The sequence below is a fragment of the Sphingomonas sp. M6A6_1c genome (assembly GCF_053345135.1).
On the sequence record NZ_JBKEZO010000003.1, the window covers coordinates 447467 to 502797 of the forward strand.

Annotated in this window: 57 protein-coding genes (2 of these 57 running past the window's edge); 42 read left to right on the forward strand and 15 right to left on the reverse strand. The window is 68.5% G+C overall.

What is annotated here, in order from left to right; genetic code table 11:
• The 10 genes from murG to ACLBWH_RS08245 form a co-directional block, all read left to right on the forward strand.
• Positions 1 to 478 carry the 3' end of an undecaprenyldiphospho-muramoylpentapeptide beta-N-acetylglucosaminyltransferase gene (gene murG, locus ACLBWH_RS08200; RefSeq protein WP_447798094.1) on the forward strand. The gene continues 692 nt to the left of window position 1, outside the view, so the window shows 478 of its 1170 coding nt (coding positions 693-1170); the start codon falls outside the window, past its left edge; it ends in the stop codon at positions 476 to 478.
• Positions 479 to 629: 151 nt separating this feature from the next.
• A complete protein-coding gene (gene murC, locus ACLBWH_RS08205) occupies positions 630 to 2045 on the forward strand; it encodes a UDP-N-acetylmuramate--L-alanine ligase (protein ID WP_447798211.1) in 1416 nt (471 codons plus the stop codon).
• On the forward strand, positions 2042 to 2242 hold the full coding sequence (locus tag ACLBWH_RS08210) for a hypothetical protein (RefSeq protein WP_322848904.1): 201 nt from the start codon (positions 2042 to 2044) through the stop codon (positions 2240 to 2242). The genes murC and ACLBWH_RS08210 overlap by 4 nt, the downstream gene beginning before the upstream one ends.
• Positions 2221 to 3141 (forward strand): UDP-N-acetylmuramate dehydrogenase, encoded by a 921-nt coding sequence (gene murB / locus ACLBWH_RS08215; protein WP_447798096.1) that lies wholly within the window; start codon positions 2221 to 2223, stop codon positions 3139 to 3141. Before ACLBWH_RS08210 ends, murB begins: the two co-directional genes overlap by 22 nt.
• 205 nt (positions 3142 to 3346) lie before the next feature.
• On the forward strand, positions 3347 to 4285 hold the full coding sequence (locus tag ACLBWH_RS08220; RefSeq protein WP_322848906.1) for a D-alanine--D-alanine ligase: 939 nt from the start codon (positions 3347 to 3349) through the stop codon (positions 4283 to 4285).
• Entirely contained in the window at positions 4282 to 5211 is a 930-nt protein-coding gene (locus ACLBWH_RS08225) for a cell division protein FtsQ/DivIB (RefSeq protein WP_322848907.1), read from the forward strand. The genes ACLBWH_RS08220 and ACLBWH_RS08225 overlap by 4 nt, the downstream gene beginning before the upstream one ends.
• Entirely contained in the window at positions 5211 to 6473 is a 1263-nt protein-coding gene (gene ftsA / locus ACLBWH_RS08230) for a cell division protein FtsA (protein ID WP_038662151.1), read from the forward strand. Before ACLBWH_RS08225 ends, ftsA begins: the two co-directional genes overlap by 1 nt.
• Positions 6474 to 6585: 112 nt before the next feature.
• Positions 6586 to 8094 carry a cell division protein FtsZ gene (gene ftsZ, locus ACLBWH_RS08235; protein WP_447798099.1) on the forward strand — a complete coding sequence of 503 codons (1509 nt, stop codon included), beginning with the start codon at positions 6586 to 6588 and terminating at the stop codon, positions 8092 to 8094.
• 327 nt (positions 8095 to 8421) lie between these two features.
• Entirely contained in the window at positions 8422 to 10485 is a 2064-nt protein-coding gene (locus ACLBWH_RS08240; RefSeq protein WP_447798101.1) for an SPOR domain-containing protein, read from the forward strand.
• Positions 10482 to 11648 carry a deoxyguanosinetriphosphate triphosphohydrolase gene (locus tag ACLBWH_RS08245; RefSeq protein ID WP_447798103.1) on the forward strand — a complete coding sequence of 389 codons (1167 nt, stop codon included), beginning with the start codon at positions 10482 to 10484 and terminating at the stop codon, positions 11646 to 11648. The genes ACLBWH_RS08240 and ACLBWH_RS08245 overlap by 4 nt, the downstream gene beginning before the upstream one ends.
• Positions 11649 to 11959: 311 nt before the next feature.
• Here ACLBWH_RS08245 and ACLBWH_RS08250 read toward each other — a convergent pair whose 3' ends face one another.
• Positions 11960 to 12256, reverse strand: a complete 297-nt coding sequence (locus tag ACLBWH_RS08250) for a hypothetical protein (RefSeq protein ID WP_447798105.1) — start codon at positions 12254 to 12256, stop codon at positions 11960 to 11962.
• A gap of 200 nt (positions 12257 to 12456) precedes the next feature.
• Between ACLBWH_RS08250 and ACLBWH_RS08255 the strand changes: the two genes are divergently transcribed.
• The 10 genes from ACLBWH_RS08255 to tatC all read left to right on the forward strand — a co-directional run bounded on the left by ACLBWH_RS08255 (position 12457) and on the right by tatC (position 21959).
• On the forward strand, positions 12457 to 13944 hold the full coding sequence (locus ACLBWH_RS08255; protein WP_447798107.1) for a DUF1800 domain-containing protein: 1488 nt from the start codon (positions 12457 to 12459) through the stop codon (positions 13942 to 13944).
• Between the two features lie 4 nt (positions 13945 to 13948).
• Positions 13949 to 15097: a DUF1501 domain-containing protein gene (locus ACLBWH_RS08260; RefSeq protein ID WP_447798109.1), complete on the forward strand. Its 1149-nt coding sequence runs from the start codon at positions 13949 to 13951 to the stop codon at positions 15095 to 15097.
• A 390-nt stretch (positions 15098 to 15487) separates the two neighbouring features.
• Positions 15488 to 17212, forward strand: coding sequence for an arginine--tRNA ligase (gene argS / locus ACLBWH_RS08265; RefSeq protein WP_447798111.1), 1725 nt, complete (start codon positions 15488 to 15490; stop codon positions 17210 to 17212).
• On the forward strand, positions 17212 to 17928 hold the full coding sequence (locus tag ACLBWH_RS08270) for an SPOR domain-containing protein (RefSeq protein ID WP_447798114.1): 717 nt from the start codon (positions 17212 to 17214) through the stop codon (positions 17926 to 17928). The genes argS and ACLBWH_RS08270 overlap by 1 nt, the downstream gene beginning before the upstream one ends.
• A 248-nt stretch (positions 17929 to 18176) precedes the next feature.
• Positions 18177 to 19178, forward strand: coding sequence for a glycoside hydrolase family 3 N-terminal domain-containing protein (locus ACLBWH_RS08275; protein ID WP_447798116.1), 1002 nt, complete (start codon positions 18177 to 18179; stop codon positions 19176 to 19178).
• Positions 19178 to 19903 (forward strand): segregation and condensation protein A, encoded by a 726-nt coding sequence (locus tag ACLBWH_RS08280; protein WP_447798118.1) that lies wholly within the window; start codon positions 19178 to 19180, stop codon positions 19901 to 19903. Before ACLBWH_RS08275 ends, ACLBWH_RS08280 begins: the two co-directional genes overlap by 1 nt.
• On the forward strand, positions 19900 to 20478 hold the full coding sequence (scpB, locus tag ACLBWH_RS08285; protein WP_447798120.1) for an SMC-Scp complex subunit ScpB: 579 nt from the start codon (positions 19900 to 19902) through the stop codon (positions 20476 to 20478). The genes ACLBWH_RS08280 and scpB overlap by 4 nt, the downstream gene beginning before the upstream one ends.
• Positions 20479 to 20505: 27 nt before the next feature.
• Positions 20506 to 20745, forward strand: a complete 240-nt coding sequence (locus ACLBWH_RS08290; protein ID WP_038662123.1) for a twin-arginine translocase TatA/TatE family subunit — start codon at positions 20506 to 20508, stop codon at positions 20743 to 20745.
• A gap of 27 nt (positions 20746 to 20772) precedes the next feature.
• A complete protein-coding gene (gene tatB / locus ACLBWH_RS08295; protein WP_447798123.1) occupies positions 20773 to 21177 on the forward strand; it encodes a Sec-independent protein translocase protein TatB in 405 nt (134 codons plus the stop codon).
• Positions 21174 to 21959 carry a twin-arginine translocase subunit TatC gene (tatC, locus tag ACLBWH_RS08300; protein ID WP_447798124.1) on the forward strand — a complete coding sequence of 262 codons (786 nt, stop codon included), beginning with the start codon at positions 21174 to 21176 and terminating at the stop codon, positions 21957 to 21959. The genes tatB and tatC overlap by 4 nt, the downstream gene beginning before the upstream one ends.
• 408 nt (positions 21960 to 22367) lie before the next feature.
• Here the strand turns inward: tatC and ACLBWH_RS08305 are convergent, their stop codons facing one another.
• The 3 genes from ACLBWH_RS08305 to ACLBWH_RS08315 all read right to left on the reverse strand — a co-directional run bounded on the left by ACLBWH_RS08305 (position 22368) and on the right by ACLBWH_RS08315 (position 24537).
• A complete protein-coding gene (locus tag ACLBWH_RS08305) occupies positions 22368 to 22502 on the reverse strand; it encodes an entericidin A/B family lipoprotein (RefSeq protein WP_038662115.1) in 135 nt (44 codons plus the stop codon).
• A gap of 263 nt (positions 22503 to 22765) precedes the next feature.
• The gene (locus ACLBWH_RS08310) at positions 22766 to 24313 is read right to left on the reverse strand and encodes a sensor histidine kinase (RefSeq protein WP_322848921.1); all 1548 of its coding nucleotides are present in this window, start codon (positions 24311 to 24313) and stop codon (positions 22766 to 22768) included.
• 53 nt (positions 24314 to 24366) lie between these two features.
• Positions 24367 to 24537, reverse strand: a complete 171-nt coding sequence (locus ACLBWH_RS08315; protein WP_169742539.1) for a NepR family anti-sigma factor — start codon at positions 24535 to 24537, stop codon at positions 24367 to 24369.
• Positions 24538 to 24807: 270 nt separating this feature from the next.
• On the opposite strand from ACLBWH_RS08315, the gene ACLBWH_RS08320 reads away from it, so the two are divergent.
• The 9 genes from ACLBWH_RS08320 to queE all read left to right on the forward strand — a co-directional run bounded on the left by ACLBWH_RS08320 (position 24808) and on the right by queE (position 34121).
• Entirely contained in the window at positions 24808 to 25617 is an 810-nt protein-coding gene (locus ACLBWH_RS08320) for a response regulator (RefSeq protein WP_038662110.1), read from the forward strand.
• A 121-nt stretch (positions 25618 to 25738) separates the two neighbouring features.
• Positions 25739 to 25876: a hypothetical protein gene (locus ACLBWH_RS08325; protein ID WP_038662107.1), complete on the forward strand. Its 138-nt coding sequence runs from the start codon at positions 25739 to 25741 to the stop codon at positions 25874 to 25876.
• A gap of 94 nt (positions 25877 to 25970) precedes the next feature.
• On the forward strand, positions 25971 to 26624 hold the full coding sequence (locus ACLBWH_RS08330) for a sigma-70 family RNA polymerase sigma factor (protein ID WP_038662104.1): 654 nt from the start codon (positions 25971 to 25973) through the stop codon (positions 26622 to 26624).
• Between the two features lie 155 nt (positions 26625 to 26779).
• Positions 26780 to 29269: a TonB-dependent receptor gene (locus tag ACLBWH_RS08335; RefSeq protein WP_447798127.1), complete on the forward strand. Its 2490-nt coding sequence runs from the start codon at positions 26780 to 26782 to the stop codon at positions 29267 to 29269.
• 100 nt (positions 29270 to 29369) lie between these two features.
• Positions 29370 to 30566 carry an acetylornithine transaminase gene (locus tag ACLBWH_RS08340; protein WP_447798129.1) on the forward strand — a complete coding sequence of 399 codons (1197 nt, stop codon included), beginning with the start codon at positions 29370 to 29372 and terminating at the stop codon, positions 30564 to 30566.
• A gap of 143 nt (positions 30567 to 30709) precedes the next feature.
• On the forward strand, positions 30710 to 31627 hold the full coding sequence (gene argF, locus ACLBWH_RS08345) for an ornithine carbamoyltransferase (protein ID WP_322848924.1): 918 nt from the start codon (positions 30710 to 30712) through the stop codon (positions 31625 to 31627).
• Between the two features lie 73 nt (positions 31628 to 31700).
• Entirely contained in the window at positions 31701 to 32609 is a 909-nt protein-coding gene (hslO, locus tag ACLBWH_RS08350) for an Hsp33 family molecular chaperone HslO (protein WP_447798130.1), read from the forward strand.
• 185 nt (positions 32610 to 32794) lie between these two features.
• Positions 32795 to 33484 carry a 7-cyano-7-deazaguanine synthase QueC gene (gene queC / locus ACLBWH_RS08355; protein ID WP_447798213.1) on the forward strand — a complete coding sequence of 230 codons (690 nt, stop codon included), beginning with the start codon at positions 32795 to 32797 and terminating at the stop codon, positions 33482 to 33484.
• A gap of 4 nt (positions 33485 to 33488) precedes the next feature.
• The gene (gene queE, locus ACLBWH_RS08360) at positions 33489 to 34121 is read left to right on the forward strand and encodes a 7-carboxy-7-deazaguanine synthase (RefSeq protein WP_447798132.1); all 633 of its coding nucleotides are present in this window, start codon (positions 33489 to 33491) and stop codon (positions 34119 to 34121) included.
• Between the two features lie 53 nt (positions 34122 to 34174).
• On the opposite strand, the gene ACLBWH_RS08365 is transcribed toward queE, so the two are convergent.
• The 3 genes from ACLBWH_RS08365 to lipB form a co-directional block, all read right to left on the reverse strand.
• Positions 34175 to 34930 carry a hypothetical protein gene (locus tag ACLBWH_RS08365; RefSeq protein ID WP_447798134.1) on the reverse strand — a complete coding sequence of 252 codons (756 nt, stop codon included), beginning with the start codon at positions 34928 to 34930 and terminating at the stop codon, positions 34175 to 34177.
• A gap of 186 nt (positions 34931 to 35116) precedes the next feature.
• Positions 35117 to 35380 (reverse strand): hypothetical protein, encoded by a 264-nt coding sequence (locus tag ACLBWH_RS08370; RefSeq protein WP_037532936.1) that lies wholly within the window; start codon positions 35378 to 35380, stop codon positions 35117 to 35119.
• A gap of 115 nt (positions 35381 to 35495) precedes the next feature.
• Positions 35496 to 36146 (reverse strand): lipoyl(octanoyl) transferase LipB, encoded by a 651-nt coding sequence (lipB, locus tag ACLBWH_RS08375; protein ID WP_322848928.1) that lies wholly within the window; start codon positions 36144 to 36146, stop codon positions 35496 to 35498.
• A 102-nt stretch (positions 36147 to 36248) separates the two neighbouring features.
• On the opposite strand from lipB, the gene ACLBWH_RS08380 reads away from it, so the two are divergent.
• On the forward strand, positions 36249 to 37094 hold the full coding sequence (locus ACLBWH_RS08380) for a hypothetical protein (protein WP_447798136.1): 846 nt from the start codon (positions 36249 to 36251) through the stop codon (positions 37092 to 37094).
• The gene (locus ACLBWH_RS08385) at positions 37091 to 37843 is read left to right on the forward strand and encodes a hypothetical protein (protein WP_447798138.1); all 753 of its coding nucleotides are present in this window, start codon (positions 37091 to 37093) and stop codon (positions 37841 to 37843) included. Before ACLBWH_RS08380 ends, ACLBWH_RS08385 begins: the two co-directional genes overlap by 4 nt.
• A 78-nt stretch (positions 37844 to 37921) precedes the next feature.
• On the opposite strand, the gene ACLBWH_RS08390 is transcribed toward ACLBWH_RS08385, so the two are convergent.
• Together ACLBWH_RS08390 and hemF are read right to left on the reverse strand one after the other, a co-directional pair.
• Positions 37922 to 38506, reverse strand: a complete 585-nt coding sequence (locus ACLBWH_RS08390; protein WP_447798140.1) for a GNAT family N-acetyltransferase — start codon at positions 38504 to 38506, stop codon at positions 37922 to 37924.
• Entirely contained in the window at positions 38497 to 39339 is an 843-nt protein-coding gene (gene hemF / locus ACLBWH_RS08395) for an oxygen-dependent coproporphyrinogen oxidase (protein ID WP_447798141.1), read from the reverse strand. The genes ACLBWH_RS08390 and hemF overlap by 10 nt, the downstream gene beginning before the upstream one ends.
• A gap of 98 nt (positions 39340 to 39437) precedes the next feature.
• On the opposite strand from hemF, the gene ACLBWH_RS08400 reads away from it, so the two are divergent.
• Positions 39438 to 40160, forward strand: a complete 723-nt coding sequence (locus ACLBWH_RS08400; protein WP_447798143.1) for an AcvB/VirJ family lysyl-phosphatidylglycerol hydrolase — start codon at positions 39438 to 39440, stop codon at positions 40158 to 40160.
• A gap of 35 nt (positions 40161 to 40195) precedes the next feature.
• Here the strand turns inward: ACLBWH_RS08400 and ACLBWH_RS08405 are convergent, their stop codons facing one another.
• Complete coding sequence (locus ACLBWH_RS08405) at positions 40196 to 40660, reverse strand: tRNA (cytidine(34)-2'-O)-methyltransferase (protein ID WP_447798145.1); 465 nt, start codon at positions 40658 to 40660, stop codon at positions 40196 to 40198.
• A 175-nt stretch (positions 40661 to 40835) separates the two neighbouring features.
• Between ACLBWH_RS08405 and petA the strand changes: the two genes are divergently transcribed.
• The 5 genes from petA to ACLBWH_RS08430 all read left to right on the forward strand — a co-directional run bounded on the left by petA (position 40836) and on the right by ACLBWH_RS08430 (position 45302).
• Positions 40836 to 41402, forward strand: coding sequence for a ubiquinol-cytochrome c reductase iron-sulfur subunit (gene petA, locus ACLBWH_RS08410; RefSeq protein WP_052075804.1), 567 nt, complete (start codon positions 40836 to 40838; stop codon positions 41400 to 41402).
• Between the two features lie 14 nt (positions 41403 to 41416).
• Positions 41417 to 42715 carry a cytochrome b gene (locus ACLBWH_RS08415; protein WP_322848935.1) on the forward strand — a complete coding sequence of 433 codons (1299 nt, stop codon included), beginning with the start codon at positions 41417 to 41419 and terminating at the stop codon, positions 42713 to 42715.
• Positions 42716 to 42740: 25 nt separating this feature from the next.
• Positions 42741 to 43583, forward strand: coding sequence for a cytochrome c1 (locus ACLBWH_RS08420; RefSeq protein ID WP_322848936.1), 843 nt, complete (start codon positions 42741 to 42743; stop codon positions 43581 to 43583).
• A gap of 431 nt (positions 43584 to 44014) precedes the next feature.
• Entirely contained in the window at positions 44015 to 44545 is a 531-nt protein-coding gene (locus ACLBWH_RS08425; protein ID WP_447798148.1) for an adenine phosphoribosyltransferase, read from the forward strand.
• A gap of 94 nt (positions 44546 to 44639) precedes the next feature.
• Entirely contained in the window at positions 44640 to 45302 is a 663-nt protein-coding gene (locus tag ACLBWH_RS08430; RefSeq protein WP_447798150.1) for a hypothetical protein, read from the forward strand.
• A gap of 41 nt (positions 45303 to 45343) precedes the next feature.
• Here the strand turns inward: ACLBWH_RS08430 and ACLBWH_RS08435 are convergent, their stop codons facing one another.
• From ACLBWH_RS08435 to ychF, 3 genes are all read right to left on the reverse strand, one after another.
• The gene (locus ACLBWH_RS08435) at positions 45344 to 45790 is read right to left on the reverse strand and encodes a MaoC family dehydratase (RefSeq protein WP_447798152.1); all 447 of its coding nucleotides are present in this window, start codon (positions 45788 to 45790) and stop codon (positions 45344 to 45346) included.
• 9 nt (positions 45791 to 45799) lie between these two features.
• A complete protein-coding gene (locus ACLBWH_RS08440) occupies positions 45800 to 47113 on the reverse strand; it encodes an alkaline phosphatase family protein (protein ID WP_447798154.1) in 1314 nt (437 codons plus the stop codon).
• 97 nt (positions 47114 to 47210) lie between these two features.
• Entirely contained in the window at positions 47211 to 48311 is a 1101-nt protein-coding gene (gene ychF / locus ACLBWH_RS08445; protein WP_447798156.1) for a redox-regulated ATPase YchF, read from the reverse strand.
• Between the two features lie 153 nt (positions 48312 to 48464).
• Between ychF and ACLBWH_RS08450 the strand changes: the two genes are divergently transcribed.
• Together ACLBWH_RS08450 and ACLBWH_RS08455 are read left to right on the forward strand one after the other, a co-directional pair.
• Complete coding sequence (locus ACLBWH_RS08450; protein ID WP_447798158.1) at positions 48465 to 49118, forward strand: hypothetical protein; 654 nt, start codon at positions 48465 to 48467, stop codon at positions 49116 to 49118.
• A gap of 100 nt (positions 49119 to 49218) precedes the next feature.
• Positions 49219 to 49878: a trimeric intracellular cation channel family protein gene (locus tag ACLBWH_RS08455; RefSeq protein WP_322848943.1), complete on the forward strand. Its 660-nt coding sequence runs from the start codon at positions 49219 to 49221 to the stop codon at positions 49876 to 49878.
• 299 nt (positions 49879 to 50177) lie between these two features.
• Here ACLBWH_RS08455 and ACLBWH_RS08460 read toward each other — a convergent pair whose 3' ends face one another.
• Positions 50178 to 50738, reverse strand: coding sequence for an N-acetyltransferase family protein (locus tag ACLBWH_RS08460; RefSeq protein ID WP_447798160.1), 561 nt, complete (start codon positions 50736 to 50738; stop codon positions 50178 to 50180).
• Position 50739: 1 nt separating this feature from the next.
• Complete coding sequence (sppA, locus tag ACLBWH_RS08465) at positions 50740 to 52626, reverse strand: signal peptide peptidase SppA (protein ID WP_447798163.1); 1887 nt, start codon at positions 52624 to 52626, stop codon at positions 50740 to 50742.
• 442 nt (positions 52627 to 53068) lie between these two features.
• Between sppA and ACLBWH_RS08470 the strand changes: the two genes are divergently transcribed.
• The 3 genes from ACLBWH_RS08470 to ACLBWH_RS08480 all read left to right on the forward strand — a co-directional run.
• On the forward strand, positions 53069 to 54085 hold the full coding sequence (locus tag ACLBWH_RS08470) for a glycosyltransferase family 2 protein (RefSeq protein WP_447798165.1): 1017 nt from the start codon (positions 53069 to 53071) through the stop codon (positions 54083 to 54085).
• Between the two features lie 78 nt (positions 54086 to 54163).
• Positions 54164 to 54439, forward strand: a complete 276-nt coding sequence (locus ACLBWH_RS08475; protein WP_447798167.1) for a ribbon-helix-helix domain-containing protein — start codon at positions 54164 to 54166, stop codon at positions 54437 to 54439.
• A gap of 74 nt (positions 54440 to 54513) precedes the next feature.
• On the forward strand, positions 54514 to 55331 hold the start of the coding sequence (locus tag ACLBWH_RS08480) for a TonB-dependent receptor (protein ID WP_447798168.1). 1585 nt of this gene lie beyond the right edge of the window; the window shows 818 of its 2403 coding nt (coding positions 1-818); it begins with the start codon at positions 54514 to 54516; the stop codon falls past the right edge of the window.

Genomic DNA, 55331 nt, shown 5'->3' on the forward strand with positions numbered 1-55331 from the left:
TCAGGCGCGGATCGAGGATATCGACGCGGTGCGCGCGCAATATGCCGAGCATCAGATCCCGGCCGAGCTCGCCACCTATCTCCCCGACATGCCCGAACAGCTCGCCTGGGCGCATCTGGTGATCGCGCGCGCCGGCGCCTCGACGATCGCCGAGCTGACCGCGGCGGGCCGGCCGGCGATCCTCGTGCCGCTGCCGTCCGCGACCGACGACCACCAGACCGCCAATGCGCGCGAGATCACCAAGGCGGGCGGCGCGCGCACCATCCCGCAGCCCGACTTCACCGCGGTGGAGCTGGCCAAACAGATGCAGAAGCTCGGCCTCGATCCCGCGGCGCTGGAAAACGCCGCGGCCCGCGCCAGGAGCGTCGGCCGCCCGCACGCGGTGCGCGACCTCGCCGATCTCGTCGAGAGCCTCGATTCGCCGGTATCGCGCCTGCCCGTCGGCAAGGCCGCCCCGCGCCAGGAGGCGTTCGCATGATCCGCATCCTGACACTCCTCCCCGGCACGGGGAGGGGGACCATGCGCAGCATGGTGGAGGGGGGGCTCCCCCTGCGCTGTGCTTCGTGGAGCCCCCCCTCCGTCACGGCTGCGCCGCGCCACCTCCCCGGCACGGGGAGGATCGAGCCATGATCCGCGGCGTTGCGACCGATATCGGCCCGATCCATTTCGTCGGCATCGGCGGTATTGGCATGTCGGGGATCGCCGAGGTGATGAAGAACCTTGGCTATACCGTGCAGGGCTCCGACGTTGCCGAGGGCTATGTCGTGCAGGGGCTGCGCGACAAGGGCATCGCGGTGACGATCGGCCATGCCGCCGCCAACGTGGCCGACGCGGCGGTGGTGGTCACCTCGACCGCGATCACGCGCACCAATCCGGAGGTCGAGGCGGCGCTGGAACGGCGCATTCCCGTCGTCCGCCGCGCCGAGATGCTCGCCGAGCTGATGCGGCTCAAATCGACCGTCGCGGTCGCCGGCACGCACGGCAAGACCACGACGACCTCGATGGTCGCCGCGCTGCTCGATGCGGGCGGGATCGACCCGACCGTCATCAACGGCGGCATCATCAACAGCTACGGCTCGAACGCGCGCCTCGGCGCGAGCGACTGGATGGTGGTCGAGGCGGACGAGAGCGACGGCAGCTTCCTGCGCCTCGACGGTACGATCGCGGTGGTCACCAACATCGATCCCGAGCATCTCGACCATTACGGCTCGTTCGACGCGGTCAAGGACGCCTTCGTCGAGTTCGTCGAGAACGTGCCTTTCTACGGCGCGGCGCTGCTCTGCCTCGATCATCCCGAGGTGCAGAACGTGCTGCCGCGCGTCCGCGACCGCCGCGTCGTCACCTACGGCTTCTCGGCGCAGGCGGATATCCGCGGCGTCGACGTCACGCCGGTGCCGGGCGGCAACTGCTTCGACTGCGTCGTGCGCGAGCGTGACGGCACCACCCGCGCGATCGAGGGGATCGAGCTGCCGATGCCCGGCCGCCACAACGTCCAGAACGCGCTCGCCGCGATCGGCGTCGCGCTCGAACTCGGCATTCCCGATGCGACCATCCAGCAGGGCTTTTCCGCGTTCGGTGGGGTCAAGCGCCGCTTCACCAAGGTCGGTGAGGTCGAGGTCGACGGCGGCTTCGTCACGATCATCGACGATTACGGCCATCACCCGGTCGAGATCCGCGCCGTGCTCGCCGCCGCACGCGAGGGCGCGCGCGGCCGGGTGATCGCGGTCGTCCAGCCGCACCGCTATTCGCGGCTCGGCAATCTGATGGAGGACTTCCAGACCGCGTTCAACGACGCCGATCGCGTGCTCGTCACCCCGGTCTATGCCGCGGGCGAGGCGCCGGTCGAGGGCGTCGACGCGCAGGCTTTGGTCGACGGGCTCAAGCGCCGCGGCCATCGCTCGGCGGCGACGATCGCCGACGCCGATGCGCTGGCGGACGAACTCGCGGCGACGATCCAGGCGGACGACATGATCGTCTGCCTCGGCGCGGGCGACATCACCAAATGGGCGGCGGGGCTGGCCAGCGCGATCGGAGAGCGGCGATGAACGACTGGTTCGATGCGGGACTGAAGCTCCAGAAGCAGATGCTCGATGCGCAGCGCAAGTCGCTCGAAGCCGGCGGCCACGCGGTCGGCGCCGGCGAGGCGCTGGTCCAGGCGCAGGAGGCGACGCGCAAGGCGGCCGAGGCGAATCTTGCCGCGATCCAGGCGTGGACGCGCCTATGGGGTGTCGGCCCTTGGTGAATGCGGGGATAATCGATCTCCCGGCCGTGCGCGGGCGCCTGACCGAGGGCGCACCGCTGGCGCCGCTCGTCTGGTTCAAGTCGGGCGGCACCGCGCAATGGCTGTTCGAGCCCAAGGACGCCGACGATCTCGCCGATTTCCTACGCGAATGCGATCCGGCAATGCCGGTGATGGCGCTCGGCCTCGGCTCGAACATGATCGTCCGCGACGGCGGCGTGCCCGGCGTGGTGGTACGGCTCGGCAAGGCGTTCGCGCAGGTCGAGCGGATCGATGACACCAGCCTGCGCTGCGGCGGCGGCGCGAGCGGCATCCTCGTCTCCTCGACCGCGCGCGATGCCGGCATCGGCGGCGTCGAATTCCTGCGCTCGATCCCCGGCACGGTCGGCGGCTTCGTGCGGATGAACGGCGGCGCTTATGGCCGCGAGGTCAAGGACGTGCTGGTCGACTGCGACGTCGTGCTGCGCTCAGGCGAGCGCCGCACGCTCGGTGTTGCGGACCTCGGCTATACCTATCGCCACAGCGATCTGCCTGCGGGCGCAGTGGTGATCGCCGCGACCTTCCGCGGCCATGCCGCCGAGCCCGCCGCGATCGGTGCGGAGATGGACCGGATCGCCGCCGAGCGCGAGGCGTCGCAGCCGCTGCGCTCGAAGACCGGCGGCTCGACCTTCAAGAACCCCGCCGGCCACAAGGCGTGGGCGCTGATCGACGCCGCCGGCTGCCGCGGCCTGACCCGCGGCGACGCGCAGGTGTCGGAGAAACATTGTAATTTCCTTCTCAACCTCGGGTCCGCCACCTCGGCGGAGATCGAGGCGCTGGGCGAAGAGGTGCGCGACAAGGTGAAGGCACAGTCTGGCGTGACATTGGAATGGGAAATCCAGCGGGTCGGGGTGGCGAAGTGATGGGTACGATGAAATTCCTCCCCGGCACGGAGTATCGGGTCGGATCGTCCCCCGGACGATCCTTGAACATGCGGGGCATGTTCAACCCGATGCTGGGGACCATGCGCAGCATGGTGGAGGGGGCTCTCCACGCAGTGCAGCGTCTGCGGATGCCCCCCTCCGTCAGCGCTGCGCGCTGCCACCTCCCCGTGCCGGGGAGGATTTGATGCACATCGCGGTTCTCATGGGCGGCTGGTCGGCCGAACGCCCCGTGTCGCTGCAATCGGGCAACGGCTGTGCCGACGCGCTCGAATCGCTCGGCCATCGCGTCACCCGCATCGACATGCAGCCCGACGTCGCCGCGCGACTCGCCGAGGCCAAGCCCGATCTCGTCTTCAACGCGCTGCACGGCTCGCCCGGTGAGGACGGCAGCGTGCAGGGCATGCTCGACCTGATGGGCATCCCCTATACGCATTCGGGCCTCGCCACCTCGGTGATCGCGATCGACAAGGTGCTGACCAAACAGGTGCTCGTCCCCGCCGGCATCCCCATGCCCGGCGGCCGCATCGTCAAATGCGCCGAGATCTTCGAACGCGATCCGCTCCAGCGCCCCTATGTGCTCAAGCCGATCAACGAAGGCTCATCGGTCGGCGTCGCGATCGTCACCGACGACGGCAATTACGGCAATCCGATCGGCCGCGACGTCGCCGGCCCGTGGCAGCAATTCACCGAATTGCTCGCCGAGCCCTATGTCCGTGGTCGCGAGCTGACCACCGCGGTACTCGGTGACCGCGCGCTCGGCGTCACCGAGTTGAAGCCCAAGAACGGCTGGTACGATTTCGACGCCAAATATACCGACGGCCTGACCGAACACGTCTGCCCGGCGGATATCCCCGATCCGATCGCCGACGCCTGCAAGAGCCTCGCGCTCGAGGCGCATCGCCTGCTCGGCTGCAAGGGCGCGTCGCGCTCCGACTTCCGCTGGGACGACGAGCGCGGCGTCGACGGCCTGTTCCTGCTCGAGGTGAACACCCAGCCCGGCATGACGCCGCTCAGCCTCGTCCCCGAACAGGCGCGCCATATCGGCATGAGTTATGCCGACCTCGTCCAGGCGATCGTCGACGAGGCCCTCAGGGACCCCGCCCTGAAGGACCCACGGGGATGAGCCGGACGATCAAGCGCGGGCCGCCGCCCAAGCGGCCGACCGGGCGGCGCAAGCAACCGGTGCGCAAGGTTTCGCTGTTCGAGCGCGCGGTGTCCGCCGTGCCGGTCAGCGAGGAGACGATCCGCAAGGCGGCGACCTGGACGATCACCGGCGGCGGCATCGCGCTGGCGCTCGCCGCGGTGACGTGGATCGGCATCCCCGGCATGATCGGTTCGGCGATCGCCGAAGGCGCGGGGCAGGCGGGCTTCCGCGTCGAGCAGATCGAGGTGACCGGGCTCAAGCGGATGGACCGGATGAGCGTCTATGCGGTCGCGCTCGATCAGCAGAGCCGCGCGATGCCGCTCGTCGATCTGGAGGCGGTGCGGCAGAAGCTGCTGCGCTACGGCTGGATCGCCGACGCGCACGTCTCGCGCCGGCTGCCCGACACGTTGCTGGTCGACATCGTCGAGCGCAGCCCGGCGGCGGTGTGGCAGGACAATGGCCAGCTCACGCTGATCGACAAGGACGGCGTGCTGCTCGAACCCGTCCGGCCCGACGCCATCCCCGATCTGCCTCTGGTGATCGGCCCCGGCGCCGACCGGCAGGAGGCGGGCTATCAGACGCTGCTCGCCGCCGCGCCCGCGCTGAAACCGCGCGTCAAGGCGGCGACCTGGATCGGCAACCGCCGCTGGGACCTCACCTTCGACAGCGGCGAGACGCTGGCGCTGCCCGAGGATGGCGCGCCCGCGGCCTTGCTCAAATTCGCCGAACTCGATGGCGCACGGCCGCTGCTCGGGCGCGGCTGGATCCGTTTCGACATGCGCGACCCGAGCAAGTTGGTCGCGCGCAAGCCGGGGGCGAGCATGGCGCATAACGTGCCGGACCCGAGCGAGGTGGCGACACCGTCGACCGATACGACCAACAGGCAAGCGGGGGCTGAGGGCTAATGGCGAAGGTTGCACCGGAAGGATTGATCACGGCGCTCGATATCGGGTCGTCGAAGGTCTCGGCGATGATCGCGCAGAAGGGCGACGGCGGCGAGCTGATCGTGCTCGGCACCGGCCAGCGCGAGAGTCGCGGCGTCAAGCGCGGCTATATCGCCGACATGGCGGCGACCGAGGCGGCGGTGCGCGAGGCGGTCGAACAGGCGGAGCGGATCGCCGGGATCAACATCGAGAACGTCTGGGTCGGCTTCTCCGCCGGCGGCCTGGTCAGCGACGTCGCCGAGGTCGAGTTCGAGCTGGGCGGCCATCGCGTCGAACAGCAGGATATCGACGCGCTGCTCGCCGCGGGGCGCAATTCGATCGATCCGCAGGGGCGGATGGTGCTCCACGCCCAGCCCGCGCTCTACACGCTCGACGGGCTGACCGGCGTCAAGAAGCCGCTCGGGCTGCATGCCGACCGGCTCGGCGTGCACATCCACGTCGTCGCCGCCGACGGCTCGCCGGTGCGCAACCTCGACCTGTGCGTCCGTTCCGCGCATCTCGAGGTCAAGTCGATCATCGCCGCGCCCGTCGCCACCGGGCTCGCCTGCCTGTCCGACGAGGAGCGCGAGCTCGGCGTCGCGCTGGTCGAGCTGGGGGCGGGGATCACCAACGTCTCGCTGTTCGCGGGCGGCATGCTCGTCGGCCTGTGCTCGATCCCGATGGGCGGTCAGGACATCACCGACGATATCGCCAGCGCCTTCGGCACCCGCCGCGCGCAGGCGGAGCGGATGAAATGCTTCCACGGCTCGGCCAACGCTTCGCCGCGCGACAATCACGAGATGATCCCGGTGATGCCGATCGCCGCCGAGGACGACGTCCATGGCGGGATGCAGATCACCAAGGCGCAGCTGATCGGCATCGTCCGCCAGCGGCTCGAGCATCAGATGGACGAAATCCGCAAATCGCTGGCGCAGCTCAAGTTCGAGGGGCCGGTCGGGCGGCAGGTGGTGCTCACCGGCGGCGGCGCCGAGCTCAAGGGCATCGCCGATTACGCGCAGCAGGCGCTCGGCCGTTCGGTGCGGATCGGCCGGCCGCGCGGGCTGACCGCTCTGCCGGAGGCGCATGGCGGCCCGGCGTTCGCGACGCTGGCGGGGCTCGCTTTCTACGCCGCGGCCGATCCGATCGACCTGCGCGGCGTCGCGCCGCAGCAAACCACCGTTCATCGGCAGCGTGGCATGGGCATGATGCGCAAGCTCATCCAGGCGGCGCGCGCGAATTATTGAGCGCCGATGACGACGATTGCGCGTTTTCTGTGGCACCGCATGAGTCGTTGAGGCAAAAGGTTAAATCAGTGTCCCGGCGCGTTTACCCGGATGGGGCGGAGAAAGTTACGTCATGAGCATCGAATTCATCACTCCCGAGGTCGACGAGCTGACCCCCCGCATCGCCGTGATCGGTGTCGGCGGTGCCGGCGGCAACGCCATCGCCAACATGATGCGCGCCGACGTGCAGGGCGTCGACTTCCTCGTCGCCAATACCGATGCGCAGGCGCTGAAATCGTCGATCGCACCGCATCGCATCCAGCTCGGCGCCAAGATCACGCAGGGTCTCGGCGCCGGATCGCGTCCCGAGATCGGCCGCGCCGCGGCGGAAGAGACGATCGACGACCTCGCCAAGCGGTTGGAAGGCGCACACATGTGCTTCATCGCCGCCGGCATGGGCGGCGGCACCGGCACGGGTGCGGCGCCGGTGATCGCCAAGGCGGCGCGCGACATGGGCATCCTGACGGTCGGTGTCGTCACCAAGCCGTTCAGCTTCGAGGGCAACCGTCGCGCCAAGAGCGCCGACGGCGGCATCGAGGAACTGCAGAAGTACGTCGATACGCTGATCGTCATCCCCAACCAGAATCTGTTCCTGATCGCCAACGCCAACACGACGTTCAAGGAAGCGTTCGAGATGGCGGACGAGGTCCTGCAGCAGGGCGTCCGCGGCATCACCGATCTGATGGTCATGCCCGGCCTCATCAACCTCGACTTCGCCGACGTCCGCTCGGTGATGCAGGAGATGGGCAAGGCGATGATGGGCACCGGCGAAGCGTCGGGCGACAATCGCGCGCTCGAGGCGGCGCAGAAGGCGATCGCCAATCCGTTGCTCGACGGCGTCAGCATGCAGGGCGCCAAGGGCGTCATCATCTCGATCACCGGCGGCGACGACATGCGCCTGCTCGAAGTCGACGAAGCCGCGAATCACATCCGCGACCTGGTCGATCCCGATGCCAACATCATCTGGGGTTCGGCGTTCAATCCCGAGCTGGAAGGCCGCATCCGCGTGTCGGTGGTCGCCACCGGCATCGATTCGGACGCCAAGCCGGGTGCCGCGGCGCCTGCACCGGAAGCCGCCAAGTCGTTCAGCTTCGGCATGGGCCGCAAGACCGACGACAGCACCTCGTTCCGCCCGACCGGCGCGACGACGCCCGAGGCCCCGGCCGCGCCTGCCCCGGCCGCGCCGCCCGCACCGCTCGACCTGCAACCCGCCGACGCGGTGAAGCCGGATGCGCGACCCGCCGCGAGCGATGACGAACTGGTGCTCGGTGCCGAGACGATCGTTCCCGCCGCGCCGCAGCCCCAGCCGCAACCGCAGCCCCGCGCTTATGGCGAAGAGCCCTATGCCGCACCGGCGCGCGCGCCTGCTCCCGACGCCGCAGCCGGCCGTCGCCCGTGGATCGCCCCGGGCAGCGAGGCCGCCGCGCCCGACGCCGCACCGCAGCCGCGCGTCAAGCTCGGCGGGACGTTGTTCGAGCGCATGTCTAACGCCGCCCGCGGCCCGGCACGCGAAGAGGCGCCCGAGGACGGCAAGGACCCGATCGACATCCCCCGCTTCCTCCACCGCCAGAACAACCAGTAACGCTCAACTCCTCCCTTGCTTCAGCGAGGGAGGGCGCCCCTGATCTTCGTCATCCCGGCGAAAGCCGGGACCCATGGTCACGTTGGCGATGATGTTGCGTGCTTCGTCTGAAACATCGTCACCATGGGTTCCGGCTTTCGCCGGAATGACGATCGGATGGAACGTCCCTGACGTCCTCGATGCGACCGCATACCAAACAGAGCCCCCCACCGATGTTCGTCGCCGTTCAGCCTCCGTTCGCCGCGCGTCGCGTGATCGGACATTGCCGGTTCAGGAGCGCTCGGCTCTAGTCGCCGCGACCTCATGCGATTTCCGTTGTCCTCCCTTATGGCGCCCGCCGCGCTCCTGCTGGCGACCGCGCCCGCCGCCCTGTTCGCGCAGGAGGTGGTGCAGGCGCTGCCCGGCACCACCGACGCCGACCGGCTCGCCGAGCAGATGCGCGCGCTCGCGTCCAATCCGCGCGATCTCAACGCGCTGATCGCCGCCGCCGATCTGTCGCTGTCGCTCGGCGATCTCAGCGGTGCCGCCTCGCTCTACGCGCGCGCCGAGAAGGTGTCGGTCGGCGATCCGCGCATCAAGGCCGGCGAGGGCGCGATCCTCGTCCGCTCCGAGCGCCCCGGCGAGGCGCTGCGCTATTTCTCGCAGGCCGAGGCGGCCGGCGCCGACGTGCGCCGCTTCGCCGGCGACCGCGGCCTCGCCTACGATCTGATCGGCCAGCAGGAGCGCGCGCAGCGCGACTATCGCCTCGCGCTCAAGACCGATCCCGACGACGAGATCGTCCGCCGCTACGCGCTGTCGCTGGGCATCTCGGGCAAGCGCGAACAGGCGCTCGAACAGCTCGACCCGCTGCTCCGCAAGACCGACCGCAGCGCCTGGCGCATCCGCGCCTTCATCCTGGCGATGGGCGGCGATCAGGCGGGTGCCGAGAAGATCGCGACCACCATGTTGCCGCCCGGCATGGCGCAGGGCCTGATCCCGTTCTTCCGCCGGCTGCCGGCGCTGCCCGCCGCCGACCGGGCGTTCGCGGTGCATTTCGGCGAGGTCCACACCACGCCGGAGCGGCTCGCGGATTCGCGCCTCGCGCCGATCCTGCCGCAGCTCGCGCCCGAGCCGGCACCGGTCGCGCTCGCCGCGGTGCAGCCCGCCGTCCAGCCCGGCAAGAAGGACCGGCGCCGCCGCGGCAGCCGCGATGGCGTCGCGCTCGCATCGAACACACGGGTGCCGGTCCAGCCGTCCGTCGCCACCCGCACGCCGACACCCGCGCCGACCTATCAGCAGGCGACCGCCGCGCTCGCCCGCGTCCAGCCGCTGCCGTCGCAGCCGCAGAGCGCGCCGGTGACGCTCGCCAGCACGCCGACACCGTCGCCGACACCCGCCCCGGTGACGGCATCCGCGCTGCCGCCGGTCCGGACGAGCACGCCGGCGGTGACGCAAGCCGCGCCCGTGCAACTCGCATCGGTCCAGCCGCGCCCGTCGTCGCCCGTAACGGCTATCACGAGCGTACCGACACCGACACCGACACCGGTCTACAGCGCAACGGCATCGGCAAGGCTTCCCGCGACCCCGGCACCTCAGCCCGGCTTCACCACCACGCCGGCACCGCAGGTCGCGGTGCAGCCCGCCACCGCCACCCCGGCACCCGGCTTCACCGCCGCCGCGTCGCCGTCGAGCACGCCGCCTGCGGCGACGCAGAGCCAGCCCGCGGTCACCGCGACCACCACCCCGCCGGCCAATTACAGCGCACCGCCGTCGCGCGCCGAGGCGGACAGCGTGCTCGCGCGGATCGTCGCCGGCCTGTCGATCCCGGCGTCCGAACTCGGCGTGACCGAGCCGGTCAAGCCCGCACCGCTTGCCGCGATCCCGCCCGCCGATACCGCCGCACGCGTGATCGCCGAGGCCAAGGCCAAGGAAGCGCGCGACGCCGCGGCGGAGAAGGCGCTGGCGGTTCAGGCCGCCGCCGAGAAGCGCGCCGCCGACCGCAAGGCCGCGACCGACAAGAAGGCGCTCGCCGCCAAGAAGCTCGCCGACGCGAAGAAGCTCGCCGATGCCAAGGAGGCCGCCGAAGAGAAGAAGGCCGCCGCCGAGGAGAAGCGCCTCGCCCGCGCCAATCCGGAACGCATCTGGGTGCAGGTCGCCGGCGGCGCCAACGAGAATGATCTGCCCAAGGCCTATGCCGCGGTGAAGGCGAAGGCGCCGACGGTGTTCGCCGGCCGCAGCGCCTGGTCGACGCCGCTGCGCGCCACCAACCGCGTGCTCGTCGGTCCGTTCAAGACCGACGCCGAGGCGCGCAGCTTCGTCAACCAGCTCAAGAAGGAAGGCGTCGCGACCTTCACCTTCACCAGCGACCCCGGCCAGACCGTCACCAAATTACCGGCCGGCAGGGGTAAATGAGCCTGCGCGCGCCCTGGGCCTCGAACCCGGCGCGCAGTAAAGGTCGCCGTTACGAGGAACAGACCGGGACCGCCCGCGGTCCGCGCGACGATTTCCAGCGCGACCGCGACCGCATCATCCATTCGATCAGCTTCCGCCGCCTGCGCCACAAGACGCAGGTGTTCATGGCGCCCGATGGCGACCATTTCCGCGTCCGCCTGACCCACAGCCTCGAAGTCGCGCAGATCGGCCGGACCATCGCGCGCGTGCTCGGCCTCAACGAGGATCTTACCGAGGCGCTGTGCCTCGCGCACGACATCGGCCATCCGCCGTTCGGTCATGCCGGCGAGGATGCGCTCAAGGTCGCGCTCGCCGATGCCGGCGGCTTCGACCACAACGGCCATACGTTGCGTGCGCTGACGCTGATCGAGCGGCCCTATCCGCGCTGGAACGGGCTCAATCTGACGTGGGAGACGCTGGAGGGGCTCGCCAAGCACAATGGCCCGGTCCGCCATCCCGGCTGGGCGCTACGCGAGGCGGATGCGCATTTCCCGCTCGATCTGACCAGCCATGCCAGCCTTGAGGCGCAGGTCGCGGCGATCGCCGACGACATCGCCTATGACAATCACGACATCGACGACGGGCTGCGCGCCGGGCTGCTGACGCTCGACCAGTTGCTCGCGGTGCCGATCGTCGCGCGCGGCTGGGCGGGGGCGTGCGCGCGCTTTCCCGATGTCGCGCCCAAGCGGCTGGCGAGCGAACTCGTCCGCAGCCAGATCGGCACGATGGTCAACGATCTGATCGAAGAGACACGCCGCCGCATCGCCGCCTCGGGCGTCACCAGCGCCGACGACGTGCGCGCGGCGGGGGAGGCGCTATGCGGCTTCTCACCGGCGATGCGCGAGGAGGAGCGCGACCTCAAGCGCTTCATGTACGCCAACCTCTACCACCATCCGCGCCAGCTCGCCGCCGCCGATACCGCCCACGGCATCGTCACCGGCCTGTTCGAGGCCTATCGCGCCGACCCAGCGGCGATGACCACCGAATGGGCCGAGGACGTGCCGCACGACGAACCCGGCCGCAGCCGCCACATCGCCGACTTCATCGCCGGCATGACCGACCGCTACGCCATCGCCCGCTATCGCGAACTAGTCGGGGCCATCGAATTGCCCGAGGGGTTTTAGGGAAGGGGCCATGCGCGGGAGAGGGGGCTCGATGACCGCAGACGGTCGAGCCCCGCGTCCCGTGGCCCACCGGGTTACGGAAGCGCATTCCCTCCCGGGACAAGCCGGCACCCAAGTAACGCCCACCAGTGCTCCTGCGAAGGCAGGAGCCCAGGGTTCCGAATGCCGTAAACCGTTGCTCTGCTTGGCCCTCGCTTCCTGCTTCCGCAGGAACACTGCTGGGCTTGCGCGGCGTGGTCGACCTTCGCGAAGGCTGTGCAGCAATCCGGGAACGGCGGGCAGGGTAACCCCGCCCGCCGCCCGCCCGATACTTACCGCGACGCCAGCCGCGTCGGGCTCACCGCGCCGCGCGCATCGGCGGTGCGGAACGACACCGGCACGCCGTTGGCGGCACCGGTCACGTGGCTGCCGCGCACGACGAAGCGGAAGCTTTCGCCGCCCGGAAGGCGACGGCCGCGGATCACGTGGCGGTCCGTCGACACGTCGGTCGCGGTGTAGACGTAGGTGCTCCCCTCGTGCTGGAACGTCCGTTCGCCATCGCGCGCCACCGCGCCGGTCGAGACGAGGGTGGCCGCCGCGACGGCCAGTAGGACAACAGTCTTGCGCATGATCGCCTCCCGCAGAGTGTATCGCGCTCGATCAGGTCCCCTCCGAACTTTCTGAGCCTTCCTATATTGCAGTGCAGCAAGCCGCTCAAATGCAAATCCACAATGGACCGATTGTGCTGCACGCAATCGATACGCCGCAACTGGCATAGTTCTGCGACATTTCGGACCTATCCTGCGCGTCCGGGAGCGAGGAGCATCGCATGTCTGAAGCGGCCATCGCATTGAATAGGTTCGGTTTAGGTGCCCGTGCGGACGAGTCGCCGCCGGCCGACCCGCGCAACTGGCTAACGACGCAGATCGCCGCCTACCAGACGACCCCCGCACCGGTCGCCGCCGCGCCGACCAGTGCCAAGGTCGCCGCCGACCTCGCCGCTTATCAGGCGGCGCAACGCCAGATCCGCCAGACGCCGCCCCCGACCCCGGCCACGCCACCGATGGCCACCCCGCCGATGGCCACCCAGCCGATGACCGCGCCGCCGCCGACACCGGCCGCTGCCCCGCAACGCGACGCCAAGCAGCTGGCGCGCGACACCGCCCAGCATGCAGCGCAACAGGATTACGCGGATCTGGTCGGCGCGCGCACCGCCGTGGCGATCGCCACGCCGACGCCCTTCGCCGAGCGGCTCGTCTGGTTCTGGTCGAATCACTTCGCCGTCTCGGCCGACAAGCTCGAACTCACCGGCCTGTCGGGCACGCTGGAGATGGAGGCGATCCGCCCCCATGTCATGGGCCGTTTCGCCGACATGCTGTTCGCGGTCGAGCGCCATCCGGCGATGCTGCTCTATCTCGACCAGGCGGTATCGGTCGGTCCCGACAGTCCGGTCGGCGCGAGGGCCGCCGCGCGCGGCCAGCGCAAGGTCGGGCTCAACGAAAATCTCGCGCGCGAGATCATGGAGCTGCACACGCTCGGCGTCCGCACCGGCTACACCCAGGCCGACGTCACCGAATTCGCCCGCGCGATGACCGGCTGGACGGTCGGCGTGATCGGCGGCGGCCCGGCCGCGCGCTTCGTCGCCGACCGGCCGCCGGGCAGCTTCGCCTTCGTGCCCGACATCCACCAGCCCGGCGCGCGCACGATCCTCGGCAAGACCTATCCGGCGGGCGAGGAGGGGCAGGCCCGCGCCGCGCTCGCCGATTTCGCCGTCCACCCCGCGACCGCGCGCCATATCGCCACCAAGCTCGCCCGCCATTTCGCCGGCGACGCGCCGCCGCCGGCGATGGTCGCGCGGCTGGAAACGGCGTTCCGCCGCTCGAACGGCGATCTGCCCACCGTCTATCGCGCGCTGATCGCCTCGCCCGAGGCGTGGCGGCCGGCGCCGGCCAAGTTCAAGACGCCGTGGGAATGGGCGGTCTCCAGCTACCGCGCGCTCGGCCTCGCCGACGTCAAGCCGCAGGCGGTGCAGGGCCTGCTCAACCAATTGGGCCAGCCGGTGTGGAAGCCCGGCCAGCCCATCGGTTACGACGACACCGCGCCGAGCTGGGCCGGTCCCGATGCGGTGATGCGCCGCGTCGAGGCGGCGGAGCGCTTCGCCGCGCGCTCCGGCGCGACGATCGACGCGCGTGCGCTCGCGCCGCGGCTGTTCCCCGATGCGGTCTCGCCCGCGACGACGCAGGCGCTCGCCCGCGCCGAAAGTCCCGGGCAGGCGCTCTCGCTCCTGCTCGTCTCACCCGAAATGATGCGGAGGTAAGATCATGGATCGTCGCTCCTTCCTCGCCGCCGGCGGCCTCGGCCTGCTCGGCAGTTTCGCGCCGCGCATGGCCTTCGCCAAGGCGGCGACCGCCAAGCGCTTCGTCTTCATCATCCAGCGTGGTGCGGCGGACGGGCTCGGCACGATCGGCGCGGTCGGCGATCCCGCCTTCGTCGGCGCGCGCGGCGACCTCGCCGCGGACCTGACCGCGGGCACGAAGCTCGATGCGATGTTCGCGCTCCATCCGGCGATGGCCAACGCCGCCGCGCTTTATGGCAAGGGGCAGGCGCTGTTCGCGCATGCGATCGCCTCGCCCTATCGCGATCGCTCGCATTTCGACGGCCAGAACGTGCTCGAAACCGGCGGCATCGGCGCGTACCAGCTCAAGGACGGCTGGATGAACCGCCTGCTCGGCGTCGTTCCCACCGACGATGCGAAGGCGATCGCGATCGCCGCCACCGTGCCGATGGCCTTGCGCGGCCGCCGCGAGGTGGCGAGCTACGCGCCCTCGTCGCTACCCGATGCGTCGGACGACCTGCTCGCTCGGGTAACGCAGCTTTATCAAGGCGATGCGCAGCTCCACGGGCTGTGGAACGAGGCGATGCAGACGCGCCAGCTGACCGGCGACCTCACCCGCGACAACGGCCGCAACGCCGCCGCGACCGGTGCGCTGGCGGCGCGGCTGCTCGCGCCGGCGAACGGCGCGCGCATCGCGACGATCGAGACCGGCGGCTGGGACACGCATGCCGGCCAGCGCGGCCGCCTCGCGACGCAGCTCAAGGGCCTCGATGCGATGCTCGGCGCGCTCCAGGCGGGGCTCGGCCCGGTGTGGGACGATACTTTGGTGCTGGTCGCCACCGAATTCGGCCGCACCGTCGCGATCAACGGCACCGGCGGTACCGATCACGGCACCGGCACCGCGGCGATGCTGTTCGGGGGCGCGGTCCGCGGCGGCCGCGTCCTCGCCGACTGGCCCGGTCTCGCCCCCGCCAGCCTCTACGAGGCGCGCGACCTCAAGCCGACGACGCCGCTCGACGCCTTCATCGGCGGCGCGGTCGCCGACCATTTCGCGGTCGAGCCGCCCCGCGCGATGGCCGCGCTGTTCCCGGCGAGCGCGAAGACGGCGGCGATCGAGGGATTGCTGCGGGTGTGAGAGGCCGGCTGTCCTACACGCATTCCCTTTGCTAGATTAGCATCGACGCTCGTTTAAAGTCCTCCCCCGCCAGGGGGAGGTGGCGCGGCGAAGCCGTGACGGAGGGGGAGGTAAGCGATGTCTTCGGTTGCCGTATCCTCCCACTCCGTCAGGCCTTCGGCCTGCCACCTCCCCCTGGCGGGGGAGGAATGCTCTATAACCCTGAACGTCGGTCTCGCCTCGACGTGGCGCATCGACCGATCAGTGCAGAAACGGAAACGATCACCCCCGATCGTTTCCATTAAGGTGTCCATCTTGTCCATGTCGTCCAACACGCCATGGTGCAGCGCAGCTATTTGTACCCACCCCGCTTGTGAGCTAGAGCAGGGGACTTTCGCCGAACGGACGCTCATGACGCTTTATACCCGCTTCGCCGCGCATGTCGCCGCGGCTCTCGACACGCTGACCGCGGCCGGCACGCTGCCGGCCGACCTCGACCGCAAGAACGTGACCGTCGAGCCGCCGCGCGACGTCACCCATGGCGATCTCGCCACCAACGCCGCGATGGTCCTCGCCAAGCCCGCCAAGCTCAACCCGCGGGCGCTCGGCGAGGCGCTCGCCGCCGAACTCGCCAGGCTCGACGACGTTGCCGAGGCGAGCGTCGCCGGCCCCGGCTTCATCAACCTGCGTCTCACCGATGCCGCATGGCGCGACGAACTCGCGCAAATCCAGGCGGCGGGCGACGATTACGGCCGCTCGACGCTGGGGCAGGGGGTGAGCGTCAACGTCGAATACGTCTCCGCCAACCCGACCGGCCCGATGCACATGGGCCATTGCCGCGGCGCCGTCGTCGGCGATGCGCTCGCCGCGTTGCTCGAATTCGCCGGCCACAAGGTCATCCGCGAATATTACGTCAACGACGCCGGCGGTCAGGTCGACGTGCTCGCCCGCTCCGCGCACCTGCGCTACCGCGAGGCGCTCGGCGAGACGATCGCGATCCCCGAGGGGCTCTACCCCGGCGACTATCTCGTCCCCGTCGGGCAGGAGCTCGCCGCCGAATTCGGCGACCGCTACGTCGATGCGCCGGAAGCCGAATGGCTGGCGCTGTTCCGCACCCGCGCGGTCGCGGCGATGCTGGTGATGATCCGCGCGGATCTCGCGCTGCTCGGCATCCACCACGACCTGTTCTCGTCCGAGGCGGAGTTGCAGGCCGCCGGCAAGCCCGAGGCGGCCGAGGCGGAGCTGCGGTCGCGCGGCCTCGTCTACGACGGCGTGCTCGAAGCGCCCAAGGGCGAGACACCCGAGGATTGGGAACCGGTCGAGCTGCCGCTGTTCCGCTCGACCCAGTTCGGCGACGATCAGGATCGGCCGATCAAGAAGTCGAACGGCCAATGGACCTATTTCGGCGCCGACCTCGCCTATCATTTCCAGAAGAGCCAGTCCGCCGATCAGCTCATCGACATCTGGGGCGCCGACCATGCCGGCACCGTCAAGCGCATCCAGGCCGCGGTCGCCGCGCTGACCGGCGGCAAGACGCGCTTCGACGTCAAGCTCGTCCAGATGGTACGGCTGCTGCGCGGCGGCGAGCCCGTCAAGATGTCGAAGCGCGCCGGCAATTTCGTCACGCTCGCCGACGTGGTGCGCGAGGTCGGCAAGGACGTCGTCCGCTTCACGATGCTGACCCGTCGCTCCGACGCGCAGATGGACTTCGACTTCGCCAAGGTGGTCGAGGCGTCGAAGGACAATCCGGTCTTCTACGTCCAGTATGCGCACGCCCGCGTCGCCTCGCTGCACCGCCGCGCCGAGGAGGCGGGGATCAACGCGCGTACCGCCGATCTGTCCCGGCTTGATACGGAGGAGCTGGCGCTGGTGAAGCTCGCCGCGCAATTCCCACGCATCGTCGAGACCGCCGCAACGGCGCGCGAGCCGCATAGAATTGCGTTCTATCTGTATGACTTAGCTGCCGCTTTCCACGCCTTGTGGAACGTCGGCAACGACCGGCCCGACCGTCGCTTCCTGGTGGTCGACGATCATGATGCCACCGCGGCGCGTCTGTTCTTGGCGACGGCGATCGCACAGATTATCCGTAACGGGCTGAGCATCATGGGTGTGGTCGCGGTTTCGGAGATGAAGTGATGGGGGACGGACTGGATCTGCGCGACGAGGATCGCCTGCCGTGGCTCGAAACCGTCGAGCCCGACGAGGAACAGGGTGCGCCGATCGGCAAGACGATCGCGCTGGTCGTCGTCGGGCTCGCCGTGCTCGCGCTCATCATCTTCGGCATCTACAAGCTGCAGACCCGCGCCACCGCGGACGGCCAGCTGATCGCGGCGCAGGACGGTGACTACAAGGTCAAGCCCGACGAACCCGGCGGACTCAAGGTCAAGGGCGAGGGCGATGCCGCGATCGCGACCAGCGCGGGCAAGGCGGGCTACGGCTCGATCGACCTTAACGCGGTGCCGGAAAAGCCGATCGACGGCCATCGCGTCACGCCGACCGCCAAGACCGCAGGCCCCGGCGGCAGCAACGCGGTCGCGCAGGTGCCCGCATCGAGCGGCAAGCTCGTCGCCGCGGAGCCGGTCAGCGTCCAGCGCAAGCCGGCGGCGACCGGCGCCAGCGGCTCGCTGGTCCAGCTCGGCGCCTATCCCAGCGAGGCGCTGGCGAACAGCGCATGGGACGGTTTCTCCAAGCGGTTCAGCTATCTGGCACCGCTCGGCAAGTCGGTGCAATCGGTCGCCACCGGCGGCCGCACCCTCTACCGCCTGCGCGTCAACGCCGGCAGCGCCAACCAGGCCGCCGACATCTGCGGCCGCCTGCGCGTCGCGGGCGAAAGCTGCTTCGTCGCAAGCTGAGGGGGCCTAAAGTCCTCCCTCGCGTCAGCGGGGGAGGGGGACCGCGGCCGCAGGCCGTGGTGGAGGGGGCGCTTCCGCAGACGACACGGTTCGCCGCATCCTCCCCCTCCGTCACCGCTTCGCGGCGCCACCTCCCCCTGGCGGGGGAGGACTTAGCAACCAGCTTTGAACGCCACTCCTCCCCCTGGCGGGGGACGACTGAGGCCCCGACCCTCGCATCTTGCGCACACCCGCGCTAACCGTGGCGCATGAAGCCCGTCATCTTCGGCATCGCCGGTCTCGCCCTCACCCCCGACGAACGCGCCTTCTTCGCCGAGGCGGAGCCCGCCGGCTATATCCTCTTCAAGCGCAACATCCGCGACCGCGAACAGGTCCGCGCCCTCACCGATGCGCTCCGCGATCTCTCCGGCCGCGCCGACCTGCCGATCCTGATCGACCAGGAGGGCGGTCGCGTCGCGCGCATGGGGCCGCCCGAATGGCCCGCCTTTCCCGGCGGCCCCGCCTTCGCCGCGCTCTACGAGACCGCGCCGATGTCGGCGATCCAGGCGATGCGCGCCAATGGCCAGGCGCTCGGCCTGTTGCTTGCCGAGGTGGGCATCAGCGTCGATTGTGCCCCGATTATCGATGTCGCGCAGCCCGACACGACCGAGGCGATCACCTGCCGCGCTTATGGTGCCGAGCCGATGCAGGTCGCCGCGCTCGGCCGCGCGATGCTGGAGGGGCTGGCGGCCGGCGGCGTCGTCGGCGTCGTCAAGCACATGCCCGGCCACGGCCGCGCGCGGGTCGACAGCCACCATCTCCTGCCCACCGTCACTGCCGACGCGGCGGCGCTGGAGGTCGACCTGGAACCGTTCCGCACGTTGGCGCAGGCGCCGATGGGCATGACCTCGCACATCGTCTTCGAGGCCTGGGACCGCGACCGCCCGGCGACGTTGTCGCCGATCGTCATCGAACAGGTGATCCGCGGCGCGATCGGCTTCGACGGACTGCTGATGACCGACGACATCGACATGAAGGCGCTGTCCGGCACCGCCGGCGAGAAAGCGGCGGGTGCAATCGCCGCCGGTTGCGACGTCGTCCTCGATTGCTGGGCGCGGATGGACGAGATGGTCGAGATCGCCGGCCGGCTCGGCCCGATCGGCGATGCCGCCCGCGCGCGCCTCGATCGCGCGATGGCGAGCGTCGGCGCGCCCGAGGGCGACATCGACGCATTGATCGCGCAACGCGACGCCTTTCTCGCCCTGGTCTGATGGCCGAACCCGAACAGCTCACGCTCGATCTGGAGGGGTGGGAGGGGCCGCTCGACCTGCTGCTGACGCTGGCGCGCGCGCAGAAGGTCGATCTGCGCAAACTGTCGATCCTCGCGCTGGTCGAGCAATATCTGCGCTACATCCAGCAGCGGCAGACGCTGCAACTGGAAGTCGCCGCCGACTATCTCGTGATGGCGGCATGGCTCGCCTATCTCAAATCGGCGCTGCTGCTGCCGCGCGATCCCGAGCAGGAGCCGGACCCCGAGGAGCTGGCGCTGCGGCTGCAACTGCGCCTCGAACGGCTCGCCGCGATGCGCGAGGCGGGCGCGCGACTGATGGCGCGCGACCGGCTGGGCCGCGACGTCTTCCTGCGGCCCGCGCCGGAGGGGCTGCGGACGATCCGCCACGCCCGGTGGCAGGCGGATATCTACGACCTCATCGCCGCCTACGGCCGGGTCAGCGCGCGCACCCGCCCGGTGATGCACGTCGTCGCCGATCGCGAGGTGATGACGCTGGAGGCGGCGCTGGAGCGCGTCTCGCGGCTGGTCGGCGTGCACCTCGACTGGGCGACGCTGGAGAGCTTCCTGCCCGACGGGTCCGGCCGGCTGCGCAAGTCGGCGCTTGCCTCGTCCTTCCTCGCCGCGCTCGAACTCGCCAAACAGGGCAGGGTGGAACTGCGCCAATCGGCGCCATTCGCCCCGCTCTACGTCAGGGCAATGCGATGACGCCCCCCGACGATGCGGTGCGCGCGGTCGAGGCGCTGCTGTTCGCCGCGGCCGAGCCGCTCGGCGTCGATTCGATCCGCGCCTATGTCGGCGACGTCGACGTGCGGGCGGCGCTCGCCCGGCTCGAACGCGATTATGCCGGCCGCGGCATCGCCTTGGTCCGCCGCGGCGACCGCTGGCATTTCGAGACCGCGCCCGATCTCGCGCATCTGCTCCGCCGCGATCGCGAGGAGACGCGCCGGCTGAGCCGCGCCGGTATCGAGACGCTGGCGATCATCGCCTATCACGAGCCCGTCACCCGCGCCGAGATCGAGGCGATCCGCGGCGTCGCGACCGCCAAGGGCACGCTCGACGTCCTGCTGGAGGCAGGCTGGGTCCGCCCGGCGGGGCGGCGAGAGCTGCCGGGCCGCCCGCTGCTCTATGCGACCACGCCGGGCTTCCTCGATCATTTCGGACTGGCCAGCCGCCGCGATCTGCCCGGTATCGACGACCTGCGCGCCGCCGGCCTGCTCGATCCGCTCGACCTTGCGCTCGAGGAAGCATTGGAGGTGGCAAAGGACGCCGATAGCGATTAGATAAGAGGACATTCTAGGAGATACGCCATGGGCAGCTTCAGCCCGATCCATCTGCTCGTTCTTGCCGTCGTCGCAATTCTGCTGCTCGGCGGCGGCCGATTCTCCAACCTGATGGGCGATGTCGCCAAGGGTGTGAAGAACTTCAAGAAGGGCATGGCAGAGCACGACGACGACGTCCCCGCCAAGCCGGCGCCGCGCATCGAAGCACAGAAGGCCGCCGAGCCTGCATTCGATCGTGACGGCGAGCGCGTCCGCGACGACCGTTAAGTCCGCGATACAGAGCGACCGCACCCGATGTTTGGTGTAGATTCGTCCGAATTCCTGCTCATCGCCGTCGTCGCGCTGGTGGTCATCGGACCCAGAGACCTGCCGAAGGCGATGCGCGTCGTCGGCTATTGGGTCGGCAAGGCGCGGGGCGTCAGCCGCTCGTTCCGGCAGGGCTTCGACAACATGGTGCGCGAGGCCGAACTGGAAGAGATGGAAAAACGCTGGGCTGCGGAGAATGCGCGGATCATGGCTGAACATCCCGCCAGCTCCGATGCCGAATCGCAGGCGGCGGCGGAACCCGTCGCGCCTGCCTCCCCCGATGCCGATCGCCCTCCGCATGACGCGGATGTGCCGGTGATGGTCGAAAAGCCCGTCGTCACCGCCGCGCCCGAACACGCGCCCGCGCCGCGCCCCGACAGCGCCCCGTCATGAGCGACCTCGACATCGAAGACGAGATCGACGCCAGCCGTGCGCCGTTGCTCGATCATCTGATCGAACTGCGCCGTCGGCTGCTTTATTGCATCGCGGCGATCGTCATCGCCTTCGGCGTCAGTTATTATTTCGCCGAAAACATCTTCGCCTTCCTCGTCCAGCCGCTGCTCCATGCCGGGCAGAAGACGGTGATCTACACGCAATTGTTCGAGGCGTTCCTTGTCAAGGTGAAGGTCGCCTTCTTCGCGGCGATGATGATCTCGTTCCCGGTCATTGCCAACCAGCTGTGGCAGTTCGTCGCACCCGGCCTGTATCGCAAGGAGAAGCGCGCCCTGCTGCCCTTCATCCTCGCGACGCCCCTGCTCTTCATCTGCGGCGCGGCGCTCGCTTATTATATGGCGATCCCGATGGCGCTGCATTTCCTGCTGGGCTTCCAGGGCAATATCGGTGGCGTGAAGCAGGAGGCGCTGCCGGCGATCGGCAATTACCTGTCGATCGTCATGCAATTCCTGTTCGCCTTCGGCCTCGCCTTCCTGCTGCCGGTGCTGCTGATGCTGCTCGAACGGGCCGGGATCGTCACCCGCAAGCAGCTGATCGGCGCGCGGCGCTATGCGATCGTCGGTGCGACCGCGCTCGCGGCGGTGCTGACCCCGCCCGATCTGATGAGCCAGGTGCTGCTCGCCGTGCCGCTGATCCTGCTCTACGAAGTCGCGATCATCGGCATCTGGTTCACCGAGCGCAAGCGGCTGAAGGTCGCCGGCACCGACGTCGTCGAGGCGTAATCTCCGCCGACGTTCCGGCGAGCTGGGCGATTGCGTATGACCGGTAGGGATGTTGCAACGGCATCTCTATCCCACGTCATGCCGGATTTGATCCGGCATCCCGCTTCTTCGCACCGTCGGAAGAAGCGGGACCCCGGCGCATGGCCGGGGTGACGAAGTGGATCTGGGAAACGATAGACTCACACCGACGTTCATAAGTGGTCGTACCCCGGCCTCCGCCGGGGTACATCGAGGGTCTTGGTGCGGTCTCGCCCGTCCCGCGCTCCGCAGATCTGTGGGAGGTGATGAGCCTCAAGTCTATATCCTCGCCGCAGGATCGAACCCAGGCCGAAAAACGACGCGTACCCGACACGAAAAAGCCCCCGCCCGAAGGAGCGGAGGCTTTTCCTTGCCACGTGAGGTGGAAGCTTACTTGGCGTCGTCGGCGGTCTTGGCGACCGTGCTGCCGGCCGACTTCACGTCCTTGCCGACGCCTTCGACCGTGTTGCATGCGCTGACCATGAGCGCACCCGCGACGACGACCAATCCGAGAACCTTACGCATAGAACCTCCTGGGCTTGAATAGCGCTAGGGGAATGATCGGGCAGCGTATTCGTTCCGGCACCGGAACTCTCGATCTGCCACGATCCGATCATGCGGACATGATAAGGCCCGGAAACATTCACCGGGGGGGGAGGGTGAGCGTTTCCGGGCCTATGTCGTGGACCGCGAGAGCGGGGGGGCATAATGTCGCGATCCGTATTGCATAACCCGGCCTGGAAACGTTGGTTCCCTGCGAAAACGGCGGGGCTTCAAATTATTTTCGGTCAGTCGCGTCCGAGCACGGCGATCGCGATTTCATAGGCCCCGGTCATCGGATCGTGATGGAGCGGCGCGCGCAACTGGCGCGACAGGCCCTCGATGACGCGGCCGTAGCGGGTCGACAGCAACGTCTCGAGCGTCTCGCTGGCGACGAAGGCGCGCGAGACGACGCGCAGCTTCGCCTTGGCATCGTCGTCGCCCGGTTTCACCGCGACGCGGATCTGCGCGGCGCGATCGCAATTCATCGCCAGTTCGATCGTCTCGGTGACGAGAAACGCGACCGCGACCGCGACGTCCTGATTGACGAGATAGGGATCGACGTCGAGCGCGATGGACAGGCTGGTCGCGCCCTCCGGCGCGGTGGCGCGGATGTTCGATGCCAGCTCGCCGATCACCGCCCGCAGGTTGAGCCCGCGATTGTCCTCCATCTCGGCGAAATGGTTGCGGTGGACGACGGCGAGCGCGTCGACGCGCCGCTGGATCGAGGCATAGGCCGCGGTCGCATCGGGGCTGGGCGCGCCGCGCGCGTGGAAGTTGATCAGGCTGGAGATGACCTGGAGGTTGTTCTTGACGCGATGGTGGACCTCGCGCGTCAATTTGGTCTGGCGCACCACCGCCTCGGCGAGTCCGGCCTCGTGCAGCGCGACGGTGCGGCTGATCGCGCGGAAGGTGTCGCCGAGCTCGCGGATCTCCTGCGCCGGCAACGGCCCGAGCTGGCCCGGATCGATCACTTCGCCCGGCGTGTAGGACGCGACGCTGGCACGCAGCAGCCGCAGCGGGCGGATCAGCAGCCGGTCGACGATGAACCACGCCAATCCCGCCGCCGCCGCCCACATCAGCAGCGGCAGCATCAGCGCGACGAGGAAGGACGAGGTGATCGGCGCACTGCGCGTGCTCGTCCGCAGCGTCAGGCCGCCGAGACCGAGATCGGTCTCGACGGTTTCGACGCGGTCGAGCGGGCCGAGGTCGGGGATGTTGGCCAGCTCCAGCGACGTGTCGTCATGGACCAGCGCGCTGGCGAGCGGCACGGCGCGGCTGGTCGGCGTGGCGAGCCGGGCGAGGAAGGGGCGGGGGAAGAAGACGCGCGCGCTCGGACCGCGGCGGGGGCCGGCGACCGACAGGATCAGGCCTTTGTCGGGGACGATCGCGGCGCCGACCGCGGTGCTGGTGTCGATCGAGACGTTGCTGTCGAGCGCCTCGCCGCACAACAGGCGGCCGTTGCGGTCGACGATCGAGAAGCGCGTGCCCGTCGTCGCCTGCTGCGCGAACACGCCTTGCGCGCGCGCGCAGCTCGGCGCGTCGCCGGCATCGGCCTGGAGCGCGTTCACCGCGACGCGCAGCGCGGTCATGTCGCCGATCAGTTCGATGGCGATGCTGCGCGCGCTCTCGTTGGCGGCGATGCGCAGTCGCGCCCGCGCCTCGGCATCTGCGGTCCGGCCTGTCTGCAACGTCGCCCCGATCGCGATCAGTGCGAGGATGAGCAACGCGATGCTGAGCGTGATGAACAGCTTGGCACCCGTCGGCAAACGCGAGAGCGCCGACACCGGGGCCATCGCCGCGCGTCGTGTGGAAGATGCCGCAGCGAAGGGTGTGGCCATGCCCTCTGCTAGGCGAGCTTGTTAAGCAGGTCGAGCATTTCGTCGGGAACGCTTTCATCAATCGTCCGCTGGTACGCGGAGCGGAGCGCCGCGCCCATGTCGCGATCCTTGCTCTGGACCTTGGCAGGAGACTTTTTGGAAGACGTTTTCGTGTCCTTGTCGCTGGGCAGTTCCAACATGTCCCCCTGGGTGACCCGGTCCTACCGGGCAATCGACGCACAATGAATGATAGCCGCAAAACAGGAGCGGCTGACCCATTCGATCGGCGATGAAACCAAATTAGCCTTCGATGGTTCCATCGTCGCGCGAAATTTCCACGGGTCCGCGGGCCGGTCGGGTTCTTCGACAAACATCGTTGCAAAGCGGCGGGCGCCCGCACAGATCAGGCACCCGTTCGATATTTCAGGTCCCGGACCTCCGGGCAGTTCTTCAGGGAGTGATCACCACCCATGTCGCTTGGACAGCAACTCGCACCGCATCTTCCCTTCCTGCGGCGCTATGGCCGGGCCCTGACCGGCAGCCAGCAGCAGGGCGACAAATACGTCCGCGCCACGCTGGAGGCGATCGTCGCCGCGCCCGATCAATTCCCGCGCGACGTCGATCCGCGCCTCGGCCTGTACCGTATGTTCCAGGGCATCTGGGCCTCGGCCAATGCCGATGGCGAGGAGCAGACCTCGCAGAGCGACGCCGAGGGGACCGAGGCGGTCGCCCGTGCGCGCCTCGCCCGCATGACTCCGCTGTCGCGTCAGGCGCTGCTGCTGACCGCGATGGAAGGCTTCACCCCCGAGGACGCCGCCTATCTGATCGAGGTCGACACCAGCGAGGTCGAGACGCTGGTCGCCGAGGCGCTGGCCGAGATCGAGAAGCAGACGCGGGCGCGCGTGCTGATCATCGAGGACGAGCCGATCATCGCGATGGATATCGAGACGATCGTCCGCGATCTCGGCCATGAGGTGACCGGCGTCGCCGTGACCCGCGACGAGGCGGTGGCGCTGGCGATGGAGGATCGCCCCGGCCTGGTGCTCGCCGACATCCAGCTCGCCGACGACAGTTCCGGGATCGATGCGGTCAAGGACATCCTCGCCGAATTCGAAGTGCCGGTGATCTTCATCACCGCCTTCCCGGAGCGTCTGCTCACCGGCGAGCGCCCCGAGCCGACCTTCCTGATCACCAAGCCGTTCCAGCGGTCGACGGTGAAGGCCGCGATTAGCCAGGCGCTGTTCTTCGACCAGGCGACGATCCCCAACGCACTGGCGTGACGACGGGTCGACGCGCCGTTTCCATCCGGAACGGCGCGTCGGCATCGCCAGACGATCGCCGATCTGCGGCAGGGTTGCAGAAAGTTACGGACCCAAAACGGATGTCGTGTGTTTGACGTCCATGGCTGATCCGAACGAACCCGTCCATGTCACCACCACCGAGGCGCGGGCGGGCGCGACCCCGGGCGTCACCCGATACGTTCTGGGTGTGTCGCTCGTGCTGGTCATCGCGATCTTCGCCTTTCTGATTCTGCGATAATTCGACTCAGCCCGTCTCACTGGCATTTGCCGGCGCGGACCCTTATCTTGCTGCCCGAGGCGGCAACGATGTCCCCGGCTTTGAACGGAATTGCATGACCCAGCCTGCTACGCGTGATGACGATTACGAAGACGACGACGCTCCCGTAGCGCCGGTCGAGCACGTTGCTCTGTCCGACCCCGAATTCAAGAAACAGCTCGCGCAGGTCATTCCGCACCTGCGCGCCTTCGGCCGGTCGCTGTCCGGCAGTCGTGATCTCGCCGACGATCTCGTCCAGGAGACGTTGCTCAAGGCTTGGGCGGCGCGCCAGCGGTTCCAGGCCGGCACCAATATGCGCGCCTGGACCTTCATCATCCTGCGTAACCTCTATCTGTCGCAGATGCGCCGCGCGCGCTTCAAGGGCGAATGGGACGATCTGGTCGCCGACCGTATCCTCGCCGCGCCCGCGAGCCAGGACCGCCACGTCGAGCTGGGCGACATGCAGCGGGCGCTGCTGCACCTGCCGCAGCCGCAGCGCGAGGCGCTGATCCTCGTCGGCGCGGGCGGTTTCGCTTACGAAGAGGCGGCGGAAATCTGTCAGGTGGCAGTCGGCACGATCAAGAGCCGCGTCGCACGCGGCCGCGTCGCGCTCGAGACGATCCTCACCGAAGGCTCGCTGCCGTCGCGCCGTGAGCATGAGACGGACGTCAACAAGACCGCGCTCGACACGATCATGGGCGAAGTCGACGAACTCAGCCGCGGTCACTGACCCCCGGCGCGCCGATCTCCACCTTCTTTTAAGCTATTGTACGGCCTCGCGTTTAACGCGGGGCCGTTTGTCATTGATCTGCAACCGGACAGTCACCGGCGTGACGCGTAAAGCGACCACCGCGCCCTTAGGCCAACGAGCCAAAGGGAAATTTCATGACACTCCGTTCGATGTTGCTGACCGGCGCGACCGCGCTCGCTTTATGTGCCGGCCACGCTGCCGCCGCGCAGACCGTCACCCCCGCGGCGGCGCTTGCCCGCGAGGACGGCGGCAGTGCCGCGCCGGCGCAGACGGTCGCCACCGACGAGGCGTCCGACGACGAGATCGTCGTCCGCGGCACCGCGACGCGATCGGTGACGCAGATCTCCGGCAACGAAATCCAGAAGATCCTGCCCGGCCTAAGCCCGCTGAAGGCATTGCAAACCCTGCCCGGCGTCACCTTCCTCACCGCCGATCCCTGGGGCAACAACGAACAGAACATCTCGCTGTTCATCCACGGCTTCAACGCGCAGCAGCTTGGCTATACGCTGGACGGCGTGCCGCTCGGCGATCAGCAATACGGCAATTACAACGGCTTGAGCCCGCAGCGCGCGATCATCTCCGAAGATGTCGGCCGCGTCGTGCTCGCCTCGGGCGCGGGCGATCTCGGCACCGCCTCGACCAGCAACCTCGGCGGCGCGATCGACACCTTCTCCAGCGATCCGCGCGACCGCTTCGGCGTCACGCTGCAACAGGTGGTCGGCAGCTACGACACCTCGCGCACCTATGGCCGGATCGACAGCGGCGATATCGGCGACGGTACGCGCCTCTACGTCTCGGGCGTGCGTCACGATGCCCGCGCCTGGGACTTCAACGGCAAGCAGGGCGGCTATCAGGCCGACGGCAAGATCGTCCACGACGATGCCACCGGCAAACTGACCGCCTTCTTCTCCTATTCGGACAAGACCGAGCCGAACGAGGATGCGACCTCGATCGTCGTCCGTCCGGCGACCGCGACCGGCGCGGCGGTCGATAACCGCGGGGTCGCGCCTTATACCCGGCCGTTCTTCTACCCGAATTTCGCCGCCGCCCGCGCTTATTACGGTTCGGCCGAATATGCCGCGGTCAACGCCGCGCCGGGGTCCAATTATCGCAATTACTACAGCGATGCGCAGCGCACCGATTATCTCGGCTACGTCAAATACGACTGGCACGCCGCCCCCGGCCTGACCTGGTCGAACCAGGGCTATTTCCATCATAACGACGGCGTCGGCGTCGTCGCCGGGCCGATCACCGCGGCGGGGCTGCCGCTGCTCTTCTCTTATTATTATCCCGGTGCGGTGGGCAGCAGCCCGAATTCGGCGACCAATCTGGCGCGGCTCAGCACGATCTTCGGCGGTTCGGGGCTGGCGACGCGCACCACCGAATATCGCATCGACCGCGTCGGCGCGATCTCGACGCTGGTCGGCGAGATCGGCAACCACCGGGTCGAGATCGGCGGCTGGTACGAGCATCAGAGCTCGTCCGCCTATCGCCGCTGGTATGCGCTCGACGTCAACAACCCGTCCTCGCCCTACACGCGCCCGCTCGATCAGGCTCAGCCGCTGATCACCCAATATGGCAGCGAGATCCGCGTCGAGGAAATCCAGACGCACATTCAGGATGCGTGGCAGATCGTGCCGAGCGTCACCCTGCAGGCGGGGTTCAAGAGCACCTTCCAGAAGGCGCGGCAGACGATGCCGGTCCAGCCGATCCCCGGCTCCTTCACCGGTTCGCGCGAATTCCCGGTCGGCAAGCTCAACACCAACAAGATATTCCTGCCGCAGGTCGGCGGGTTGTGGGACGTCACCGGCCACGAACAATTGTTCTTCAACGTTCAGCAGAACATCCGCCAGTTCCAGACCAGCGCCGCCGCCGGCCTCTCGCCGTTCGCGCTCGGCAGCCAGACGCTGTTCGAATTCTTCAAGGACAATACCAAGCCCGAGACGAGCTGGACCTATGAAGCGGGCGCCCGCACCCGCCGCACGCTCGACGCCGGTCCGCTGACCGACTTCGAAGGGCAGATCAGTTACTATCACGTCGATTTCAGCAACCGCCTGCTCGCGGTGAGCCCGACCGCGACGATCACCGCGATCCAGAGCGGCGCGCCGATCATCAACAACGTCGGCAGCGTGAAGACCGACGGCGTCGACATCGCCGGCACGTTCCGCTTCGGCGACGTCTTCTCGCTGTACGATGCGCTCTCGTACAACAATTCGCGTTACAGCGACGATTATCTGACCGGCGCGGGCGCCGCGCAGGCTACCGTCGCGACCGCGGGCAAGAAGGTGCCGGGTTCGCCCGACTGGCTCAACAAGACGGTGGCGACGCTGCGCACCGATGGCGTCGAGGTGCAGTTGATCGGCGACTATATCGGTCGTCGCTACGCCACCTATACCAACGATCTCAGTGTGAAGGGCTATCTCCAACTGTCGGGGCGGATCGGCTTCGACATGCCGCTCGGTGGGCAGGGGATCGCCAAGAAGCTGGGGGTCAGCCTCAACGTCACCAACCTGACCAACAAGCGCGCGGAATCGACGCTCAGCATCGGCGCGGCGTCCGGCACCTACAATTTCTTCCCGGTCGCACCGCGCCAGGTGTTCGCGACGATCAGTGCCGGATTCTGATCGGTGGCGGTGTTGACCCGGCACCGCGCCGACAGGTAGAGAGGGAACGGGCGGTCCGTGCAGGGCCGCCCTTTCTCGTTTCGAGATGAGGAGATGCCCCGTGACCATTACCGCCCTGATGCCCGTCTATCCGCGGTGCGGGGTGCGTCCGGTCCGAGGCGAGGGCTGTTATCTCATCAGTGAGGACGGCAGCCGCTATCTCGACATGGCCGCCGGCATCGCCGTGAACGCGCTCGGCCACGGCCATCCGCATCTGGTCAAGACGATCGCCGATCAGGCCGCGACGCTGATGCACGTCAGCAACCTCTACGGTTCGCCGCAGGGCGAGGCGCTGGCCGAGCGGATCGTCGCCAACAGCTTCGCCGACACGGTGTTCTTCACCAATTCGGGCACCGAGGCGGTCGAATGCGCGATCAAGACCGCGCGCCGCTTCCATTATGCCGCCGGCAATCCGCAGCGCACCAAGATCATCACCTTCAACAACGCCTTCCACGGGCGGACGATGGGGGCGATCTCGGCGACCAACCAGCCCAAGATGCGCGATGGCTTCGAGCCCTTGCTGCCCGGTTTCGCTTATGCGCCGTTCAACGATCTCGACGCCGCGCTGGCGCTGATCGACGACACGACCGCGGGCTTCATGGTCGAGACGATCCAGGGCGAAGGCGGCGTGTCGGTCGGTACGCCCGAATTCATCACCGGCCTGCGCAAGGCGTGCGACGAGCACGGCCTGCTGCTGATCCTCGACGAGGTCCAGTGCGGCTATGGCCGGACCGGCAAGATGTGGGCGTACGAGCATTATGGCATCGAGCCCGACATCATGACGGTCGCCAAGGGTATCGGCGCGGGCTTCCCGCTCGGCGCCTGCCTCGCCACCGAGCGCGCCGCTGGCGGCATGGTGATCGGCACCCACGGTTCGACCTATGGCGGCAATCCGCTGGCGATGGCGGCGGGGCAGGCGGTGCTCGACGTCATGCTCGCCGACGGCTTCCTCGCGCAGGTCGAGACGATGGGCGAGCGGCTGCGCAGCGCGCTCGAACAGCTCATCCCCAACCACGATCACGTCTTCGAAGGCGTGCGGGGCAAGGGGCTGATGCTCGGCCTCAAGCTCAAGGCCGGGGTCGAGCCGCGCGAGTTCGTCGCGCACGCCCGCGACAATCACGGCCTGCTGCTGGTCGCGGCGGGCGAGAACGTCGTCCGCATGCTGCCGCCGCTGGTGATCGAGGACAGCCACGTCACCGAATGTATCGACAAGCTGAGCGCCGCCGCGCGGGTCTTCGTACCGGCCAGCGACGACTGATCTAATCCTCCCCCGCCAGGGGGAGGGGGACCGGCGCAGCCGGTGGAGGGGAAGAACGGCGGGCGGCTCGTTTGGGGAAGCGCGCCCTCCACCACGGCCTGTCGGCCGTGTTCCCTTCCCCCGCTGCGCGAGGGAGGACTATAATGCGCCATTTCCTGAACCTGTCCGATGCCGGCGCCGATGGCGTCGCCGCGATGCTCGCCGATGCGATCGACCGCAAGGCGGCGCGCGCCGGCTTTCCCAAAGGGCGCGCCGATGCCGATGCGCCGCTCGCCGGCCACGTGCTGGCGATGATCTTCGAGAAGAATTCGACGCGCACCCGCGTCAGCTTCGACATGGCGATACGGCAATTGGGCGGCAGCTCGATCGTCATGGATGCCGGCTCGATGCAGCTCGGTCGCGGCGAGAGCATCGCCGACACCGCGCGCGTGCTGTCGGGCTATGTCGATGCGATCATGATCCGCACCGACGATCACGCCAAGGTCGAGGACATGGCCCGCTATGCCAGCGTGCCGGTCATCAACGGCCTGACCGACCGATCGCACCCGTGCCAGATCATGGCCGATCTCCAGACGATCCTGGAGGACGGCAAGGCCTTGCCCGGGCTCAAGCTGGCGTGGCTCGGCGACGGCAACAACGTGCTCGCCTCGCTCATCGAGGCGGCCGGGCTGATGCAGTTCGACGTCACCGCCGCCTGTCCGCAGGGGTTTATGCCGGACGAGGCCGATGTCGCGCGCGGGCAGGGCCGTGCCCGCATCGTCGCCTCGCCGCAGGAGGCGGTCGAGGGTGCCGACGTCATCGTCACCGACACGTGGATTTCGATGGGGCAGGCCCATGCCGACACCAAGCTCGCCGCGATGATGCCCTATCAGGTCGACGCGGCCTTGATGGCGCATGCCAAGCCCGATGCGCGCTTCCTCCACTGCCTGCCCGCCCATCGCGGCGAGGAGGTGGTCGATGCGGTGATCGACGGGCCGCAGTCGCTGATCTGGCAAGAAGCGGAAAACCGCCTCCACGCCCAGAAAGCGGTGCTGCGCTGGGTCTTCGGCCAGATCGGCTGATCCGGGGCGGGCCGAACGGGGAGGAGGGTGTGGCCAACTTGACCCGCCCTCCTCGCCATCCCATTTCCTGCCGATGCAACAATCCCCCATCGATATCGATCGCGCGCTCGGGTTCGCGATTCCCTCCCGCTCGGCGCGCGGACGGGTCGTAAGGCTCGGTCCCGCACTCGACGCCGTCCTCGCATCACATGCCTACCCCCCCCCAATCGAAACCCTCCTCGCCGAGGCGTTGACCCTGGCGGCGTTGATCGGCTCGACGCTTAAGGATGGGGGGGCGCATCTGACCATGCAGACGCGCACCGAGAACGGCGTCGTCCGGCTTCTCGTCTGCGACTATCGGGGCGGGGAATTGCGCGGATATATCGATTTCGACGCGGAGAAGCTCGCCGCGGCGCCGGAGCAGCCGACGCTGTTCGCGCTGTTCGGCCAGGGCTATCTCGCCATCACCTTCGACCTCGCGGCGACCGGCGAGCGCTATCAGGGCATCGTCCCGCTCGACGGCGAGACGCTGGCGGAGGCGGCGCAGAGCTATTTCGTCCAGTCCGAGCAGATCCCCAGCCTCGTCCGCGTCGGCATCGCCCGCGACGGCGGGCGCACGATCGCCGGCGGCCTGTTCCTCCAGCATCTGCCCGAAGGCGAGGTCGGCCGCGAGCGGCTGCACACCCGGCTCGACCATCCCGAATGGGAGCATGTCGAGGCGCTCGGCCAGACGATGGGGACCGACGAACTCGCCGATCCCGCGCTGTCGCTGGAGACGCTGGTCTGGCGCCTGTTCAACGAGGAGCCCGAAGTGCGCGTGCTCGCCTCGACGCCGCTGTCGCGCGGCTGCCGCTGCACCGGCGACTATATCGCGAGCGTGCTGGCCAAATTCTCGCTGGAGGAGCGGCGCGAGATGGCGGACGAACAGGGGTTCATCCAGGTCGATTGCGCGTTCTGCGCGACCAAATTCCCGGTCCCCGCCGAGGCCGATCCGGTTGCCTGAGGGGGTGGCGGCCCGGCGTCTTAATCTCCTTTTAACTCCGGCCGCTTAGCGATGCTGTGTGCCTGTTCATGACCGGCACGCTTTTCTCCCAGAGGAGCGATCGCTTCTCTCTCCTTCAAGGGCCGCCTCACCCGCGGCCCTTTTCTTTTGCGCCGCTTTGGCCTAGCGCCGCGGGGATCATGACCATGCCAATTGAGGCCCCTCTGGCCGTCGTGCTCGTCTCCGGCGGGCTCGATTCGATGATCTCCGCCGCCAGCGCGCGCGAAGCGGGCTATCGCCTGCTCGCGCTGTCGATCGACTATAACCAGCGCCATCGCGTCGAGCTGGCCGCGGCGCGGCGCGTCGCCACGACGCTGGGGGCGGAGCGGCATATCGTGCTGCCGCTCGACCTGTCGGCGTTCGGCGGCTCGGCGCTCACCGCCGATATCGACGTGCCCAAGGACGGCGTCGGCGAGGGGATCCCGGTCACCTATGTGCCGGCGCGCAACACGATCTTCCTCAGCCTCGCGCTCGGCTGGGCGGAGGCGGCGGGATCGCGCGACCTGTTCATCGGCGTCAACGCGCTCGATTATTCCGGCTATCCCGATTGCCGCCCCGAATTCATCCACGCCTTCGAAGGGCTGGCGGAGATCGCCACCAAAGCGGGCGTCGAGGGCGAACCGTTCAAGATCCACGCGCCGTTGCAGCATATGACCAAGGCCGACATCGTCCGCGAGGGCCAGCGGCTGGGCGTCGACATGGGGATCAGCTGGTCGTGCTACGATCCGGCACCGGGCGGGGTGCATTGTGGCACCTGCGACAGTTGCCGGCTGCGCTCCAAGGGATTCGAGGAAGCGGGCATTCCCGATCCGACGGTCTACGCCGTCCGGCCCTGATCGGATGAGCTATGCGGTCAAGGAGATGTTCCTAACCCTGCAGGGTGAGGGCGTGAACGCCGGGCGGCGGGCGGTGTTCGTGCGATTTGCCGGCTGCAACCTGTGGAGCGGACGCGAGCAGGATCGTGCCACGGCGGTGTGCCGGTTCTGCGACACCGATTTCGTCGGGGTCGACGGGCTGGGCGGCGGCAAGTTCGCCGATGCCGCGGGGCTGGCGGCGGCGGTCGCGGGCTTCTGGGGGGAGGAGCGGAGCGAGCGGTTCGTCGTCCTCACCGGGGGCGAGCCGATGTTGCAGATCGACGATGCGCTGGTCGAAGCGCTGCACGACGCCGGTTTCCGCATCGCGATCGAGACCAACGGCACGCTGCCGGTGCATCCGGGGATCGACTGGGTGTGCGTCAGTCCCAAGGCGGGCAGCGTCGTGGTGCAGCGCTCGGGCGACGAGCTGAAGCTCGTCTGGCCGCAGGCGGGGACCGATATCGCCGAGGTCGAGAGCTGGGATTTCGCCAACCGGCTGTTGCAGCCGATGGACGACGCGCGCGGTGTCGCGAATATCGAGGCGGCGATCGCGGTGGTGATGGACCGCCCGCAATGGCGGCTGTCGTTGCAGACGCACAAGCTGCTGGGGCTGCGTTAGCCTTATTCCTGAAGCGTCAAATCCCCCCGGCGCGCGTCCGGGGGGAGTTGCGGTCAACGCTGTGCGGTTTCCGCGGCTGCCGTCACGGTCGGCGCGGTCGCGGCGGCGGGCACCGATGCCGTTCCCGTCGGGCTCGCCGGCGGCCAGGCGAAGACGCCACACTTCTTGGTCACCCATTCGCCCTTCTTGTTCCAGCAGATCGCGTCGAGACGCGGCTGCGAGGCATAATCGCGGCCGAGATAGCGCTGGAAATGCTGCTCGCCATACGGTGTCAGGCTGTTGCGCAGCTCGCGGACGCGATCCATCGCGAACGACCCGAAGCTGCCGCGGGGCACGAAGGTCGCGTCGCGGCCGATGCCGCTCGCCGTCTGGCAGAAGCCGAACTGTGCCGCGACGGTCGCATAGCCCGAATAGGTGCGCGTGCCGAACTGGTCGAGCGCCGCCTGGCCCGCCTTGGGCGCCTTGTTGACGCGCAGGAAATATTTGGTGAGCGTGTCGAACGAGCTCTTCAGCTCGGCCTCGTGATCCTTCAGCACCGCATTGTAATTGGGCACGGTGAGCAACGTCGGTTCGAACTGGCATTGCAGCGCGGCGACGTTGAGCGCCGCACGGACGCTCCACGCCATGGCCGCGCGCAGCTCCGCCTCGGTCGCGCCGGGCAGCGGCTGGCCGAGGCCGTCCTCATGCCCCTTGACCGCCTCGCCGCGGAAATCGTGCGAGCGCAGGTAGAATTGTGCCGACGCGGGCGCCGCCGCCACCAGGCCGATCGCGGCGCCGCCAAGCGCCAGCGCGATACGCAACACGGTCATCTTTCGTCATCCCCACGGAAAGCTATTATCGGGCGATTCTAGACGGTTTCGCGGGCCGACCCAATCCCCGATCGCGCCGTTCCGCGATAAAATCCGATGAAATGCGCCAGAACGTTGGAACCAAAAGAAAAGGCCGCCCGGTTGCCCGGACGGCCGTTTCACCACCGTAATATCCCTGACGGGAGATTACATCGCGTTGGTGGTCATCGTGTCGTTCGACATCATGGTGTCGTTCGACATCATCGTGTCGTTCGCCATCATGCCACCGTTCGACGCGCCGTCGACGGCGGTCATGTTGTCGCTCATGGTGCCCATGTCGTCGGTGGTGTTCATGTCGGTGACCATCGTGTTGTCGGTGGTCGTCTCGGTCTTCGGGCCGCAGGCCGAAACCGCAAGAGCGGCGCCGGCGATCAGCGAGCCGGTCAGGACCTTGGAGATGAGTGCACGCATTGGAAGCTCCCTAGAATAGGATTTGGACGGCTTGCTGGCCCTTTAATACCCAAATCGCAGTGGACATTAATCGCATAACGCCCAGCCCTCAAGCCTCGAATTCCGTCCGGCGCGTTTATGCCGGACAAGACAGGGACGAGAGGAATGCCGGAGCGCTCAACGCCAGAGCATCGTCGAAGGTTGCCAGACGATCGTCATGACCCAGATCAGCCAGGCTGGTGACCGCGAAATCGGGCAGCCCGCACGGCACGATCCCGCCGAAATGACTGAGGTCGGGCGCGACGTTGACCGCCAGGCCGTGCAGCGTGATCCAGCGCCGCACGCGCACGCCGATCGCGCCGATCTTCGCCTCCGGGCCGCCGTCGCGCGTCCAGATGCCGACGCGCCCTTCCGCGCGAAAGGCGGTGACGCCGAGTTCGGCGAGCGCGGCGATCACCCAGCCTTCGACGCCATGGACGAAGCAGCGCACGTCGCGCCCGCGCTTGCCGAGGTCGAGCACCAGATAGACGATGCGCTGGCCCGGCCCGTGGTAGGTGTATTTGCCGCCGCGCCCGGTCGCGACCACGGGAAAGCGCGCGTCGATGAGGTCGCCGGGCGAGGCGCTGGTGCCGGCGGTGTAGATCGGCGGATGTTCGAGCAGCCAGATCAGCTCGCGCGCCTCGCCCGCCAGCACCGCCTCGGCGCGGGCCTCCATCGTCGCCAGCGCTTCGTCATAGGGCGTCAGGCCCGGCGATACCCGCCATTCGATGCCATCGATCTCGGTCATGGCGGTGCATGTGTGCCAGACGCCGGGCGCTTGCAAGTTGGCGAGTGGTCAAGCCGGGGCGCTTGGGCTAACCGATCGCAAACGCGGGCGAAGGGGTGCCGGATGGTCAAGATGGGCAATGTGTGGGACCGCAGCGTCGAGGTGCTGAACGGACGCGGCGGCATGCTCGCCGGGATCGCGGCGCTCACCCTGTTCCTGCCGGCGGTGATCAACGCGGCGTGGACCGCCTTCGCCGCTCCCTCGGCCGCCACCGCGGTGATCGGCATGCTGCTCGTCGTCGCGACCGCCATCGTCGCGGTGTGGGGGCAGCTCGCGGTGATCGCCGCCTCGACCGATCCGGCGACCGACCGCGCGGCGGCGACGCGACAGGCCAGTGCGCGCCTGCCCGCCGCTTTGCTCGTCGCTCTGGTGCTGGCGGTGGTGATGATCGTGGCGTTCCTGCCGTCGATCGCTTTGCTGCTGCGCGCCGGCTTCGACTATCGCTCGCTTGCCGCGGGCACCGCGACGGTCCCGACCGATCCGGGCGCGGCGGGGCTCGCCGGCCTCTATGCGCTGGCGATGGGACTGGCGTTGCTGTTCGTCGGCGCGCGGCTGCTGCCGCTCTACGCGGTGGTGCTGGAGGAGCGGCTGTCCGTCGCGGCGATCGCGCGATGCTGGCGGCTGACCCGCCGTCACACCTGGCGGCTGGTGGGCACGGTGCTGCTGTTCGTCGTCGTGCTGATGATCGCCACCTGGGCGGCGCAATCGGTCAGCGGGCTGATCTTTCGCCTGATCCTCGGCGCCGACGCGCGGGCGACGGTCGAGCTGCTCGCCGCCGCGGTCGCGCAGGCGGTCTCGGCGGCGCTGACGCTGGTGGCGATCGTCTTCTCGGCGCAACTCTATGTCGCGCTGGTCGCCCGCGAGCGGATGCTGCGCGACAAGGCCGCGCGCGGCGAGACCCAGGCGTGAGGCTGACGCTCGCCGCCTTGCTGAGCGATGCCTGGGCGATGTTCCGGCGCGATGCCGACCTGTTGTTGCGGATCGCCGGCCTGTTCTTCTTCGTGCCGACCTATGCGCTGCTGCTGCTCACCGCGCCGCTGCCGATGCCCGACGAGACGATCCTCGATACGCAGGCGCGGGCACAGGCCTGGATGACCGCGCTCGACGGGTGGGTCGGTGATTACGGGCTCGGCTCGGTCGGCGCCTATGCGATCACCTATCTGGGCCTCGCGGTCGTCTTCTGCCTGTTCCTCGATGCCGAGCGGCCGACGCTCGGCGTGGCGATCCAGCGCGCGGCGCGGCGCTTCCCGCGCTTCATCCTGGCGATGGTGGTGGTGTCGGTGCCGGCGGGCGCGGGGATGTACGTGCTGCTGCTGCCCGGCCTGTGGCTGATGAGCCGCTTCATGCTGGCAGGGCCCGTCCTGTTCGCCGAACCGCAGCAGGGTGCGATGCAGGCGATCGGCACGTCGTGGCGGATGACGCGGCGCGGGCAATTGGGGCTGCTCGGCGCGATCGTCACCATCTATCTGGCCGCGATCCTGGCGGGGCAGCCGTTCATGCTGCTGTCGCATTATCTGGGCGGCGAGGGCGGCGGCAATCCGTTCGGCGTCGCGATCGTCGATGCCTTTGCCGCCGGCGTCGCGATGCTGACGCAGCTCGCCGGCGGGCTGGTGGCGATCGTCGCCTATCGCCGGCTGTCGGCGGTGCCGGCGGAATAGGCCGCTAAGACCGACATTCCATTAAATTCCTCCCCCTGGCGGGGGAGGAATTCTGCAGACCCTGAATGTCGATCCGCGCTATGCCAGATACGGTATGTGCGCGCCGGCATCGGCCGGCAGCAGGCCGAGCGCGCGCGGATCGGGGAAGGTCTCGATCGTCCGCCGGACCGCGACGAACCCCTGCGCCCGGTAGAAGTTGAGCGCCGAGGGATGATCGAGCGTGCAGGTGTGCACCCAGACGCGCGCGACGCCCGGCACCCAGGCGCGCGCCATTGCCTCGGCCATCAGCCAGCGGCCGTGACCCTTGCCGGCGAGTTCGGGCACCAGCCCGAAATAGGAGAGTTCGCAGGCGCCGGCATGGCGGACGTCGAGTTCAAGCAAGCCGATCTCGACCCCCGCGGGATCGACCGCGGCATGGACCTGCACCTGCGGATCGTGGACGATCGCGGCGAGCGCGGCATCGTCCATCGCGAGTCGCGAATACCATAGCCACGGACCGCCGACGCGGCGGAACAGCTGCCGGTATTTGTCGGGGTCGGGCCGGTCCCAGCGCACCAGCCGCAGCGGCGAGGCGGGCAGCGGGCGCAGCGGCGGGCGGCGCGCCATCTCGAGCGTGGTGACGATCGTCGCGAGTTCGCCGGGCGCGACCGGCGTCAGTCCCATGTCGCCACCGGCGGCAGGCTCATCAGGATCGCGTCGATATTGCCGCCGGTCTTGAGCCCGAACAGCGTGCCGCGATCGTAGACCAGGTTGAATTCGGCATAGCGCCCGCGCCACGCGCGCTGTTGCGCGATCTCCGCCGGCCCGAACGGCTCGTTCATCCGCCGCCGCACGAGGCGCGGATAGACGTCGAGGAACGCCTCGCCGACCGCCCGGGTGAAGGCGAGATTGGCGTCGAATTCGCCTTCGAGGTGATCGTAGAAGATGCCGCCGACGCCGCGGTGGACCTGCCGGTGCGGGATGTAGAAATAGTCGTCCGCCCATGCCTTGAAGCGCGGATAATAGGCCGGGTCGTGCGCGTCGCAGGCGGCGCGGAACGTCGCGTGGAAATCGTCGGTGTCCTGTGCGTCCGGCAGCGGCGGGTTGAGATCGGCACCGCCGCCGAACCAGCGCTTGGTGGTGACGAGGAAGCGCGTGTTCATATGCACCGCGGGCACGTGCGGATTGGCCATGTGCGCGACGAGGCTGATCCCGGTCGCGAAGAAGCGCGGATCGTCGCCGGCGCCGTGGATCGACTTGCCGAACTCGCCGTCGAGCAGCCCGCCGACCGTCGAGACGTTGACGCCGACCTTCTCGAATACCTTGCCCTTCATCACCCCGCGCACGCCGCCGCCGCCGGGCGCGCCGGAGGGATCGGTGCGGTCCCAGGCGATGTAGTCGAAGGCCGCGTCCGACCCCGCCTCGCGCTCGATCGCCTCGAACGCCGCGCAGATGCGGGTGCGCAGCGTTTCGAACCAGGTGCGGGCGGCGGTCTGTTCGGCGTCGAGGGTCAGCATGGCGGGCTTGTGGCAAGCGCCGGCCGCGAAGTCGAGCGCTGGTCATCGCTCGAAGTCGAGCGCTGGTCATCGCGGTGCATCGCTGGCAAGTCGCTGCCATGAGCCGATTCACGCGCAAATCCTTGTTTCGCGGGCTGCGCGTGACCGCGGTCAGCTCCGCCTTCGTCTGCGCGTTCGTCGCCGCGGCGGGCTATTTCGATTCCGATCCGGTCCACGTCTATCCCGCCGCCGCGCCGGCGGCGCCGATCGCGGTGGTCAACATATCGGGCGATATGGGGCTGCGCTTCCTGCTCGGCGCGTCGACCTCGCGCGGGCTGACCGAGCATCATATCCCGGTCGTCGGCATCGCCACCCCCGCGGTGTTCCGCCAGCGCCGCACCCGCGCCGAGGTGGACGCGTTCATGGCCGACGCGATCCGCACCGCGCTCGCCCGCACCGGCGTCGCGCGGGTGGTGGTGATGGGGCAATCCTATGGCGCCGATATCGTCCAGACCGGGCTCGCCGATCTGCCGGCGGCGCTGCGCCCCAAGGTGGCGGCGATCGTGCTCGTCCTGCCCGGCGAGTCGGTCTATTTCCGCGCCGACCCCACCGGCTGGTCGTACGGCGATTCGCCCGACAGCGTCGGCGTGACGACGGCGAACCGGCTGACCTGGGCGCCGCTCACCTGCATCTACGGCGTCGAGGAAGACGACAGCCTGTGCCCGCTGCTGCGCGTGCCGGGCGCACAAGTGATCGGCATGCCCGGCGGCCACAACATCCACCACGACGAGACCGGGCTGCTGCGGCACGTGCTGACGGCGGTGCGGGCGGTGACGCCCTAGTTTTGGCTCACGCGAACGCCACTCCTCCGCGTGACTCAAACCGAAGGGAAGCCGCCCGTCTGCCGCAGGGCCTCCGCCGCGACGATCCCCGCCGACACCGACAGATTGAGCGAGCGCAGCGGCGGCGTCATCGGGATGACCACCCGCGCGTCGGCGCGCGCGTGCACCTCTTCCGGTACGCCGGCGCTCTCGCGGCCGAACAACAGCACGTCGCCGGGCCCGAAGGCGAAGGCGGGCAGGGGCGTCGCGCCGCGGGTCGTCGACAGGACCAGCCGGCCGCCGAGCTGCGCGAGGAACGCGCTCCAGCCGGCGTGGCGGGTGATCGCGACATGGTCGATATAGTCCATCGCCGCACGCGCGACGCGCTTGTCGTCCCACTGGAAGCCCATCGGTTCGATCAGGTCGAGGCCGATGCCGAAGCAGGCGCAGGTGCGCATCACCGCGCCGACATTGCCGGCGATATCGGGCTGGTAAAGGGCGATGCGGAGGCCGGAGGTCATGGCCGCGCGGCTTAGCGGCAAGCCGGGCTGGCGTAAAATGCTGTTGGCAAACCCTCGGCCCGCCGTCTATCAGTCCGGTGGCTCGCCGTGGGGACGGCAGGGTTCGGTGGCACGGCACAACCGGTTCCTCCGCAATAATGATAGACGAGGGCAGAGACGAATGGTGACTGACAGCATGGTGCCACCCGGTGAATCGCCGGAACCGTTCCACGAGGAAGTCCACGATCCCCGCCGTCGCGACTTCATCAATATCGCCGCCGTCTCGTTCGCCGGGGTCGGCGCGCTGGCGATCGTGCTGCCGCTGATCAACCAGATGAACCCATCGGCCGACGTGCTCGCCCAGTCGACCACCGAGGTCGATCTGTCGAAGATCGCGCCGGGACAGGCGATCAAGTCGCAGTTCCGCAAGCAGCCGCTGTTCGTCCGCAACCTCACCCCCGCCGAAATCGCCGAGGCCAACAAGGTCGACGTCGCGAGCCTGCGCGATCCGCAGACGCTCGCCGAGCGGACCAAGCCCGGCAAGGAAAACTGGCTCATCACGCTGGGCGTCTGCACCCATCTCGGCTGCGTGCCGCTCGGGGCGGGCGAGGGCGAGAACAAGGGGCCGTTCGGCGGCTATTTCTGCCCGTGTCACGGCTCCGCCTATGACACTGCGGCGCGTATCCGCCAGGGACCGGCACCGAAGAACCTCGCGGTGCCCGACTATACGTTCAATTCCGATACCGCCGTGACGGTCGGCTGAGGGAGATCCGGATCATGAGCTTTCCCTGGGCCAAGCATTACGAACCGAAGCAGCCGCTGATGCGCTGGCTGGACGAGAAGCTGCCGCTGCCGCGCCTCGTCTACAACGCCGTCGGCGCGGGCTATCCGGTGCCGCGCAACCTCAATTACTTCTGGAACTTCGGCGTGCTCGCCGGCGCCGCGCTGGCGATCCAGATCATCACCGGCGTCGTGCTGGCGATGCATTATGCCGCCAATGCCGGCGTCGCCTTCGGCTCGGTCGAGAGCATCATGCGCGACGTCAACGCCGGCTGGTTCCTGCGCTACGCGCATGCCAACGGCGCGTCGATGTTCCTGCTCGTCGTCTACATCCATATCGGCCGCGGCCTCTATTACGGATCGTACAAGGCGCCCCGCGAGATGGTGTGGCTGCTCGGCGTCGTCATCTTCCTGCTGATGATGGCGACCGCATTCATGGGCTATGTGCTTCCCTGGGGGCAGATGAGCTTCTGGGGCGCGCAGGTCATCACCGGCTTCTTCTCGGCGATACCGCTGGTCGGCGACACCATCCGCATCTGGCTGCTCGGCGGCTTCGCGCCCGATAACGCGACGCTCAACCGCTTCTTCTCGCTCCACTATCTGCTGCCGTTCGTGACGGCGGGCGTCATCATCCTGCACATCTGGGCGCTGCACATTCCGGGTTCGAACAACCCGACCGGCGTCGAGGTGAAGGGCGAGCAGGATACCGTGCCGTTCCATCCCTATTACACCGCCAAGGATGCGGTCGGGCTCGGTGTGTTCCTGCTGATCTTCGCGGCGCTGATCTTCTTCAGCCCCAACATGCTCGGCCATCCGGACAATTACATCGAGGCGAACCCGCTCTCGACGCCGGCGCATATCGTTCCCGAATGGTATTTCTTGCCGTTCTACGCGATCCTCAAGAGCTTCACCGCCAATTTCATCCTCGACGCGAAGCTGTGGGGCGTGCTGGCGATGTTCGGGTCGATCCTGCTGCTGTTCTTCCTGCCGTGGCTCGACAGCTCGCCGGTCCGCTCGGCCAATTACCGGCCGAAATACCGCATCTTCCTCGGCATCCTGCTCTTCGACATCCTCGTGCTCGGCTATGTCGGCGGCGCGGAGGCGAATGCGCGCAACGTGATCCTGGGACAGATCGCCTCGGCTTATTATTTCGCCCACTTCCTGATCATCCTGCCGTGGGTCGCGCGCTCCGAGCGTCCGCGTCCGCTGCCGAATTCGATCACCGAAGCGGTGCTGGCGAAGCAGGGTGGCACGAGCCCGGCCCAATCAGCCGTCGCATCCGCGGTCCACGCCTGAACCGACTGGGGGACAATAGAACATCATGCCTCGCATCATTGCCTCGCTGGTCGGCGCCGCCTTCATCTTCGTGCTCGCTCTGGCGCTGTTCGGGACCGTCAAGACCGCCATCCAGGAGCCAGCGGCGGAAAGTGCCGAGCACGTCTTCCGCCTGCATCCGGAAAATATCCAATTGCCGTCGAACGGCTTCTTCGGAAAGTTCGACAATCAGCAGCTGCAGCGCGGCTTCCAGGTGTACAAGGAGGTCTGCTCGGCCTGCCACAGCCTGAAGTTCGTATCGTTCCGCGACCTGACCAAGATCGGCTATACCGTTCCCGAGACCAAGGCGATCGCCAACCAATGGGTGATCGAACAGCCGACGATCAACCCCGAGACGGGCGAGCCGTCGACGCGCAAGAACGTGCCGTCGGACCGCTTCCCGTCGCCGTTCGCCAACGAGGTCGCCGCGCGCGCCGCCAACAACAACGCGCTGCCGCCCGACCTGTCGCTGATCACCAAGGCGCGCGAGGACGGCTCCAATTACGTCCACGCGCTGCTGACCGGCTATCGCCCGCAGCCGGCGGCGCTGATCAAGGAGTTCCCGGGGTCGAAGACGCCGCAGGGCCTTCACTACAATCCCTATTTCGCCAATCTCAACATCGCGATGCCGCCGCCGCTGACCTCGGACGGTCAGGTGACCTATTCGGACGGCACCAAGGCGACCAAGGACCAGATGGCGCGCGACGTCGCCGCCTTCCTGACCTGGACCGCGGAGCCGAACCTCAACGCGCGCCATGCGGCGGGTGTGGCGGCGGGCATCTTCCTGCTGATCTTCTGCTTCCTGGCATGGGGCGCCTATCAGAACGTCTGGCGCGATGTGAAGCATTGATCTGACCGGCCTGCCGGTTTGAAGGAGAGGGGGGCGCGGGGCGCTCCCCTTTTTTTGCGAGTCCTTCCTCGCGCAGCGGGGGAGGCGTGGTGGGGGGAGTTTCCGCAGACGTTAGGTGGGATCAATATTCATTGGTGCCGGGACTTCGACACCTTCGCTCCGTCACCCCGGACTTGATCCGGGGTCCCGCTATGTCCTCCGAGGATGCCGATCGGGAAGAAGCGGGACCCCGGGTCAAGCCCGGGGTGACGGAAGAGCGACGCTTCGGCGACCATCATCGTCCCGAAACGCCGAGGATAGTGGATGTCGTTCCCGCCCAGGCTTACCGTATCCTCCCCCTCCGTCAGGCCTGTGGCCTGCCACCTCCCCCTGGCGGGGGAGGACTTTCATCGTGCATTGACCGCGTTCGCGCATCCCCGCACACCGCGGGGATGAACGACGACCTCAAGGCCCTCATCCGCACGATCCCGGACTTCCCCAAGCCCGGGATCCAGTTTCGCGACATCACCACGCTGCTGCTCGACTCCGCCGGTTTCGCCGTGACGATCGAGCGGATGGCCGCCGCCACCGTCGGGCCGGTCGATCTCGTCGCGGGGATCGAGGCGCGGGGCTTTCTGTTCGCCGCGGCGCTGGCGATGCCGCTGAAGGCCGGCGTGCTGCTGATCCGCAAGGACGGCAAATTGCCCGGTGCGACGATCGCCGAGGATTATGCGCTCGAATATGGCGAGGACCGGATCGTCATGCACGAGGATGCGCTGGTGCCGGGGCAGCGCGTGCTGCTCGTTGACGACCTCATCGCCACCGGCGGCACCGCGCGTGCCGCGGTGCGGCTGCTACGCAAGGCGGGGGCGCAATTGACGCAGGCGCAATTCGTCATCGACCTGCCCGATCTGGGGGGCGCCGATGCGCTGCGGGCGGAGAATATCCAGGTGGATTCGCTGGTTACGTTCGCCGGTCATTAACCGTTCAGCCGGAACCTGCGATGACCTGCCCTCGTTGAGCGACGAGTCGGCGCGTTTTTGCCCCATGCTCGCGCCCGTTTTTTGGGAGAGCATCATGTTGCTCAAGCGTCTGGCCCTGATCGGCCTCCTCTTCGGTGCGGGGGTCGCGACCTCCGCTTGCACGGACGGCTATGGCTATAGCGGCGTCAACATCGGCTATGGCAGCGGCGGCTATTACGACGGCGGCTACGGCGGCTATGGTGGGTACGGCGGCGGCTACGGCTATGGCGGCTACCCGAGCTATTTCGGCTGGTACGGCGATTATTATTATCCGGGTACGGGCATCTACGTCTACGACCAGTATCGCCGGCCCTATCGCTGGAACGACGGCCAGCGCCGGTATTGGGAGCAGCGCCGCAACGGCTGGCGTGGTGACCGCAACTTCCGCAACGACTGGAACGGCTTCGACCGCAGCCGCGGCGATGGTTTCCGCGGCGACCGCGGCCCGGGTTTCCGCGGCGATCGCACGCCGGGCGTCCGCGGCGACGGCGTCCGTGGCGATCGGACCCCCGGTATCCGCGGCGACGGCATCCGCGGCGATCGGGGCAATTGGCGCGGCAACCGCCAGAACTTCTCCGGCACGCCGCAAGCCGCGACGCCGCAGGCGGTCGCACCCGCAGGCGGTGGGCAGCCGCGCGGCTGGGGTGGCGGCAATCGCGGTGGCGGCCCCCGCGGCGGCGGCCCGCGCGGCGGCGGCGGCTGGCGCGGGCGGCGGTGATCGCCGCATGACCACCACCCCGGCACGGAGCGGGGCGGTGGTCAGCGTTCGCGCGTCGCGATCAGCCCGTTCGACAGGAAGGTCATCACCACCACGTCGTCCTGATTGAGGACGGTCATCCGACTGCGGTAGATGCCCATCTTGGGCCGGCTTTCCGACCGGCGCTTCTCCAGCACCTCGGTTTCGCAACGCAACCGGTCGCCGGGATAGACCGGCGTGCGCCAGCGCAATTCGTCAATCCCCGGCGAGCCCAATCCCGCCTGCTCGTTCGCCTCGAGGTGCGCGACCAGCATCGCCATCGTCATCGCGCACGTATGCCAGCCGCTCGCCGACAGCCGCCCGAAATAGGTGCCGGCGGCGCCCTCATCGGAGAGGTGGAAGGGCTGCGGGTCATATTTCTCGGCGAAGGCGATCACCTCCTCGCGCGTCACCGGATAGTCGCCGAAGCGCGCCGTCGTGCCGACCTCGATATCCTCGAAATATTGCACCGCATCCTCCTATCGTCTGAGCACCGGTCTAAACGGTGCATCGTCGCCGTCCAGACCCGTGCCGGCGGGCAGGCCGATGAGGTCGCGGAGCAGCGGATTGACGTCGGTGTTGTCGAAGCTCGCCAGCCGCTTGCCGCCGACGAACGCCGGGCCGTTGGCGAGGAACAGCGCCGCCATGTCGGGCGCACGATTGTCATAGCCGTGCGCGCCGCCGTGGAACGGTTCGGTCGGCGCGGATTTGAGGATCAGCCAGCCGGTCTCGGCGAGGCACAGGTAGGGCGGGACGCGTGGGTTGGTGCCGTAGCGGAAGCGCGCCGGCACGGCGGTCTTGCGCCAGCAACTCATGTGCGCCTGCGGCTTGAGCAGGCGGGCTTCCAGCGCCGCCTCATGGCCGGGCAGGGCGAAGAGCGTCGCATAGGGGCCGCTTTCGAACAGGCGATAATCGGCGGGGTCGGCGATGCGGTCGAGCGCGATTGTGCGGCTGCTGTCGGTCGCCGCCATGCCGTGATCGGCGACGATGACGAGATTGGCGGGCTGTCGCAGGTCGCGCAGCCCTTGGACGAGCCGGCCGATCTGGGCGTCGACGTCGGCGACCGCCTGCGTCGTCGCGGCGGCCTGCGGGCCGTTGGCGTGGCCGGCGCTATCCACCGTGTCGAAATAGAGCGTGACGAAGCGCGGCCGCGTCGCGGCGGGCCGGCGCAGCCAGTCGATCACCGCATCGACGCGCTGCGCGCCCGTCACCGCCTGGTTGAACTGCTGCCAGTCCTCCGGCCGGTGGGCATCGGCGACCGCGCCATGGCTGTTGGGGACGATCGTCCCGCCCCAGCCGGCGTTGGCGCCCGGCCAGAACATCGTCGCGGTGCGCACCCCCGCCTTCTCCGCGGTGACCCAGATCGGCTCGGCGGCGTTCCACCAGAAGGGGTCGTCGCTCGCCATCGTGAAGGTTTCGCCGGGGCGCGCCGGGTCCTCCATCTTGTTGCCGACGATGCCGTGGTGGTCGGGGACCTCTCCGGTGACCAACGTCCAGTGATTGGGGAAGGTGACCGAGGGGAAGGACGGCCGCATCGCCGCGCTGACGCCGCTCGCCGCGAGTGCCGACAGATTGGGCGTGACGCCGCGGTCGAGATAATCGGGGCGGAAGCCGTCGATCGAGACGAGGATCGTCACCGGCGCGGTCTGCGTCCGTGGCAGCGGTGCGGGCGGCAGGCTGGCGGACGCCGGCGCCGGTGCAGGCTGCGTCGCGGGCGAGAGGGCGGGGGGCGTGGAGGGCAGCGCGCAACCGGCAAGCGACAGCGCGAGGGCGGCGAGGGGAATCAGTCTCACAGGCGGATCGTCCCGGACGTGGAGGGCGTGCGTCCTCTACGCGCGACAGGGGTGCTGCCACAACCGAAACTCCTCCCCCCGCCGGGGAGGAATCGGGTCAGACGTTGAAGCGGAACAGCAGCACGTCGCCGTCGTGGACGACATAGTCCTTGCCTTCCTGGCGCAGCTTGCCGGTGTCGCGCGCGCCGGCCTCGCCCTTGCAGGCGATGTAATCGGCGAAGGCGATCGTCTCGGCGCGGATGAAGCCGCGTTCGAAGTCGGTGTGGATCTCGCCCGCCGCCTGCGGGGCCTTGGCGCCGGCATGGACGGTCCAGGCGCGCGCCTCCTTCGGTCCGACGGTGAAGAAGGTCAGCAGGTTCAGAAGCTTGTAGCCGGCGGTGATGACGCGGGCGAGACCGGTTTCGGCAAGGCCCAGCTCGGCGAGGAATTCGGCGCGATCCTCTACCGGCATCGTCGCGATCTCCGCCTCGATCGCCGCGGAGACGACGACCGCCTCGGCACCCTCCGCCTTGGCCTTTTCGAACACCTTGGCGGACAGATCGTTGCCGTTCGCGGCATCGCGCTCGTCGACGTTGCAGACGTAGAGCACCGGCTTGGCGGTGATGAGCTGCGCCTGCGCGAACACGCGCGCTTCCTCGGCGTCCTTGGGCTGGGTCAGCCGCGCCGGCTTGCCCTCGCGCAGCAATTCGAGCGCCTGGCCGAGCACCGCGGCGCCGATCTTGGCCTCCTTGTCGCCCTGCTGGCCCTTCTTGATGAGGTTGGGCACGCGCTTTTCGAGGCTTTCGAGGTCGGAGAGCATCAGCTCGGTCTCGACCGTCTCGGCATCGGCGATCGGATCGACCTTGCCCTCGACATGGGTGACGTCGCCGTCGGTGAAGCAACGCAGCACATGGACGATCGCGTCCACCTCGCGGATGTTGCCGAGGAACTGGTTGCCGAGCCCTTCGCCCTTCGACGCGCCGCGGACCAGCCCGGCGATGTCGACGAAGGCGAGCTGCGTCTCGATGATCTTGGCCGAGCCGGCGATCGCGGCGAGCTGGTCGAGCCGCGGATCGGGGACGGCGACGTTGCCGACGTTCGGCTCGATCGTGCAGAACGGATAATTGGCCGCCTGCGCCGCTGCCGTCTCGGTCAAGGCGTTGAAGAGGGTGGACTTGCCGACGTTGGGCAGGCCGACGATGCCGCAGCGGAAACCCATGATGCGCTCTATTCTGATGGGGGGAAAGCGCGCGCCTTACCGTCCGCGGCCCGGTTTGACCAGATGGCGGCTGCGCGATGCGGTTCGTCGCTGGATTGCCACGGCCCGGCGCGCGTTAAGAAAAAGACCATTATGAACCTGTATCTTGCATGAATGCAGGGTAGCGGAACGAAACAGGTGGCAGGACGGCGGCGCGCGCGCGGCGCGGGGGCAATGGCGACGCGGGTCGCGGGGGTGATCGGCGCAGTCGCCGCGTCGTGCGCGGCATTGTCCGGGGCCGCGCAGGCGCTGCCGGGCACGACGGCGGCGGACGGGGTGGCGCGGTCGCCGCTTCAGCCGCTGGCACTCGGCAGCGGGGTCGAGCACGATAGCCGGCTGACCGCCAACCTGCGGCTGCGCGTCACCACCGTCGCCACCGCGTCCGGTCCGCGCGAGAAGACGCATCAGCGGCTGGGCAGTTCGATGGTCGAATTCTACCCGGTCGGGGCCAGCGGCTTCCACCTGTCGGCGGGGACGCGGATGTACGATCCGCGCGCCGGCGAGCAATCGACCGGTCGCGGGCTCATCGGTGCGCCGCGCCAGCCCAACGTGCCCGGCGGTCGCGCCGGTCTGCGTCGGACGCCGGCGTTGACGCTGGGGTATGCCGGGGCGCTCGCCGACCGTACGCGCATCGGCGTCGAGATCGGCGCAATGAAGGGCAGCGCTTATGCCAACGCGACCGATGCGACGCGTCGGCTGCGCGGCGAACGCGGCGCGGGCAATCCGGTCAACCCGATGGTGCATCTGGTGGTGGGGCGGCGGTTCTGACGGGATGCCGTCACCCGCAGGGGGCGCGCGCCGGGGGGAACACGGCAGGGACGGGCGACGCGGCCTTTCTCGGCGGTCGTGAACACGGTAGGCGGCGGTGATGTTGCCGCCGTTGCCCGCCGCCGATCTGCTTCCCGCCTTCGCGCCGTGGTTCGATGTCGCGGGGCTGGCGGTGTTCGCCGTCTCCGGCGCGCTGGCGGCGGCGAAGCGCGGGCAGACCGCGGTGACGCTCGCCTTCTTCGCGCTGATCACCGGGGTCGGCGGCGGCACGGTTCGCGACCTGCTGATCGATGCGCCGGTGTTCTGGGTCCATGATCCCCGCGCGGCGACGGTGTGCCTGCTGATGGCGGCGCTGGTCTGGGTGACGCCGGAGCGATGGTGGAAGGACGGTGCGCTCGCCTGGTTCGACGCGGTCGGGCTCGCCGCTTATGCGGTCTACGGCGCGGCCAAGGCGATCGGCTATGGCGTGCCGCCGGTGCCGGCGGCGCTGATGGGAGTGGTGACCGCCTGCGTCGGCGGCATCATCCGCGACGTGCTGGCAGGCGAACCGTCGATCCTGATGCGGCCGGAATTGTACGTCACCGCGGCGGCGCTGTCGTCGGCGCTGTACGTGGCGCTGGGGCTGGTCGGGCTGGCAGGCGCGCCGGCGGCGATCATCGCGGCGGCGGCGGGGTTCGGCCTGCGCGCCTTCGCGATCCGCTTCCGGTTGGCGCTGCCCGCGTATCGCAGCCGCGACGACGATCGGCCCGAGGGCGACTGATCGCGCCCGTGTCGGACGACATGGACAAGATGGACACCTTAACGGAAACGATCCAGGTTTATCGTTTCCGTTTTTGCTATGATCTCGACGATGAGAAAGTGCGTCGGTCGGATCGGTATCAGCCGGCCGGGGAATAGGACAGGCGGGTGTTCGCGTTGGTCGCTTTGCCCGGCCATATCTCCGTCATGCCGCACTTGATCCGGCATCCCGCTTCCTCGCGCCGTCCGAAGAAGCGGGACCCCGGCACAAGGCCGGGGTGACGGAGAGGGTTTTGGGGACGGCGTACCGCTCCGCCTTGCCTAGCCGCGCACGACGCCGGTGTCGGCGAATCGTTTCGGCTCGGCCGGGGGCGTGGTGGGTTCGGCGAGCGCGCATTGCCAATAGCCGACGTCGATCCATTGGCCGTGCTTGTGGCCGATCGCGCGGAACACGCCGGCGCGGCGGAAGCCGACCTGCTCGTGCAGCGTGATCGAGGCGCTGTTGGGCAGAGCGATGCGGCCGATCGCCTGCGTGAAGCCCTGCGCGCGCAGCGTGTCGATCAGCCCTTCGTACAGCAGCCGGCCGACGCCCTGGCGCTGCGCGACTTCGGCGACGTAGATCGTCGTCTCCACCGCCCAGCGATACGCCTCGCGCTCCGAGAAGCGCGTCGCATAGGCATAGCCGAGCACGCCGCCGGTCGCTTCGCCGGTGGTCGCGACGATCCACGGATAGAGGCCGGCGGCGGACGCCATCCGTGTCCGCATCGTGCGCGTATCGGGCACCTCGGTCTCGAACGACACCGTGCCGGCGAGCACGTGCGGCGCGTAGATCGCCGCCACCGCCGCGGCGTCCTCGGGCGTGGCGGGGCGGAGCGCGATCATCTCACAGCCCGACGCGCGCGAGGATCAGGTCGAGCAGTCGCGCGTCCGATCCGGCGGTGTCGCTCGGCCCCAGGCCGCCGCATTCGAGGCAGCGCGCCTGCACCGACCCCGCGGTGGCGAGCCGCTTGACGTCGCCGAGCGCCTGCGCGAGCAGCCCGCGCCGCTCCGCCGCGATCCGCGCGAAGACGTCGCCGCCCTGCGTCTCTTCGGTCGCATCGTCGTCGTCCTTGTCGGCGAAGCCGGCGGCGATCTGCGCGGCGAAGCCGGGTGCCTTTTCCAGATATTCGGCATGCACCTTGGCGGGATCGAGCTTGGCGCGCTTCGCCGCTTCGGCGACCGCGTCCTGCAGGCCGCCGAAGCGATCGACCAGCTTGAGCTGGCGCGCGGTGCCGCCGTCCCAGACGCGCCCCTGCGCGATTTCGTCGACGCGTTGCGGCGTCATCCCGCGCGATTGCGCGACGCGGGCGAGGAACTGGCGATAGCCGTTCTCGATCCCCGCCTGCAGGATCGTGTCGAGCTGCGGCGTGGTGCCGGCATAGACGTCGGGCTGGCCCGACAGCGGCGTCGACTTCACGCCGTCGGCGGTGATGCCGATCTTGGCGAGCGTCTTCTCGAAGGTCGGGATGATGCCGAAGATGCCGATCGAGCCGGTGATCGTCGCCGGTTCGGCGAAGATCACGTCGCCCGGCGTCGACACCCAATAGCCGCCCGACGCGGCGAGCCCGCCCATCGACACGACGACCGGCAGCCCCTTCTTCTTCGCTTCGAGGATGGCGAGGCGGATGCGTTCGGAGGCGAGCACCGAGCCGCCCGGCGAATCGACCCGTACGACCAGCGCCTTGAGGTTCTTCTTGGCGAGGCCGTTGAGGATCAGCTTGGCGATCGTGTCGCCATGCGCGCTGCCCGGCCCGCCCTCGCCGTCGACGATGTCGCCGGCGATGGTGATCACGCCGATGCCGTCACCGCTTTTCGGCAGCGGGTTGGCGCCGATCCAGGCGTCGTATTTGATCGTGTTGAAGGTGCCGACCGGCCTGCTGGCGTCGCTGCCGACCAAGGCGGCGACGCGGCGGCCGAAGGCGACGCGGTCGCCGAGCGTGTCGACGATGTTCGAGGCGAGATTGGCCTTGGCGATGTCGCCGTTGGCGGCGACGATCATCCGGTCGGGGCTGGCGAGGAACGCGCCGACCTGCGCCTTGGGCCGCGCCTTGGCGATCGCCTCGCGCCACTGGCCGAACAGCGCGCCGAGCAGCTGCTGGCTCGCCTCGCGCGCCTCAGGGCTCTGGTCGGCGCGGGTATAGGGTTCGACGAAGCTCTTGAACTTGCCGACGCGATAGACGTGGGTGTTGACCCCGAGCTTGTCGATCAGGCCCTTGTAATAGAGCTGGCTGCCGCCGGGGCCGGTGAAGATCGTGCCGCCGAGCGGGTTGACCCAGATCTCGCTCGCACTGGCGGCGAGGCGATAGCCGGCGTCGGTATAAGCGGTGGCATAGGCGAGCACCGGCTTTTTGGTATCGCGGAAGCGGTGGATCGCCTCGGCGACCTCGTTGAGCGTCGCCGGATAGCCGCCGCCGAACCGGTCGAGATCGAGCACGAGCGCCTTGACCCGGTCATCGGTGCGCGCGGCATCGATCGCGCGCAGCACGTCGCGGGCGCGATACTGGCGCGGCATCGCCTGGCCGGAGAGCGCGGCGAACGGCGCCTGTTCCTCGGGCTGTTCGACGATCGTGCCGTCGAGGTCGAGCACCAACGCGCCGGGTACGATCGCCTTCGATCCCGGCCGCGCGTTGAGCGCCGCGAACAGCAGACCGAAGAACAACAGCATCGCGATCAGGACCAGACCGTCCTTGATCGCCACCAGCAGCTTCCATGCGCCCCGTACCAGCTTCACGCGTCGCTCCTTCTATTCCCGTGCAGCGCTAGAGCAGCGGCGGGCGGCGCGCAACGGTCCGTATTAGGGCGACAATACAGGGTGCGGTGCTCGCGATGAACGGCGTGGCGATTATGTCGCACGGTGGCATTTCGGGACGGCGTGGCCGACCGGCCGATCGTCGTTCGGAGGTTTTGGCTAAATTCCTCCCCCGCCAGGGGGAGGTGGCGCGGCGAAGCCGTGACGGAGGGGGAGGTAAGCGACGTCTTCCGTTCCGTGTCCTCCCCCTCCGTCATGCCTTCGGCATGCCACCTCCCCCTGGCGGGGGAGGACTTTGACGGAATTTCGCTCCGCTTACGGCGGACCGGTCGACGGACCGCATGCGCTAAATGCCCGTGCCGCGTCTCCGGTCTTCGAGCCGTTCCTATGATACGGGGACTTCCTAGAGGGATCTGCCGTATCCATGAGCAACATCTTTCCCAACAGCATGGCGAAATTGCGCGACGACGCGACCGGGGACGGCGTCGATATCGTGATGCGGACCAAGGACCGGCCGGCGCTGCTGAGCCGGGCGCTGACGAGCGTGCTGAACCAGCGGCATACCAACTGGCATCTCTATCTGGTCAACGACGGCGGGGAGGCGGCGCGCGTCGATGCGCTGGTCGCGACGTTCGGCGGCGATCTTGCCGGCCGGATCACGGTCATCCACAATCCCGTCAGCCTGGGGATGAGCGGAGCCGCCAATCTGGGTTTGTGCCGCGGAACCTCGCCCTTCATCGCGGTTCATGACGACGACGATTCCTGGGACGAATCGTACCTCGCCATCGCCACGTCGTTCCTCCTCGCATCGCCCAACCGGCGGTTCGGTGCGGTGCTCACCAAATGGGTGCGGATCGGCGAAACCTTCGACGGATCGTCCGTCGAGATCGTCAATGCCGACGTCGAGGGGTATGACGGCGAGGCGCTGGACATGCTCGACGTCATCCGTCGGCCGATGATCCCGCCGATCGCGCTGTTGTGGCGGCGGAACGTCGTCGCCAGCGCCGGCTTCCTCAACGAACATCTGCCGATCTACGACGATTGGGACCTGATCCTGCGCGGGTTGCGGCTTGCCGACATCGCCCTGATCGCGGAGCCACTGGCGAACTACCACATCCGCATCTCGCCCGGCGTCGGCGACTATACAAATACCGTCACCGAAGGGCAGGCGCGGTACGACCAATACGGCAAATTGTACCGCAACAGCTTGCTGCGCGCCTATCTCGACCAAGACCCGGCGCGGATCGGGCTGGTCGCCGCGCTGCTCAAGAACGGCGAGGTGGCGCGCCAGCAGATCGAGGCGGTGCAGATCGCCTCGCATCGCGAATTGTCGGGCAACCAGCATCACCTCAACGCGCGGCTCGACGGGATCGAGGCGCAGGTGCGCGAGACCAAGACGCTGCTCGAGAAGATCTGGGGGGCGATCACGCAGGCGGCCTGATCGGGCGGGCGGCGGCTTGCCGTGGCGGCGGTTCGCCGCGATGACGGGCGTCCCACGGTATCGGATGTCGCCCTGCTCATGTCGCCTGCCATTCAGCCGCCGCGCTTCGGGTTCGAAGGCCCGGTGAAACGGTCGATGACGATCGCCGGCCATCAGACCTCGATCAGCCTGGAGCCGGCGTTCTGGGCGGCGCTGGAAGTGGCGGCGGTCGCGCATGCGCTGCCGCTGTCGGCGCTGGTCGCGCAGATCGACGTGCTGCGCATCGCCGCCGACGAGCCGCCCAATCTGGCGAGCGCGCTGCGCAGCTGGCTGTTCGCGCAGGCACAGATCGGCGCACGTGATCACGATCAGTGAGAATGCCACGCAATAACGTTGACAGTGCGAACGACTCTCAATAGCGAGCCCTCAACAAAAAGCAGGGGGTCTCAATGTCCAAATCGTCCGTTTCGTTCCTGGCCTTGTCGTGCGTCGGCGCGTTCCACACGCTGCCCGCTTATGCCGAGGACGCGACGAAACCGACGCCGACCCCCGTCGCCGATCCCGACCAGCGTCGCGATCCCGACGATATCCTCGTCACCGGCGAGCGCGTCCGGCGGACCGACGACCCCAAGGCGGTCGCGCCGCTGATCGACACGCCGCGATCGATCGTGCTGATCCCCAAGGAGGTGATCCAGCAGACGGGGTCGATCAGCCTGCAGGATGCGCTGCGCACCGTGCCGGGCATCACCTTCGGCGCGGCGGAGGGCGGCAATCCGCTCGGCGACCGGCCGTTCATCCGCGGCTTCGACACGCAGGGCAGCATCTATGTCGACGGCGTCCGCGACCTGGGCGCGCAGAGCCGCGAGGTGTTCGCCACCGAGACGATCCAGATCGTCCGCGGCTCCGATTCGACGTTGGGCGGGCGCGGCTCGGCGGGCGGCACGATCAACATCATCTCCAAGCTGCCGCAGCTCGACGATTTCGGCAGCGTTACCGGCAGCTACGGCAATGCCGATTTCAAGCGCGTCACCGCGGATCTCAATCTCAAGCTGGGCGACATGGCGGCGTTCCGCATCGAGGGGTTGTGGCACGACCAGGATATCGCCGGCCGCGATCCGCTGTATGCGCGGCGCTGGGGCATCGCGCCGTCGGTGACGCTCGGCCTCGGCACGCCGACGCGGCTGACCGCGAGCTATTATTATCTCGAAAGCCACGAACTGCCCGACGCGGGTATCCCCTATCTCTACACGATTGCCAACGCGCCGGG

Excerpts from the sequence above, each read along its gene's own strand:
- ACLBWH_RS08210 (WP_322848904.1), top strand. The coding sequence starts at position 2,042 with ATGAACGACTGGTTCGATGCGGGACTGAAGCTCCAGAAGCAGATGCTC.
- murB (WP_447798096.1), top strand. The coding sequence starts at position 2,221 with ATGGGGTGTCGGCCCTTGGTGAATGCGGGGATAATCGATCTCCCGGCC.
- ACLBWH_RS08220 (WP_322848906.1), top strand. The coding sequence starts at position 3,347 with ATGCACATCGCGGTTCTCATGGGCGGCTGGTCGGCCGAACGCCCCGTG.
- ACLBWH_RS08225 (WP_322848907.1), top strand. The coding sequence starts at position 4,282 with ATGAGCCGGACGATCAAGCGCGGGCCGCCGCCCAAGCGGCCGACCGGG.
- ftsA (WP_038662151.1), top strand. The coding sequence starts at position 5,211 with ATGGCGAAGGTTGCACCGGAAGGATTGATCACGGCGCTCGATATCGGG.
- ftsZ (WP_447798099.1), top strand. The coding sequence starts at position 6,586 with ATGAGCATCGAATTCATCACTCCCGAGGTCGACGAGCTGACCCCCCGC.
- ACLBWH_RS08240 (WP_447798101.1), top strand. The coding sequence starts at position 8,422 with ATGGCGCCCGCCGCGCTCCTGCTGGCGACCGCGCCCGCCGCCCTGTTC.
- ACLBWH_RS08245 (WP_447798103.1), top strand. The coding sequence starts at position 10,482 with ATGAGCCTGCGCGCGCCCTGGGCCTCGAACCCGGCGCGCAGTAAAGGT.
- ACLBWH_RS08250 (WP_447798105.1), bottom strand. The coding sequence starts at position 12,256 with ATGCGCAAGACTGTTGTCCTACTGGCCGTCGCGGCGGCCACCCTCGTC.
- ACLBWH_RS08255 (WP_447798107.1), top strand. The coding sequence starts at position 12,457 with ATGTCTGAAGCGGCCATCGCATTGAATAGGTTCGGTTTAGGTGCCCGT.
- ACLBWH_RS08260 (WP_447798109.1), top strand. The coding sequence starts at position 13,949 with ATGGATCGTCGCTCCTTCCTCGCCGCCGGCGGCCTCGGCCTGCTCGGC.
- argS (WP_447798111.1), top strand. The coding sequence starts at position 15,488 with ATGACGCTTTATACCCGCTTCGCCGCGCATGTCGCCGCGGCTCTCGAC.
- ACLBWH_RS08270 (WP_447798114.1), top strand. The coding sequence starts at position 17,212 with ATGGGGGACGGACTGGATCTGCGCGACGAGGATCGCCTGCCGTGGCTC.
- ACLBWH_RS08275 (WP_447798116.1), top strand. The coding sequence starts at position 18,177 with ATGAAGCCCGTCATCTTCGGCATCGCCGGTCTCGCCCTCACCCCCGAC.
- ACLBWH_RS08280 (WP_447798118.1), top strand. The coding sequence starts at position 19,178 with ATGGCCGAACCCGAACAGCTCACGCTCGATCTGGAGGGGTGGGAGGGG.
- scpB (WP_447798120.1), top strand. The coding sequence starts at position 19,900 with ATGACGCCCCCCGACGATGCGGTGCGCGCGGTCGAGGCGCTGCTGTTC.
- ACLBWH_RS08290 (WP_038662123.1), top strand. The coding sequence starts at position 20,506 with ATGGGCAGCTTCAGCCCGATCCATCTGCTCGTTCTTGCCGTCGTCGCA.
- tatB (WP_447798123.1), top strand. The coding sequence starts at position 20,773 with ATGTTTGGTGTAGATTCGTCCGAATTCCTGCTCATCGCCGTCGTCGCG.
- tatC (WP_447798124.1), top strand. The coding sequence starts at position 21,174 with ATGAGCGACCTCGACATCGAAGACGAGATCGACGCCAGCCGTGCGCCG.
- ACLBWH_RS08305 (WP_038662115.1), bottom strand. The coding sequence starts at position 22,502 with ATGCGTAAGGTTCTCGGATTGGTCGTCGTCGCGGGTGCGCTCATGGTC.
- ACLBWH_RS08310 (WP_322848921.1), bottom strand. The coding sequence starts at position 24,313 with ATGGCCCCGGTGTCGGCGCTCTCGCGTTTGCCGACGGGTGCCAAGCTG.
- ACLBWH_RS08315 (WP_169742539.1), bottom strand. The coding sequence starts at position 24,537 with ATGTTGGAACTGCCCAGCGACAAGGACACGAAAACGTCTTCCAAAAAG.
- ACLBWH_RS08320 (WP_038662110.1), top strand. The coding sequence starts at position 24,808 with ATGTCGCTTGGACAGCAACTCGCACCGCATCTTCCCTTCCTGCGGCGC.
- ACLBWH_RS08325 (WP_038662107.1), top strand. The coding sequence starts at position 25,739 with ATGGCTGATCCGAACGAACCCGTCCATGTCACCACCACCGAGGCGCGG.
- ACLBWH_RS08330 (WP_038662104.1), top strand. The coding sequence starts at position 25,971 with ATGACCCAGCCTGCTACGCGTGATGACGATTACGAAGACGACGACGCT.
- ACLBWH_RS08335 (WP_447798127.1), top strand. The coding sequence starts at position 26,780 with ATGACACTCCGTTCGATGTTGCTGACCGGCGCGACCGCGCTCGCTTTA.
- argF (WP_322848924.1), top strand. The coding sequence starts at position 30,710 with ATGCGCCATTTCCTGAACCTGTCCGATGCCGGCGCCGATGGCGTCGCC.
- hslO (WP_447798130.1), top strand. The coding sequence starts at position 31,701 with ATGCAACAATCCCCCATCGATATCGATCGCGCGCTCGGGTTCGCGATT.
- queC (WP_447798213.1), top strand. The coding sequence starts at position 32,795 with ATGCCAATTGAGGCCCCTCTGGCCGTCGTGCTCGTCTCCGGCGGGCTC.
- queE (WP_447798132.1), top strand. The coding sequence starts at position 33,489 with ATGAGCTATGCGGTCAAGGAGATGTTCCTAACCCTGCAGGGTGAGGGC.
- ACLBWH_RS08365 (WP_447798134.1), bottom strand. The coding sequence starts at position 34,930 with ATGACCGTGTTGCGTATCGCGCTGGCGCTTGGCGGCGCCGCGATCGGC.
- ACLBWH_RS08370 (WP_037532936.1), bottom strand. The coding sequence starts at position 35,380 with ATGCGTGCACTCATCTCCAAGGTCCTGACCGGCTCGCTGATCGCCGGC.
- lipB (WP_322848928.1), bottom strand. The coding sequence starts at position 36,146 with ATGACCGAGATCGATGGCATCGAATGGCGGGTATCGCCGGGCCTGACG.
- ACLBWH_RS08380 (WP_447798136.1), top strand. The coding sequence starts at position 36,249 with ATGGTCAAGATGGGCAATGTGTGGGACCGCAGCGTCGAGGTGCTGAAC.
- ACLBWH_RS08390 (WP_447798140.1), bottom strand. The coding sequence starts at position 38,506 with ATGGGACTGACGCCGGTCGCGCCCGGCGAACTCGCGACGATCGTCACC.
- hemF (WP_447798141.1), bottom strand. The coding sequence starts at position 39,339 with ATGCTGACCCTCGACGCCGAACAGACCGCCGCCCGCACCTGGTTCGAA.
- ACLBWH_RS08400 (WP_447798143.1), top strand. The coding sequence starts at position 39,438 with ATGAGCCGATTCACGCGCAAATCCTTGTTTCGCGGGCTGCGCGTGACC.
- ACLBWH_RS08405 (WP_447798145.1), bottom strand. The coding sequence starts at position 40,660 with ATGACCTCCGGCCTCCGCATCGCCCTTTACCAGCCCGATATCGCCGGC.
- petA (WP_052075804.1), top strand. The coding sequence starts at position 40,836 with ATGGTGCCACCCGGTGAATCGCCGGAACCGTTCCACGAGGAAGTCCAC.
- ACLBWH_RS08415 (WP_322848935.1), top strand. The coding sequence starts at position 41,417 with ATGAGCTTTCCCTGGGCCAAGCATTACGAACCGAAGCAGCCGCTGATG.
- ACLBWH_RS08420 (WP_322848936.1), top strand. The coding sequence starts at position 42,741 with ATGCCTCGCATCATTGCCTCGCTGGTCGGCGCCGCCTTCATCTTCGTG.
- ACLBWH_RS08425 (WP_447798148.1), top strand. The coding sequence starts at position 44,015 with ATGAACGACGACCTCAAGGCCCTCATCCGCACGATCCCGGACTTCCCC.
- ACLBWH_RS08430 (WP_447798150.1), top strand. The coding sequence starts at position 44,640 with ATGTTGCTCAAGCGTCTGGCCCTGATCGGCCTCCTCTTCGGTGCGGGG.
- ychF (WP_447798156.1), bottom strand. The coding sequence starts at position 48,311 with ATGGGTTTCCGCTGCGGCATCGTCGGCCTGCCCAACGTCGGCAAGTCC.
- ACLBWH_RS08450 (WP_447798158.1), top strand. The coding sequence starts at position 48,465 with ATGCAGGGTAGCGGAACGAAACAGGTGGCAGGACGGCGGCGCGCGCGC.
- ACLBWH_RS08455 (WP_322848943.1), top strand. The coding sequence starts at position 49,219 with ATGTTGCCGCCGTTGCCCGCCGCCGATCTGCTTCCCGCCTTCGCGCCG.
- ACLBWH_RS08460 (WP_447798160.1), bottom strand. The coding sequence starts at position 50,738 with ATGATCGCGCTCCGCCCCGCCACGCCCGAGGACGCCGCGGCGGTGGCG.
- ACLBWH_RS08470 (WP_447798165.1), top strand. The coding sequence starts at position 53,069 with ATGAGCAACATCTTTCCCAACAGCATGGCGAAATTGCGCGACGACGCG.
- ACLBWH_RS08475 (WP_447798167.1), top strand. The coding sequence starts at position 54,164 with ATGTCGCCTGCCATTCAGCCGCCGCGCTTCGGGTTCGAAGGCCCGGTG.